The following is a 55,628-nucleotide window of genomic DNA, read 5'->3' as shown; positions in this document are numbered from 1 at the left end:
CGCACCCGGAGGAGCTGGTCGAGCGGGCCCAGGCGCTGGGCTATCGCGCGCTGGCGCTGACCGATACCGCCTCGCTGGCCGGCGTGGTCCGCGCCCACGCGGCGGCGAAGGACTGCGGGTTGCACCTGATCCTGGGGGCGACCTTCCGGCTGACACACGGCCCCGCCCTGACCCTGCTGGTGCGTAATGCGGCGGGCTATGCCGCGCTGTGCCGTCTGATCACCCGGGCGCGCGGGGCGGCGGACAAGGGGCACTACCACCTGACGCAAGCGGACCTCGACGCCCTGCCCGCCGAGGCCCGTACCGGCTGGCACGTCCTGCTGCGCATCGAGCCCGAGATCGCGGAGCCGACGCTCGCCGAAACGGCCCGCTGGCTGGCCGGGTGGGCCGTGCCGGACCAGGCCTATCTGGCGGTCAGCCAGTTGCGCACGCCGGAGGACGCCCCACTCGCGACCCGCGCACGGCAGCTCGCCGAGGCGATGGGGCTCCCGATCGTCGCCTGCGGCGATGTGCACATGCACGCTCGCGGCCGGCGTGCCCTGCAGGACGTGCTGACCGCGCTGCGCCTGCGCACCACGGTTGCCGAGGCGGCCCCGGCGCGCTTCCCCAACGGCGAGCGCTGCCTGCGCCCGCGCGACGACCTGGCCACGCTGTATCCCGCCGCCTGGCTCGCAGCCAGTGTGCGGATCGCACAGGACTGCGACTTCTCGCTGGACGCGGTCACCTACCGCTACCCGACCGATCCCCTGCCCCGGGACACGAGCCCGGCCACCTACCTGCGCGAGGCGACCCTGAAGGGCGCGCGCGGGCGCTGGCCCGACGGCATCCCGCCGAAGGTGTCCGAACAGATCGAGCGCGAGCTCGGGATCATCGCGCAGCTCGGCTACGAGCCCTACTTCCTGACGGTCTACGACATCGTGCGCTTTGCGCGCGGGCGCGGGATCCTGTGCCAGGGGCGCGGCTCGGCGGCGAATTCCGCCGTTTGTTATGCCCTCGGCATCACGGCGGTGGATCCCTCGCGCTCCAGCATGCTGTTCGAGCGCTTCATCTCCGCCGAGCGTGGCGAGCCGCCGGATATCGACGTCGACTTCGAGCACGAGCGCCGCGAGGAGGTGATCCAGTACATCTACCAGCGCTACGGCCGCGAGCGCGCGGCGCTGGCCTGTACGGTAATCCGCTACCGCCGGCGCAGCGCCCTGCGCGACGTCGGCCGCGCCCTGGGCATCTCGCGCGCGCGGCTGGATGCGCTGACCGCCAACCTCGCCTGGTGGGACGACGGCATCCCCGCCGAGCGCCTGCGCGAGGTCGGGCTGGACCCGGATGGCGCCCTGGCCCGGCAGTGGCAGACGCTGACCGCCGAACTGCTGGGCTTCCCCCGCCACCTGTCGCAGCACACCGGCGGTTTCGTGATCGCAGAGGGCCGGCTGGACGAGCTGGTGCCCATCGAGAACGCGGCGATGCCGGAGCGCTCGGTGATCCAGTGGGACAAGGACGACCTCGACGCGGTGGGGCTGTTGAAGATCGACGTGCTGGCGCTGGGCATGCTCTCCTGCGTGCGCCGCGCGCTGGAGCTGATGGCGCGCCACCGGGGCCGCGACTGGGGCCTGGCCGACATCCCGGCCGAGGACCCGGCGGTCTACCGCATGCTGCAGAAGGCCGACACCCTGGGCGTGTTCCAGATCGAGTCGCGCGCGCAGATGAGCATGCTGCCGCGCCTGAAACCGGCGAACTTCTACGACCTGGTGATCGAGATCGCCATCGTGCGCCCCGGCCCGATCCAGGGCGAGATGGTGCACCCGTACCTGAAGCGCCGCGCTCACCCGGAGCGGGTGCGCTACCCGAACGAAGAGGTGAAGCGTGTACTCGGGCGCACGCTGGGTGTACCGATCTTCCAGGAGCAGGTGATCGAGCTGGCGATGGTCGCGGCCGGCTTCTCCGCCGGCGAGGCGGACGGGCTGCGCCGTGCGATCGGGGCCTGGCGCCGCACCGGCCAGCTCGCGCGCTACCGCGAGCGCCTGATGAAGGGCATGCGTGAACGCGGCTATCCGGAGAAATTCGCCGAACAGCTGTACAAGCAGATCCTTGGCTTTGGCGAATACGGCTTCCCCGAGTCGCACTCGGCCAGCTTTGCGCTGATCACCTGGGTCTCGTCCTGGCTCAAGTGCCACGAACCGGCGATCTTTGCCTGCGCGCTGCTGAACAGCCAGCCGATGGGCTTCTACGCCCCGGCGCAGATCGTCGCCGACGCGCGCCGCCACGGCGTGGAGGTGCGGCCGGTGGATGTGCGCTGCAGTGACTGGGACTGCACGGTGGAGCCCGTGGCCGGGAGCGACGCGCTGGCCCTGCGCCTGGGCCTGAACCGGGTCGGCGGGCTCGCGCAGGCCGTGGCCGAGCGGGTCGTCGCCGCGCGCGCCGAACGGCCGTTCGCGGACGTGCCGGATCTGGTCGCCCGCGCCGCCCTGACCCGCGCCCAGGCCAACCGCCTGGCCCGCGCCGACGCCCTGAAGGGCCTGGCCGGCAACCGCCACCAGGCGCGCTGGGCGACCGAGGCGGTGGAGGAACCCCTGCCCCTGTTCGCCGACGCCCCGGCCGAGACGGTGCGCGAGGCCGACGTGACCCCGCTGCTGCCGCGCCCGGATGCGGTGGACGACCTGGTGCAGGACTACGCCACCCAGGGCCTGAGCCTGGGCCCGCACCCGCTGGCGCTGATGCGCCCGTTCCTGGAGCAAAGACGTTTACCCACCGCCGCCCGGCTACTGGAACGCCCCGGGCACCCGGGTGCCCGCTATGCCGGGATCGTCATTACCCGCCAGCGGCCGGGCTCGGCCAACGGCACGGTGTTCCTGACCCTGGAGGATGAGAGCGGCACACTGAACCTGATCGTCTGGCCGGACCGGGTGGAGCGCTTTCGCGCCGAGGTCCTGCACGGCCGCCTGCTGGAGGCCCACGGGGAATGGCAGTACAGCGAGGGCGTCGGCCACCTGATCGTGCAGCGCCTGATCGACCGCAGCGCCTGGCTGGGCGAGCTGACCACCCGCTCCCGCGACTTCGGCTGAACCGGCATTCGTCATTGGCGCAGCGACTAAAGGGCCAGGGCCTTATTCACCACGAAGCTCACGAAGGCACGAAGGAAAACCACAGAGCACACGGAGTCCACCGAGAATTCCCGGGATGCATCGCTGAATCGATCACGCGAAACGGCCCTGGTTGGACAGGCGTGATCTCTCGGCCTGTTATCCCCGGCTCGCGAAATACCTCAGCCAGCGCGGCCGGAAATGTGGCCGATGCGCTGGGTGAGTTTTTCCCAGGCGCCCTCCAGGGCGGCCAGCGGGTCGCGGCGGCGCAGGGCCCGGCGCGAGTGTATCCACTGGCCGGTCGGCCCGGCCGGTTCGGTATCGTGCGCGGCCTCGATGATGCCCGCGACGACGGCGAACTGGTTGTACTCCTCCAGCACGCGACGCCGGGCCTCGAGGATATGCGGCAGCCGCTGTTCGTATTCGTTGTCGCGGATCGCGCGGCGAATGCGCTCGGCCGTCCCTTCGACATCGTCGATGTCGATGGCAATGAAGCTCTCCGGCGGGAAGTAGTCCGCGGCATTCGGCGCGCCGTAGTAGAACGGCAGCGTGGCGCCGAGGAAGGCGTCCGCCAGCTTCTCGGTCCAGTGATGCGGCCCCACGTAGTTCTCCACCGCGACGTGATAGCGGTAGGCATCCAGGCATTCGGCCTTGTCGTCCAGCGGCTGTACGCCCTTGCCGAAGATCTCCAGCTCCGGCAGTTGGGCCTTCAGCGCCCAGGTGAAGTCGTAGCGCCGCCGATGCAGGGTGTGCCGCTGGCGCTTGGCCGAGCACATGGTGGCGATGTCGCGGGTCTTTTCCAGCGGCGGGTTCGCCCGCATGTCGTTGTACGGCCGTTCACCCTGACTGCCGAAGCCGTAGTACCAGATCATCCCCTGCTGGGAATGGATGCGCCGCCGGTGCTTGAGCGCCCATTCCGGGTGCGAGGTCAGTACCCGGCCGAACTGGCGCGTAAAGCGCCGGCCGTAGGACTTGATCGAGGGCGGCTCCATGGTCACCAGCAGGGTGCGCTCGGCGCCACAGGCGAGGCGTTCGCTGTAATGCCGGTTGCGCCCGGTGTTGGACGGGAATTCGTCGTACACCACCAGCCAGTCGTACTCGGTGGCCTGCGGGTCGAAGGTGAACTCGCAACGCCCCCAGCGCGCCTCGCCGTCCGGCAACTGGTGACGCCAGATCGCCTCGCGCATCGTCGACAGGAACTTGACCCGGATCCGGTCCGTCGGCGAATCGCTCACCGGTTGGCTCCGCCGTGTTCCAGGAACTCGGCATAGGCCCCGGCCAGCCCTTCGTCGAGCCCGATGCGGGCCTTCCAGCCCAGCGCCCCGAGGCGCGACACATCCAGCTGCTTGCGCGGGGTGCCATCCGGCTTCGAGCGGTCAAAGCGCAGCTCGCCCCGGAAGCCGACGACGCCGGCCACCCGCTGCGCCAGTTCGGCAATGGTCAGATCCTCGCCCGTGCCCACGTTGATGTGGCTCAGCATCGGCTCGGTGTGCTCCGCGTACGTGGTCTGGTCGAGGTTCATCACGTGCACGCAGGCCCCCGCCATGTCATCCACATGCAGGAACTCGCGGCGCGGGGTCCCGCTGCCCCAGACGGTCACGTAATCGGCGCCGGCCTGTTTCGCCTCGTGAAAGCGCCGGATCAGTCCGGGGATCACGTGGCTGTTCTCCGGGTGGTAGTTGTCGCCCGGGCCGTAGAGGTTGGTCGGCATGACCGAGCGGTAGTCCGTGCCGTACTGCCGGTTGTAGCTCTCGCACAGCTTGATGCCGGCGATCTTGGCGATGGCGTAGGGCTCGTTGGTCGGCTCCAGCGGCCCGGTCAGCAGGGCCGCCTCGGCGATCGGCTGCGGAGCCTCGCGCGGGTAGATGCAGCTGGAGCCAAGAAACAGAAGCCGCCGTACGCCGGCGCCGTGGGCGGCGTGAATCACGTTGGTCTGGATCGCCAGGTTGTCGCGGATGAACTCGGCCGGATAGGTGTTGTTGGCGTGAATCCCGCCCACCTTCGCCGCCGCCAGGTACACCTGGTCCGGGCGTTCCACGCGCATGAACGCCTCCACCGCGGCCTGATCGGTCAGATCGAGCTCGGCGTGGGTGCGGGTCAGCAGCTCCACGCCCGGCCAGTCCTCGAGCTGGCGGCAGATGGCGCTGCCCACCATCCCCCGATGCCCGGCGACGAAGACGCGCTGCGGCTTACTCATGGCGGCTCAGGGTGCGGTAGCCGTGGTCGCGCACCAGCTCGTCGCGTTCGGCGCTTCTGAGGTCTTCGCGCACCATCTCGGCCACCAGTTCCTCGAAGCGGATGCGCGGTTCCCAGCCCAGCCCGCGCCTGGCCTTGCTGGCATCCCCCAGCAGGGTCTCGACCTCGGTGGGCCGGAAATAGCGCGGGTCCACCGACACAATGCAGCGGCCCTTGTCGTCAAAGCCCTGCTCGTCCACGCCCTCGCCGCGCCATTCGATGCGCATGCCCAGCTCATGGGCCGCGGCGTCGACGAAGTCGCGTACGCTGTGCTGTTCGCCAGTGGCGATCACGTAGTCGTCCGGGGTGTCCTGCTGCAGCATCAGCCACTGCATCTCGACGTAGTCGCGGGCATGGCCCCAGTCGCGCTTTGCGTCCAGGTTGCCGAGGTACAGCCGCTCCTGCAGCCCGAGTTTGATGCGTGCGAGGGCGCGGGTGATCTTGCGGGTGACGAAGGTCTCGCCGCGCACCGGGGATTCGTGGTTGAACAGGATGCCGTTGCAGGCGTACATGCCGTAGGCCTCGCGGTAGTTGACCACAATCCAGTAGGCATACAGCTTGGCCACCGCATAGGGGCTGCGCGGGTAAAACGGGGTGGTTTCGTCCTGCGGCGTGGCCTGCACCTTGCCATAGAGCTCCGAGGTGCTCGCCTGGTAGAAGCGCGTGGTCTGCTCCATGCCGAGGATGCGGATCGCCTCCAGCAGGCGCAGGGTGCCCAGGGCATCCGAGTTGGCGGTGTATTCCGGCTCCTCGAAGGAGACCGCCACGTGCGACTGCGCGGCCAGGTTGTAGATCTCGTCCGGCTGCACCTGCTGGATGATGCGGATCAGGCAGGTGGAGTCGGTCAGATCGCCGTGGTGGAGGATGAAGCGGCGATCGCTCTCGTGCGGGTCCTGATACAGGTGGTCGATGCGATCGGTATTGAACAGCGAGGAACGACGCTTGATGCCGTGTACCTCGTAGCCCTTGTCCAGCAGAAACTCGGCCAGGTAGGCCCCGTCCTGTCCGGTGATCCCGGTGATCAATGCCACTTTGGCCATATCGACTCCCGCTGCCGGGCGGCGTGCGCCCCACGCCCCGCCCAAAACGCGGGATCATACCATTCCCGCCCCCGGCGGCACGTGCTTCAGGCGCGCCCGTAGACGTCCTCCAGGCGCACGATGTCGTCCTCGCCCAGATAACTGCCGGACTGCACCTCGATCAGCTCCAGCGGCAGCGCGCCGGGATTCTCCAGGCAGTGCACCTGCCCGATCGGGATGAAGGTCGACTCGTTCTCGGTGACCAGGTAGTTCTGTTCGCCGTTGGTGACGCGCGCGGTACCGCTGACGACCACCCAGTGTTCCGCCCGGTGGTGATGCATCTGCAGCGACAGGCGCGCGCCGGGATTCACGGTGATGCGCTTGACCTGATAGCGCGACCCGGTATCGATGGATTCATAGCAGCCCCAGGGCCGGTACACCACGGTGTGGTCCACGTGCTCGCTACGGTCGGCCGCCTGCAGGCGTTCGACGATGCGCTTGACGTCCTGCACCCGGTCGCGGTCGGCCACCAGCACGGCGTCGCGGGTGGCCACTACCGCCAGATTGCGCAGCCCGATGCCCGCGACCAGCAGACCATCGGCATCGACCACGCAGCCCTCGCTGTCTTCCAGCAGGCAGTCCCCGCGCAGGGTGTTGCCCTGCTCGTCCACGCCCCGCACCCCCGCCAGGGCCGACCACGAGCCGATGTCACTCCAGCCAGCCGCCAGCGGCGTGACGGCGGCGTGCTCGGTCCGCTCCATCACGGCATAGTCGACCGAGATATGGGGGGCCGCCGCAAACGCGTCGGGGTCCACCCGGAGGAAGTCGAGGTCTTCCCGCGCGTTTTCCAGGGCGCTCCGGCAAGCAGACACGATGACGGGTTCGAAACGTTCCAGTTCTTCCAGATACTGCGACGCCCGAAACACGAACATCCCGCTGTTCCAGAGGTAATCGCCGCGCTCGATGTACTCGCGGGCGGTGGCCGCGTCCGGCTTTTCCACGAAGCGGGCGACGCGCGCGCCATCCGCGCCCAGTGCCTCACCCTGCTGGATATAGCCATAGCCGGTCTCCGGCGCCGTGGGCACGATCCCGAAGGTCACGAGATGCCCCGCCTCGGCCAGCGCCATCGCCCGCACCACCGCGTCCCGGAAGGCCTCGGGATCGCCGATGTGGTGATCCGCCGCCAACACCAGGAGCAGCGGATCGCGCCCCTCGGACCGCGCCTGCAATGCCGCCAGCGCGATCGCCGGGGCGGTATTGCGGCCCTCGGGCTCCAGCAGGATGCGTGCCTGCTGTACGCCCGCCGCGCGCAGTTGTTCGGCCGCCAGGAAACGGTGCTCGACATTGGCCAGCACCAGCGGCGGGGCCGCGCCCAGACCGTCCAGTCGCTGGGCGGTCTGCTGCAGCAGGGTCTGTTCCCCGGTCAGGGGCAGGAACTGTTTCGGATAATGGCTGCGGGATACCGGCCACAGGCGGGTGCCCGAGCCGCCGGCCAGGATCACCGGTTGCAGTTCGATCCGGCTTTGCGTCTGTTCCATCGTCCTTAACCCCGTATCAGGCGGGAAATCTCGTCCACGCGGCGCTCCAGCAGGGCCGGGTCCGCGCGGGTCTCCACGTTCAGGCGCAGCAGCGGTTCGGTATTCGAGCTGCGCAGGTTGAACCGCCAGTCGGCGAATTCCAGGCTGACGCCGTCGGTGTGATCCTCCTCCCCGCCCTGCCCGGCGTAGGCCTGCAGCACGCGCTCGCTGGCCGCGGCGGCGTCCTCCACCTCGAAGTTCAGCTCGCCGCTGCAGGGGTAGCGGGCCATGCGCTCGGCGACCATCTCGCCCAGGGACTGTTCGCGCCGCCCCATCAGCTCGGCCACTCGCAGCCACGGCAGCATGCCGGTATCGCAGTAGTAGAAATCGCGGAAATAGTGGTGCGCGCTCATCTCGCCACCGTAGATGGCGTCCTCGAGGCGCAGCCGCTCTTTCATGAAGGCATGCCCGGTCTTCGACTGGATCGGCTCGCCGCCCGCGGCGCGCACCATCTCGATGGTGTTCCAGGTCAGGCGCGGATCATGGACGATACGCTCGCCGGCATGGCCGTCCAGGCAGGCCTCCGCGAGCAGGCCGACGATGTAGTACCCCTCGATGAAGTTCCCCTGGGCGTCGAACAGGAAACAGCGGTCGAAGTCCCCGTCCCAGGCCACGCCCAGATCCGCGCCATGAGTCCGCACCGCATTGGCGGTGGCGGCGCGGTTCTCCGGCAGTAGCGGGTTCGGGATGCCATTGGGAAATCGACCGTCCGGCTCGAAATTGACCCGGATCAGCTCGAACGGCAGATGCGGCTCCAGCGCCTCCAGCACCGGGCCCGCGCCGCCGTTGCCTGGATTGACCACGATCTTCAGGGGCGGCAGGGCCTCGCGCTGGATCGAGGCCAGCAGCCGCGCCACGTAGTCGCCCCGGTGGTCCAGATGCCGGATCTGCCCATTGGGCATGGGCCGGAAATCCCCCCGCTCGGCCCGGTGACGAATCGCCTGCAGGCCCGAGTCGCCACTGATCGGGCGCGCCTCGCTGCGCACCAGTTTCAGGCCGTTGTAGTCCAGCGGGTTGTGGCTGGCCGTAACCATGATCCCGCCACCGGCGCCGTAGTGCGCCGTTGCGAAGTAGACCTCCTCCGTGCCGCACATACCGATATCCGCCACGTCGCTACCGCCCGCGGTCAAGCCCTCGATCAGCGCCCGCGCCAGATCCGGGCTGGACAGGCGAATATCGTGGCCGACCACGGTTCGCCCCGGCCGAATCTCCTCGGCAAACGCACGCCCGATGGCCCTTACCACCTCCGGGTTGAGCTGATCCGGCACCCGCCCGCGTACGTCATAGGCCTTGAAACAGTCGATCTTCATTCACGTCCCTTTTCCGCATTCTTCGCGACAACGGCGCGCAAGCCCTTCCCGCGTATTCCTTCATGATACATAGCCGGAACGCCGCGCGAGGCCCTGCCAGCATCACCGGCGTCAGTAGCGTTACTTGACGTTCCGCGCGCATGCCCCCGAACATGGTGGGTTTATCAAACGAGGAAAAGCCGATGAGTGAGCCGCAAGTGAAGACCGAGGAGAAGAAACAGCATTTCGACGACATCTACGTCGCCGAGACGCCGGTACCGTTCAAGGAGCGCATCATCGACGCGCTCGACTACATCTCCGACGACTTCAACCGGCAAACCTTCGACCGGCTGATCCTCCCCTGGGCCGAGAAGCAGGCGGCCGCCGGCAAGACCCTGAACTACGTGGACCTGTGCTGCTGCTTCGGCAACACCACCATGGCCGCCATCCACAACATGGATGTCGAGGCGATCCGCGCCAACTGGGCCGACGAACAGGCCTGCAAGACCGTCGCCGCGCCGCGCCGCCTGCCGATGAAGACCACCGGGATCGATATCTCCGGCAATGCCCTGGCCTACGGCAAGAGCGCCGGGCTGTTCGACGAGACCTTCGAGGCCGATCTGAACCAGCCGGCGCCGGAGACCCAGGCCGCGATCGAAAAGGCCATGGCCGACGCCGATATCGTTATCTCCACCGCGTCGCTGGTCTACCTCGACCCGCCGGCCATCGAGAAGCTGGTGCGCTCCTTCGCCGAGACCCCGCGCGAGGGCTATATGCTCGTCAACTTCCTGAACCCCTTCGCGCTGGAAAAGGCCGACGCCACCAAGCGCCTGCTGCTGGAACACCTGGAGTTCGTGGGCAGCACCGCCAGCCGGCACCGCCGGCTGTCGCCGCTGGAACAGGAGAACTACCCGGGCGAAGACTGGGCGCTGCTGGAGATCTGGGTCCTGCGCCGCCGCGCGTAGCCCGCGGGCGCGGCCGGGGCGCGACGCCGCGCCCCGCAAATCATCTCTGAAATTGCCCCTGAAATCGAAAGGGCCGGCCCATTCGGGTCGGCCCTTTTTGCTGGCTCGGGGTGTGTCGGGTTTGAGTGCTCGGCTCAGAGCAGCACGACGCGGTTCCGACCCGACTCCTTGGCCTGGTACATCGCCTCGTCCACCCGACGGGCCAGCGTCTTCGGCGTATCGCCCGGGCGCATCTCGCTGACACCGAAACTGGCCGTCACCGAGATCGGGCAGGGTGTTTCCATTGCGGCCACCGCCTTGCGCAGTTTTTCCGCCATCGCCGCGGCCCCGGCGCCGGGCGTCTCGGGCACCACCACCATGAACTCCTCCCCGCCCCAGCGACCGAGGGAATCCGCCTCGCGCAGGGCGCCGCGGACGGTTTCCGCGAGGCGCTTGAGCACCTCGTCCCCGGTCTCGTGGCCGTAGTCGTCGTTGAAGTCCTTGAAGCGGTCGATATCGAACATGATCAGGGACAACGGACGCCCGTAGCGTCGGCTGCGCTCCATCTCCGCCTCGAGGGTATCGCCGAGACTCAGACGATTGGCCAGACCCGTCAGCCAGTCGGTGTGCGCCAGCCGCCGGATCTCGTCTTCCATGCGCACGCGATCGGTCACGTCCTTGCCAATCGACACGTAGTGGGTTACTTCGCCGCCGGCATTGGTGACCGGGCTGATGCTCTGCTCCATGTGCATCAGGGAGCCATCCCGGCGCCGATTCACGAACTCGCCGCGAAAGGCATCCCCCCGCTTCAGCGTGTCCCACATCTCGCGATAGAAATCGGCATCCTGCTGGCCGGATTTCAGGATGCGCGGAGTCTGCCCCAGTGCCTCGTTGCGGCTGTAACCGGTCTGTTCCTCGAAGGCCGCATTCACGTAGGTGATGGTGCCCTCGGGGTCGGTAATCAGGACCGGGTCCGCGGATACCTCCAGCGCGGTGGACAGCAGCCGGATCTCGTCATCGCGGCGCCGTTCGTCCGTGATGTCCTGCTGCACCGACACGAAGTGGGTCACCCGGCGGTCGTCATCCTCCGCATACACCGGCGAGATGTGCCAGCGAACCCGGTACCAGGAACCGTCCTTGCGGTAGTTGATGGCCTCGCCATCGAAACACTCCCCGCTGGCCAGGGCACCCCGCATCCGGTCCAGCACCGCGCGCGAGGTGGCCGGTCCCTGCAGCATGCGCGGGGTCTGGCCCAGGGCCTCGTCGCGATCGTAGCCGGTCATGCGCTCGAAGCCGGCATTCACGTAGACGATCCGCGGGCCCGCATCCAGATCGGCATCGGTGATGACCACCGAGTTGTGCGACTGCTCGATGGCCGCATCCAGAAGGCGGAGTTTCTCGAACCCCTCGATGAACGACATGGGCGGCATGGCACGGCCTTCCGGAAACGAATGGGCGCGGGGATGGGCCCCGCGAAGTATACGGCCGAGGACTCGGACTCGTCCGCGAAGGCAGCGTTCAGTCCATATCGGCCATCTCGAGGATCGAGCCGACAATGTCGCTGGTGGTCACAATGCCCTCGAGCTCGTTGCCCTTGAGCACGACCAGCCGCCGGATCCCCTGGCTCACCATCAACCGCGCCACATATTTCACGTCCATCTCGGCGGGCACCGTGATCACCGGCTTGGTGCAGACATCATAGACGTTCGAGAGGTCAATATCGCCCTCCTCCGCCACGATCGTCTTCAGGATCGTGGTGTAGGTGATGATGCCGTAGGCATCGTGGGCGTGCTGCTTCTCCACCACCAGGGACTTCACGCCATGCTTGCGCATCAACTGCATGGCCTCGCGCAACGGCGCCAGGGGGGACACGGTCACCACGTTGGGTCTGAGAATCTCGCTTACCAGCATAATCGTCTCCGTCAAAGTTCTTCCTTGACCTGTTCCTGGAACTGCTCGATCTGGTTGCGCCCGATACCGGCCAGGTGGGCGAGATCCACCGTAAAGGCAATCCCGCGCGGATCATTGGCCAGATCGAGCTCCCTGGAAATGGACTTGAGCACGCCCAGGGCCACTTTCTTCTCCAGTACCCACAACAGGACCGACTGACTCCCCTCGTAGGTCATGCCGAGGAAGGTCTTGCGCGCCTCGGCCCCGATGCCGCGCGCGTCCATGATGGTTACCCCACCCGCGCCGGCCTCCTTGGCCGTGGCGATTGCCTGTTCCTCCAGGTCATCCGAGAGGACGGCCACCAGTGCGGAAAATCTCATTGCGCTACTCCTCCTGGTTACGCGTAAACCAGCGTTCGTACAGATCCACGGCGATCGCGTAGAGCATCACCGTGACGATGGGAAAGATGGACGCAAACGCGATCAGGCCAAAGCCGTCGATCAGGACGTTGCGGTCCTCCAGGTGCGTCGCGAGACCAATCCCCAGTGCCGTCACCAGCGGCACCGTCACCTCCGAGGTGGTCACGCCGCCCAGGTCGAAGGCCAGCGCCACGATCTGCTTCGGCGCGAGGATGGTCAGCACGATCACCAGCAGGTAGCCGCCCATGATGTAGTGGTGGATGGAATCGCCCGCCAGGATCCGGTGCACCCCGATAGTGATACCGATGGCCACGCCCAGCGCCACCAGGATGCGGATCACATCGCCGCGCAGGGAGCCGCGCGCCGCCTCCTCCGCCTTCTGGCCGATCGCGATCAGGGCCGGTTCCGCCATCGTGGTGGCAAAACCGATGGAGAACGCGAACAGATAAACCCACAGGAACAGCTCGTTGGTGATCAGCTGCTCGGCCATGCTCTCGCCGATCGGGAACAGTCCCAGCTTGAGCCCGACCACGAAGGCGTACAGGCCCAGCACCACCAGCACGAAACCGAAGATCACCCGCGGCAGATACGGGATGCGCTTGCGCAGCACGAAATACTGGAACACCACGATGACCGCGATGATCGGCGCCACGTCGCGCAGCATCAGCAGCAGGTCCATGCCCATCGTGGCCAGCCAGTGACCCTCGGCCCCCGGCAGATCCGTGTCCGGATCCATCGCGGCGGTCTCGGCGTTGGTCGGCGCCCCGATATCGGCGCCGGTGAACACGATGATGCCGTAGAGCTGCACGGTAATCATCGGCACCATCACCGCCAGCGCCACCAGCCCGAAACCGTCACGCAGCGGATTCCGTCCGCTGATCGAGGCGGCCAGCCCCAGGCCCAGGGCCGCCACCAGCGGCACGGTCACGATGTTCGTGGTCACCCCGCCAGAGTCGTAGGCCAGACCGACGATCTCTTCCGGGGCAAAGAAGGTGACCAGCACCACGAGCACGTAGCCGGTCAGGATGTACCAGTGCAGCGGGTGGCCCAGCACCGTGCGCAGGATCCCCAGCGCAACTACGGTCCCGACCGACAACGCGACGATCAGGCGCAGGACGAACCCCTCGATCCGCCCCTCGCTGATCAGCTCCGCCTGCTCCGCGACCGCGATCAGGGCCGGTTCCGCGATCACCGTGGCAAAGCCAAGGGTAAAGCCGAACGCCATCAGCAGCAGCAGCGAACCCCGCCGGGCCAGCGCATTCGATAGGTTCTTGCCGATGGGAAAGATGCCCATCTCCAGACCCTGCAGGAACAGCGCCACGCCAAAGACCACGATGGCCAGCCCGACCACCATGGACAGCAGGCCATCCGGCACCGTACGCAGCACCAGCGCCTGGAACACCGCCACCACGATCACGATGGGCGCGAGATTGCGCGCCGCATGACCCAGGGTGTGGAGAAAGTTCATGCGCTCCCTTCCCGGGATATGACCCCGGAATCAATTCCCCGCCTGGCGGTCGCAGGGTGTATGGAATCCCTGCAGATACCCTATCGCGCCGTGGTGGTCGGCGCCACGGGCGGCCTCGGTGCCGCGTTCGTGCAACACCTGGAACAGGACCCGAACTGCACGCAGGTCGTCGCACTCGGTCGCCACAGCGACCCGCCCGTGGATCTCCTCGACGAGGCCAGTATCGAACATGCCGCCGCCTGGCTGCGCGAGCAGGCACCGGAATGGGACCTGATCCTCGATGCCACCGGCATCCTGACCATCGACGGCCAGGGCCCGGAGAAGCGCCTGCGCGACCTCGATCCGGCCGTCATGGCCCGAGCCTTCGCCATCAACGCCATCGGCCCGGCGCTGTTGTTCAAGCACCTGGCACCGCTGCTCCCGCGCAATCGCAAGGGGGTTCTGGCCACCCTGTCGGCCCGGGTCGGCTCCATCGAGGACAATCACCTCGGCGGCTGGGTCAGCTATCGCGCCTCCAAGGCGGCACTCAACCAGATCGTGCGGACCACCGCCCTGGAACTGCGGTTCAGCCACCGTCAGGCGGTCGTGGTCGCCCTGCAGCCCGGCACCTGCGCCACCCGGCTTTCAGAGCCGTATCGGTCCCGCGCGCCGGAGGTGCTGAGCCCCGAGTACGCAACCGGCCGCCTGCTGGATGTTCTGGACCGGCTGGACGCCGAGCAGTCCGGGAGTTTCCACGACTTCGAGGGCCAGCGACTGCCGTTCTGAAAACCATCAGCGGAGATGATCTGCATCAACGAATACTGATACGCGCGGCGCGATAGTACCTCCGACCAACACGCCTTCGGAGGAATCGAACATGCGACACACCCTGACCTTCCGCTCCCTGGCGCTGGCCGGCCTTCTGGCCCCTGCCGCCCTGATCCCGGCCCACGCCACCGCCGCCAACGCCGACGTCTCCGCCGGCGACTGGCTGATCCGCGGCGGCCTGACCCACGTGGCCCCCAAGTCCGACAACGGCAACCTGAATGCCAGCGGCTTGGGGCTGAGCGCAACAGCTCCGGCTGACGTCGGGTCGAACACCCGTCCGTCCGGCAACATCACCTACATGATGACGGACAACCTGGGTCTGGAACTCCTGGTCGCCATCCCGTTCAAGCATGATCTGAACGTGGGCGGGGTCGACATCGGCAGCACGCGCCACCTGCCGCCGACGCTGAGCCTGCAGTACCACTTCAACACCGGTACCGCGGTCCGCCCCTACGTGGGTGCCGGTATCAACTACACCTACTTCTTCGACGAAGATACGGCGTCAGTCACGCTGGGGCAGGATGTCGACCTGGACGACTCCTGGGGCGCCGCGGTGCAGGCCGGGATCGACTTCGCGGTGGACGACAACTGGTTCGTGAATGCCGAAGTGCGCTGGATCGACATCGACACCGACGTGTCGCTGGGTGGCGCCCATCTCGGTACCGTCAACATCGACCCCTGGACCTTCGGGATGAACGTCGGCTACCGCTTCTGACGCATACCCTGAAGCAAGACGCCGGCCTAACCGCCGACGTCTTCCACGAGGCCGAGGACCCGCGCGATGCGGTCCTCGGCCTCTTGTGTTTCCAGGCCCCGCGATTTCGGCGCGCCCCAGACCGGGCCGGGCCAGGCCGGGTCTCCCTCGAAGCGCGCCACATGGTGCAGATGCAACTGCTCCACGATGTTGCCCAGCTTGGCCACGTTCAGCGCTCGCGGGACGAAGGCCTGATCCATCGCCCGGGCCAGGGCGCGCGATTCGCGGGCCAGCTGGGTGGCATCCTCCACCGCGAGTGCATGCAGTTCCCGCAGGTCGGGGCGCCGCGGGACCAGGATGAACCAGGGGTAGTCCCAGTGATCTATCAATCGGACGCTGGACAGCGGCCACTCCGCCACGGCCCAGGTGTCCGCGACAAGCCGCGGATCGAGTCGAAACTCAGTCGTCATTGGCCAGCTCCTGCCAGATGCCGGGTTGCGGCCAGAGGCCCGTCTCCCAGTCCCCACCCGCGGTCGCAAGCAGATAGCTGTAGTGCGACCGATGCCGCAAGGCGGCCGCGGCACTACGCCGGGCCTCCGCATCCGGGCCGCTGATTACCACCAGTTGCGTGCCGGGGACCGTCCAGGCCCGGGCGCTGGTTCCCGTTTCCAGGCCCGGCTCCACGGCCGCGGGCTCCGGTTCGAGCCCGCGCGCGTCCAGCCATTCCGCCACGGCGGCATGCGTGCCCAGCAGGATCCGCGTGCCCCCCATGCCCTCCGCGACCTCGGGCACACGCCCCAGCCAGGGCGCGACCTCGGCGGCCCCGGCTTCCCCGAGCGCGAACACCCGCACATCCGGATCCAGAGCGCCCTGGCGCAGGATGTCCGGCGACTCGCCATCGGCCAGATGCCGGAACAGCCGCCAGTCCGGATCGACGGCGACCGCCCGCGGCCGCCTGTCGGTCTTGATCGAAACTGGCCGGGACACGCTCTCCAGCTCGATCCAGTGCGTTTCGCGCCCCTCCTCGGTCTTCAGCACCAGCGGCACACGCAGGTGCCACGGGTCGTCGTCATCCGCTTGACGCAGTTGCCCCGTCACCTGCCACCCGTTCCCGCGCGGCTCCAGCCGCAGCGCGGCCAGTTCCAGCGTCGGCGCCCCCGTACGTTCGATCCATTGCTCGAAGAAGGGGCGCAGGTCCTCGTCCGTCTCCCGGTCGAAGGCCTCGCTCACGGCCGCCCAGTCGGCCTCGCGAAAAAGCCACTCGGCATACAGGTCGCGCACGCCGGCGCGCAGGGCCTCCTCCCCGATCCGGTCCTCCAGCATCCGCCACAGCATCGCTCCGCGGTGATACCCGGCAATCCGCGCGGCGCCCGAATTCCCGCCTCGGAAGCTGGCATGTGGCCGGTCCTGCTCACTGGGCAGGGCCGCGTAGTCACGCAGCCACTGCCCGCGCTCCTCACGCCCCTCACCACGATCCCGCTTGAACTGGTAATCGGCCATGAAGGTGGTCAGCCCTTCCGACCAGTTGCCGCCCGAGGCGTCCACGTACACCCCCGTCCCCCACCAGGCGTGGAGCACTTCGTGTCCGAGGGAGGTATGGGGGATGAACGGCAACGGAATCACGCGCTCGCCCATCAGCGTAAAACCCGGGAAGGCCAGCCCCACCGGCCGCGGACTCGCGGCGATGGTGAAAGTGTCGTAGGGATATGGCCCGATCGCCTCGCTGAAGCGCTCGATATAGCCTGCCGCCTGCTCGCGATAGGTCGCGCCGAATTCGGCCTCCAGGTGAGCCGGAAACAGCGTGCGCACCGTGACCGTTCCAACCTCCTGCTCGACCGCGTCCCAGGGTCCGGTGGCCACGGCCAGCGCGCGTCCCGCCGGGAGTTCGAAGGTCGTGCGGTACCGGTCGCCTTCGCGCTCCTCCGCCACCTGCGAGCCGGATGCGACCGCCCGATGGCCGCCGAGACTGGTCACTTCAATACGCACGGCATGCGGCTCCTGCTCCGGTCGGCGCGGATACCAGTCCGCCCCCGCCGGCAGATATCCGCCCTCCGGGGCCAGGAATCCGCTTCCGGGTCGCGCATCGTCCAGTGCGGGCAGACGTGCGCCGTAGCGAATCACCAGGGCGCCGGCATCGGCCTCCGGCGCGCGCGCCAGCTCCAGCCAGCCATCTCCGCTACGCTCGAACTCGACGGGGTGCCCGCCCAGCGACACGGCGTCCACGGCAATCCCCGGATCGAGCCGGAAGCGCCGCAGAGTGGCCGGATCCACCTGCGCCGGGTCCGCCTCGTAGCGGCCCTCCAGCCGCGACTGGCCGGGATCCAGTTCCACCTGCACCACCACCACCCCGGCAACCGAGGCCGCGCCGGGGAGCGGCGCCAGAAGCAGTCCTACGGCGATGATGACGCCCGCAAGCAAGCCGGTTCGCATGGTTCAGTCCCCGCGCGGGAAACGCGCTACCCGCTCGAGCTGCTCGCCCTCGCGCTCGATCTCCAGGGGTAGCCAGGTACCGGGCGCGACGGCCCGCACCACGCGCTGCAGGTCGCTCGCCGCGCGGATGGATCGGTCCCCGGCCCGCAGGACGCGGTCCCCCGCTTGCAAGCCGGCGGCCTCGCCCACCGAGTCCGGCTGGACCCGCAGGATGCGAATACCCTGCTGGTCATCGGCCTCCAGGTGTACCCCAAGCAGGGCCCCCGAAAGTTCGAATCGATCGTCGCGCGGGACCCCGAATACGGCATCCGCCAGGTCCGGGTCGGTTTCCGCGCATTCCCCGGGCTCGCGCGGCAAAAGCACCGCCGTGTCTGTCACGCCCAGATCGGCGAGCTGGTGGGGTACCCCGTAGCCGTATTCCAGATGCCCCGAACCGATGATCGCCGCCACCAGCGGAGGACGCTCGCCGCCCGCCTCGAGATGCGCGGAGATGGCGCCCGCCATCATGCGGTCCCAGGCCACCTGGGTCGCGACAAAGCGCTCCGCATCCGGCCCCATCCCGGCCGGGTGGCGTTCCAATACGGATTCCAGATACGCCCGGTACCCGTCGCTGGGCGCGGCCGGGGCGGATACGCCGTCGCGTGCCTCCTCGTCCAACGCGTCCCAGCCTTCATGGCCCAGCCGCCGGATCGACTCCCGCTCCAGGTTCAGCGCCAGCAGGGGCACGTCATGCAAACGGGCGAAGTGCAGGATGGGCCAGTACAGGTCGGGATCGAAGCCCCAGTGGGTATACCAGCCGCTCGCTTCCAGGAAGGCCTCCGGGTCCAGTTCGCCCGCGACCCAGGCATCCAGGACCGGCTGTTTGGAACGCGGCAGCATCTCGAGGCCGATCACCAGGTCCGGGCGATACCCATGCAGTGCCGCCAGGGTCGCCAATTGCCAGCGATGATGATCCATTCGGTCATGGCGCTCGCCCAGCAAGACCACATCACGCCTTGCCAGGTCGGCATACAACTCGGCCGTATCCAGCCGCTCGCCGCCCGGCGCCGACCAGACGCCAGCGGCGGCACAGTCGTCACCGGCCTGGGCAACGCTCACCAGCGAAACGGCCAGCAGACCCGAAGAAACCAGCCGTTTCAGCATCCGAAAACCTGCACTCATGCATCGCTCCTCGTCCCGCCCGTTCTACCCGGCCGCTCGTGCCAGGCACGTAACTGCCAACCCTCCTGAAGACTCTGCTAGACCGCCGGCGTTCCCCCGTGGCCCCGGCTCGGTTAGCCTGCCGGGATGAATGCATCCCCGCAAAGCCCTTCCCGCATGGCCTGGCTGGACCGGGCGATAGGTGTCCTGCGCTCGCTGATCATCTACCGCCGCCCCGGCCGGCAGCGAGGTCTGCAGCGCATGTATGCCCCGTTCGTCCAGCCCGGCGACCTGGTGTTCGACATCGGGGCCCACGTCGGCGACCGCACCCTGGCCTTTGCCGCCCTGGGCGCTCGGGTCGTGGCACTGGAACCCCAGCCCCAGCTCCTGCCCTGGTTACGGCGCGCCGTGCGCGGCCGGCCGGGTATCGCGATCCGCCGCGAGGTCGCCGGGCCGCGCCCCGGCTCCGCGCAGTTGCAGATCAGCCGGCGCCACCCCACGGTCTCCTCCGCCTCGCGCCCCTGGGTCCGATCGCTGCGCAACCACAACCGGAGCTTCCAGCACGTGCACTGGGACGACGAGATCACGGTCCCCATGGTCACCCTCGACCAGTTGATCGAGGAATACGGCACCCCCGCCTTCTGCAAGATCGATGTCGAAGGCCTGGAGGCCGAGGTCCTGCGCGGGCTCACCCACGCGGTCCCGGCCCTCTCGTTCGAATTCGTCGCCGGTGCGCTGGACGTCACCCGCGACTGCCTCCGGCAACTCGATGCGCTCGATACCTACGAGTACAACCTGATCCCCGGCGAGCAACGCCAGTACCGCTTTGCCCAATGGCAGTCCGGCGCGGAAATCCTGACCTGGCTGGAGGCACACGGCGACCGCCTGGGTTCGGGCGATCTATATGCCCGCCGCCCTGTCGCTTGACGCCACGCCCCCAGGCGGCAAGGCTGGACGCATGAGAGCCCGAGACCTCCCCTGGTGGCAGGACCGTACAAGCGCCGGGATCGCCGAACTCGCCGCGCGCGACGCCGTTGCGCTCCTGCCCCTGTCGGCGATCGAGCAACACGGCCCGCACCTCCCGCTGGAGACCGACTACCGTATCGGCCTGGGGCTCCTGCGGACGGCCTGCGAGGCCCTGCCGGAGGATCTGCCGCGGGTCGTCCTTCCGCCCGTGGCCGTCGCTACCAGTCATGAACACACAGACTTCCCTGGCACGCTGACCCTGCGCCCCGAGACCGCGCTGGCCCTGCTGCGTGATCTTGGCGAGAGCGTAGCGCGCAGCGGTCTTCGCCGACTGCTGATCGTGAACAGCCACGGCGGCAACACCGCGATCTGCGACCTGGCCGCGCTGGAGCTGCGCCGGGACCACAGTATGCTGGTGGTCAAGCATCACTACTTCACCCAGCCCCCGCCGCCCGAATTCGGCATCCCGGCCGAGGAACTCCGCCACGGCCTGCACGGAGGGCTGATCGAGACCGCGATGATGCGCTTCCTCGCGCCGGAGACCGTCCACATGGACGCGGCCGCGGACGCGCCGTCGCTGGGGGCCACGCTGGCCGAGACAATGGAGGTGCTGGAACCCGAGGGCCGCGCGTCCTTCGCCTGGATGGCGCAGGACCTCAATCACTCAGGGGTCGTGGGCGATGCCCGCGCGGCGACCGCGGACCTCGGCGAACGCCTGGTGGCGCACTATGCCGGAATCCTGGCCGCCGCCATCCGGGACACGGCCCGCTTCGATCTGGCGCAACTGCGCGCCTGACCGGTCCCTCAGCCGCGCTCGGCCTCCGAGGCCAGCAGTTCCTGCAGCCAGTGACCGCCGCGGTCGGCCTTGGTGCTGAGGTAGCGCAGGTTGTGCGGATTCAGCTTGCCGTGCACCGGCTCGCGCGCCACCACGTCGATGCCGCCGGCCCGCAGCGCCTCGATCTTGCCGGGGTTGTTGGTCAGCAGACGGACGGTATCGATACCCAGGAATTCCAGCATCTCCACGGCCGCATCGTAGCGCCGCCCGTCCGCCTCGAAGCCCAGCTGGCAGTCGGAGTCGATGGTGTCCAGACCGGCCGTCTGCATGGTGTACGCGCGCAGCTTGTTGGCCAGCCCGATGCCGCGGCCTTCCTGCGCCAGGTACAGCAGCACGCCCCCACCCGACTCGTTGATGGTCTTCACACCCAGCCGCAACTGGTCGCCGCAGTCGCAGCGCAGGCTACCGAACAGATCGCCGGTCAGGCAGGCCGAATGCAGTCGCACCGGGACCGCCTCGGGCCAGTCCCGGGGCTCGCCGATCAAAACGGCCACATGCTCCAGAATCCCGTTACCCTCGCGGAACAGCATGAAGCGCGTGACCGGAGCATCCGCGAGCGGCACGGGGGCCTCGCTGACGTAGGCCAGCTCCAGCCGCGGATGCTGGGCCACGGCCCGGGCCTCCTGCTCGTCTACATCCAGGAACATGCCATCGGCAAGCGCCGACTGTATCGCCTCGGGCACCGGTTCGGGCACCGGGGCGGCCACCACCGCCGGCAACAGGCGACCCGCCCGCACCAGTTCCAGGGCGGCGACTTCCGCCGGCAATGCCCGCGTCACCGTCGGCTGGCCGAGGGCGGCATCGGGGTGTCCGGCCTCGTTCGAGGCCTCGGGGGCACTGGCCAGAGTAAACAGCGCCTCGGGATCGGTGTCCGGGGCGAACTCGAGGGCCACGCCCTCCCAGCCTTCCTGCAGCGGCTGGGCCCAGCCCATTGCAGAGGCCCGGTGCGCAGTTAGAATCAGTCGAGGCGACGCCCCGGTCATGTGGGTCAAACGATCCAGCAGAACGGGGGTCAGACCCTCGACGGCCGCAACGAGTACACTCGACTGCGAACCACTTACCAGGACCGGATGGCCCCGGCGCAGATCAAAGATCCCGCGATCGGCGTTATGCATCGGGTACGTCCATAGGGAGTTTTGTTTATGACCCGCCCGCAACCCGCGAATTCCCCGAAGGCGAGCCCCGGATACTCCAGACGTGTCATCAGGAACCTGCCGAATTCGGGACTGATCGGCTACGCGTGCGGGAGATCGGCCCCTAGCCTACCCCAACTGGCCGGTCGCGGTCCCGTAACCCCGGAATTTGCAGCATGACGGCATATCCGGTCACCGAGGAACAAGCCTGGCGCTGGCTGCTGGCCCAGCGGGCCGATCCCGGGTGCTGCCCCCTGCCCGGGCCCCTGGCGCCGGGTGCCCACGAATTGCTGGATCTCTACGGCCCGATCGTCGAGGCGCCCAGCATCACCGTGGCCCAGCTCGGGCAAAGCCTGGACGGACGCATCGCCACTGCCAGCGGCCATTCGCACTACGTCACCGGCCCCGAGGATATCGAGCGCCTGCACCGCCTGCGGGCCCTGGTGGATGCCGTCATCGTCGGCGCCGGAACCGTGGTCGCGGACGACCCCCGTCTGACCGTGCGCAAGACCGAGGGCCCGAATCCGGTGCGCGTGATCCTGGACCCCGACGGCCGCATCCCCGCCGATGCCCATGTCTTCCGCCATGCCGAGGTCCGCACGCTCGTCCTCCACGCGGCCGGCTACGGCCCCTGCGGGCTTCCCGAACACGTGGAATGCCTGGAGATGCCCACCGGGGACGACGGGCGCTTCGACCCGGCACAGATCCGCGGGCGGCTGGCGGAGATGGGCCTGCACCGCCTGCTGGTCGAGGGTGGCGGGCAAACGGTTTCGCGCTTCCTGCAGGCCGACACCCTGGACCGTCTGCACCTCACCATCGCACCGATGCTGATCGGGTCCGGGCGCCCCGGCGTCACGCTGCCGGAGATCGACTCGCTGGATCAGGCCCTGCGCCCGCCCTGCCGGATCTTCCGACTGGGGGGGGACACCCTGTTCGACCTGGACCTGCGCAGCAAGCCCTGAGGCCGGCCGGCACGGCGTGGCCTCAGCTCAGGTTGTCGCGAATCGCGCGGGAGACCGCGTCCAGCTCGGCCGGCACCTTGGTCGGCTGCACCACGCTCTGCGCGATCGCGGTGTCCGGGTCCTTCAGTCCGTTGCCCGTGAGCGTGCACACGACCGTCGAGCCTTCCGGGATCTTGCCGTCGCGGATGTCGCGCAGGGCGCCGGCCAGGGATGCGGCCGAGGCCGGCTCGCAGAACACGCCCTCCTTCTCGGCCAGCAGCTTCTGCGCGGCAAGGATCTCGTCGTCCTGGCATTCATCGAACCAGCCACCCGACTCTTCGCGCACCGTCCACGCCATGTCCCAGGACTGCGGATGGCCAATGCGAATCGCGGTCGCCACGGTATCCGGGTTGTCCACCATCGCGCCGCGCATGAACGGCGCGGAGCCCGAGGCCTGGTAGCCCACCATATGCGGGCGGTTACCCACCATGCCGCCTCCGGCATATTTGCAGTGGCCCTTGCAATAGGCGCAGGCATCGGTCACGTCGTCACTGCTCTTGGCCGCCATCTCGCTGTAGCCGATCCAGTGCGCGGTGATGTTACCCGCGTTGCCCACCGGCAGGCAGTGATAGTCCGGGGCCCGACCCAGCTCCTCGACGATTTCGAAAGCGGCGGTCTTCTGGCCCTGCAGGCGATACGGATTGACCGAGTTGACCAGGGTCACCGGGGTGTTGGAGGCCACTTCCTTGACCAGGCGCATGCCGTCGTCGAAGTTGCCCTCGATCTGAATCACCGTCGCGCCATGCATCATCGCCTGGGCCAGCTTGCCCATCGCGATCTTGCCATCCGGGATCACCACGAACGCGGTGATCCCGGCGCGGGCGGCATAGGCAGCCGCCGCCGCGGAGGTGTTGCCGGTGGAGGCGCAGACGATCGCCCGCGAGCCCTCTTCCACCGCCTTGGTCACGGCCATGGTCATGCCGCGGTCCTTGAACGAACCGGTGGGGTTGAGCCCCTCGAACTTCACGTAGATCTCGACCTCCCGCGCCAGATCACGCGGGATGTTGTTCAGCCGGATCAGCGGCGTGTTGCCCTCGCCCAGCGAGATGATGCGGGTGTCGTCATGCACCGGCAGGCGGTCGCGGTAGCGTTCGATCAGTCCGGTATAGCGGTGTCCAAAGGCCATGATGTTCTCTGTCGTTGCGGTTGCAGTCCGGGCGCCGGGATCAGCGCGCCAGCCCTTCCATGCGGATACGGGTAATCGGGGTCAGCAGGTGATCCAGCGCCTCGAGCGCGGTAATCGCCTCGTTCATCGAACCCTCGCGCACCTTGTGCGTGAGCATGATGATCGTGGCCTCGCCGCGTTCCGGATCCGGTTCACGCTGCAGGATCGCCTCGATGCTGATGCCGTGCTCGCCGAGGATGCGGGTGATGTCGGCCAGCACGCCCGGACGGTCCTGCGTGCGCAGACGCAGGTAGAACGACGTCTCGACGTCCGCCAGATCCAGCACCGGCTTGTCCGACAAGGCATCCGGCTGGAAGGCCAGATGCGGCACGCGATTCTCGGGGTCGGTGGTCAGGGCACGCACCACGTCGACCAGATCGGCGACCACGGCCGAGGCGGTGGCCTCCGCGCCCGCACCCGCACCGTAGTACAGCGTCGGGCCCACGGCGTCGGCGTTGACCAGCACCGCGTTCATCACGCCGTCCACGTTGGCGATCAACCGGCGTTCCGGGATCAGCGTGGGGTGCACCCGCAGCTCGTAGCCCTTGGGGGTGCGCCGGGCGATGCCCAGGTGCTTGATACGGTAGCCCAGCTCGGCGGCGAAACCGACATCCTCGCGGGTGATGTTGCTGATGCCTTCCACCGCCACGCGGTCGAACTGCAGCGGAATGCCAAAGGCAATGGAGGCCAGGATCGCGAGCTTGTGGGCCGCGTCGATGCCTTCCACGTCAAAGGTCGGGTCGGCCTCGGCATAGCCCAGCGCCTGAGCCTCGGCCAGCACGTCCTCGAAATCGCGACCCTTGTCGCGCATCTCGGTCAGGATGAAGTTGCCGGTGCCGTTGATGATGCCGGCCAGCCATTCGATCTGGTTGCCGGCCAGGCCCTCGCGAATCGCCTTGATAATCGGGATGCCACCGGCCACCGCGGCCTCGAAGGCGACCATCACGCCCTTTTGCTGGGCGCGCTCGAAGATCGTATTGCCGTGCAAAGCGATCAGGGCCTTGTTCGCGGTGACCACGTGCTTGCCGGCGTCGATCGCGGCCAGCACCAGGTTCAGGGCCGGGTCGGTGCCGCCCATCAGTTCGACGACGACCTCGACCTCGGGGTCATTCACGACCGCCGCCGGATCGGTGGTCAGCCGGATCTGCGAACAGTCACATTCCCGCTCGCGGTTGACATCGCGCGCGGCGGCCGCCACGACCTGGATATCGCGACCCGCGCGGCGGGCGATCTCGGTGCCGTTGCGCGCGAGCACGTTCACCGTGCCGCAGCCCACCGTACCCAGTCCAAGAATTCCGATCTTTACCGGCGTCATAGCCTTGCTGTCCTTGACGTCAGGCGCCGTCCGGCGCCCGGTGTTGATTGCATTCGAACGCGGCCCGCGCGCCTCAGGCGTTCGAACCCGAGCTTTCCTCGGCCGCGTCGGCGAGGATCGAGTCGGCCCGGAACATCGCCTTGATCCCGCGCAGCGCCTGGCGGGTGCGCTGTTCGTTCTCGATCAGGCTGAAGCGCACGTGGTCATCGCCATAGTTGCCGAACCCGATGCCCGGCGAGACGGCCACCTTGGCGTCACGCAGCATCTTCTTCGCGAACTCCAGCGATCCCATCTCGCGGTACGGTTCCGGGATCGGGGCCCAGACGAACATGGTCGCCTTCGGCTTTTCCACCTGCCAGCCGAGCTTGTTGAGGCCGTCGCAGAGTACATCCCGGCGCACGCGGTACAACTCGCGGATCTCCTCGACACAGTCCTGCGGACCTTCCAGCGCCGCGATCGCGGCCACCTGGATCGGGGTAAAGGTCCCGTAATCGAGGTAGGACTTGATGCGCGCGAGGGCGGCCACCAGCGTCGGATTGCCGCACATGAAGCCCACGCGCCAGCCGGGCATGTTGTAGGTTTTGGACAGGGTGTAGAACTCCACCGCAATGTCCTTGGCACCCGGCACCTCGAAGATCGACGGCGCCTTGTAGCCATCGAAGCTGATCTCCGCATAGGCCAGGTCGTGCACGATCCAGATGCCGTGTTCCTTGCAGATCGCCACCACCCGCTCGAAGAACTCGAGATCCACGCATTGCGTGGTCGGGTTCGCCGGAAAGTTCAGGATCAGCATCTTCGGCTTCGGCCAGGAGTCCTGGATCGCCCGCTCCAGCTCGGCGAAGAAGTCGACATCCGGCGTCAGCGGCACATGGCGCACGTCGGCGCCGGCGATCACGCAGCCATACGGATGAATGGGATACGCCGGGTTCGGCACCAGGACGGCATCCCCCGGCCCCAGGGTCGCCAGTGCCAGGTGCGCCAGGCCCTCCTTGGAACCGATGGTCACGATGGCCTCGGTCTCCGGGTCCAGATCCACGTCGAACTGGGTCTTGTACCAGCGTGTGATCGCACGACGCAGGCGCGGGATGCCCTTGGACACGGAGTAGCGATGGGTATCGCCGCGCTGGGCCGCCTCGCACAGCTTGTCCACGATGTGCTGCGGCGTCGGCTGGTCGGGGTTGCCCATCCCGAAGTCGATAATGTCCTCGCCACGGGCGCGGGCCTCGGCCTTCAACTGGTTCACGATGTTGAAGACGTAGGGCGGGAGGCGCTCGATACGGGGGAAGACGTCGGTCACGGGTCTGGGTCCTGGTTGGGGCCTTGGCGGTTGTTTTCCGGGACCCTGAAGGCCCCTCCGGATGCCGCACCGGAAAGCGCGCCAAAGTATAACCCGGGCCCGGACCTGTCAACGAATCGGGGCGCCGCCGCCCTTTGGTGAGGGCGCGCATTCTTGAGTCATTCACGGCGCCGGAGTAGCGTACGCAGCATGCTGTTCTCCGAAGTCACCAGCGAAGAGTCCTACATCGTGACCGGCTACGAGACCGGTCGCGTCGGGATCAATCAGGTGGCCCACAGCCGCAGCCTGATTGTCCGCCCGCACCAGCTGCAAACCGACTGGCCGGTGCAGGCGGCGGACGAGCTGCGGGTGGATCACCTGCAAGCCGTACTGGACACCCCGCCCGAGGTGCTGCTGATCGGCACCGGCGAGCTGCAGCGGTTTCCGGACCGTGCGGTCTGGCGACACCTTCGCGCTCAGGGGCTGGGCGTGGAGATCATGGATACCGCGGCGGCCTGCCGCACCTACAACCTGATCATGGCGGAGGGCCGCGACGTCGCCGCAGCTCTGATCATCGAGGGGTAGTCGGACCACCGCCCGGGGAACCCGGGTCAGGAGTTCGGCAGGACCTCGTCGCCCTTCATCCCGCGCGATTCGAGCAGCTTGCGCAGCCGCTTGAGGGCATCCATCTGAATTTGCCGCACGCGTTCGCGGGTCACGCCGATCTCCGACCCCACCTGCTCCAGCGTCGAGCGTTCGAAACCGTGCAGCCCGAACCGACGCACCAGCACCTCGCGCTGCTTGTGATCGAGTTCCGCCAGCCAGGCCTCCACCAGATGGTGGAGGTCCTGATCCTCCAGCAGTGTAGAGGGCTCCGGGGCATTCGCATCGGCCAGGATATCGGTCAGCGAGCGGTCCCCGTCCGGGCCCGACGGCAGGTCCATCGAGGTCGAGGGCTCGGACATCGCGCGCAGCTTCTGGATCTCGGCCACCGGCTTGCCGAGGCGCTGCGCCAGCTCCTCCTCGCTCGGGTCGCGGCCGAGTTCCTGGGTCAGGTTGCGCGCGATCCGCGCATGCATGCGCAGTTCCTTGCTGACATGCACGGGAATGCGGATCGTCCGCCCCTGATTCATCAGGGCCCGCTCGATGGTCTGGCGGATCCACCAGGTCGCATAGGTGGAAAACCGGAACCCCCGCTCCGGGTCGAACTTCTCGACCGCGTGCATCAGACCGAGGTTGCCTTCCTCGATCAGATCCAGCAGTGGCAGCCCCCGGTTGAGGTAACGCCTGGCAATCTTTACCACCAGCCGCAGGTTGCACTCGATCATGCGGCGCCGACCGGCGTCATCGCCCTGACGTGCCAGCCGGGCGTACTTGCGTTCTTCATCGGGGGTCAGCAGCGGGCGGTACTCAATATCGCGCAGGTAGATCTGGATGGCATCCAGCTCGGCCGGCCGGGCATCACGCAGGGTTTTCGGCCGCACGGGTGCCTCGGTTTCCGGCTCAAGGCCAACCGTGACCTCGGGGGCCACCTGCGCCGCGTCGTCCGCGTCGTCCTCGGCATCTTCAGGATCTTCGGGGGCTTGCATGGACTCGACCGGCCGGGCCAGATCTTCGGGCAGCGCCTCCCCGTCTTCGTCCTCGGCCGGGCCTTCGGTCAGGCGTTCGTCATCCAGTTCCGGGTCCACCGGCTGCCGGGTCTTGGCCATGTAGTGTCCTGCTCTTGATCGTTTCAGCGATCCGGGAGATAGCGCGTCGGGTCTACCGGCGTCCCATCCACCCGGATCTCGAAATGCAGCATCGGGCGCTCGGCCCCCGACGAGCCCAGACGCGCGATCGTGTCACCCGCCTGCACCCGGTCACCCTCCGAAACCAGCAGTTCATCGTTGTGCCCGTAGGCGCTGAGGAACCGCGCATCGTGTTTGAGGATGACCAATCGACCATACCCCACGAGACCGCCGCCTGCATAGACCACTTCGCCGGCCCGCGTCGCGCGGACGTTATCTCCACGTTCGCCGCCGATCGCCAGGCCTCGCCGCGTGCCGCTACTGGAGAAGCCGCGCAATACCTGGCCGTCCGCGGGCCATTGCCAGCCCCCCGGATCGGCAGGCGCCGAACTCGGACTGGAACTCGAACTGCTGGAGGTCGAGCTGGACGCCCCACTGCTGGAGCTGCTGCCACTCCCGGAACTGCCGGACGAGGACGATCGCGAACTCGGCGCGGACGATGCCTGAGGCGCGCTGGGCGGGGACGAGCGGGCGGCGCCCCGCAGCCGCAGGCGCTGACCCGGGTGGATCAAATAGGGGGCATCGATCGCGTTGCGCCGCGCGAGGTCACGCCATTCGAGCCCATAGCGCTGGGCAATTCGATAAAGCGTCTCGTTGCGCTGCACGACGTGCGTATCCGGCATCGAGGCCCCGCTCCCGCTGGGGGCCCGCGCCGCGCAACCGGCCAGCGTGCCCACGATCAGGGCCAGCAGTACGATCGTCAGCACCCCCTGAACCGCGTGCAGGCGCATCGGTCAGTCCATGACCAGGTAAACCGCCATGACCGCGACCAGCAGGATCACTGCGGCCCAGCCCAGGCGTTCCATGTACGGGCGCAGGTGCTGCTCCGCGCGCGGACCGGCCCAGGCCATGAACAGCGCCACCAGAAAGAAGCGCAGCCCGCGCCCGACCAGCGAGGCGATGAAGAACGGCAGCAAGGCCATCGACAAGGCCCCGGCGGTGACGGTGAACAGCTTGTAGGGGATCGGCGAGAAACCGGCAATCAGCACCACCCATACCCCCCAGGTCGCGAACCAGGCCTCGGCCTGGCGCAACTCCTCGCCATACCCCACCTGCTGCAACCAGGGGCCGATCCACTCGAACGCCAGCCAGCCAATCAGGTAACCCAGCAGACCGCCGAGGGCAGAAAACAGTGTCGTCAGCGCGGCCAGACGCCAGGCCGAGCGCGGGCGAGCGGCCGCCATGGGCGCGAGCATCACGTCCGGCGGGACCGGAAAGAACGAGGATTCGGCGAACGAAAGCCCGGCCAGATAGCGCGGCGCATGGGGGTGACGGGACCATCCCATCACCCGGTCGTATAGGGGCTCGAAGAGCTTCATCGGCGCCACACCACCATCGGCTCAGTCACACCCACCCGCAAGGGGCGCCACCCGCGTCACTGCTCGGCCCCCGGCAGCATGGGCACGAACATCACGGCATCCAGGATGTCGCGCACGTAGGCCTCCTCCGTCCGGGTGTAGCGCACCAGTTGCTGGCGCCCGTCCGGACCCTCCACCGGCGCGACCAGTCGGCCGCCCAGCGCCAGCTGGGTCAGCAGCGCCTCCGGCACCTCCCGGGGAGCGGCGGTCAGGATGATGCCGTCGAACGGCCCCTTCTCCGGCCACCCTTCCCCACCGTCGCTATGGCGCAGGTTCACGTTGTTGATCCCCAGACGACTGAGAAGCTCGCGCGCGTTGCGGCTCAGCGCCTGGATGCGTTCCACCGAAAACACCCGATCCACGATCTGGGCCAGCACGGCGGCCTGATAGCCCGAGCCCGTCCCGATCTCCAGGACCGTGCGCGGGCGATCACCTTCCAGCAGGGCCTCGGTCATCCGCGCAACGATAAAGGGCTGGGAAATGGTCTGGCGATGACCGATCGGCAAGGCCGTGTTCTCGTAGGCACGGTGCCCCAGAGCCTCTTCTACGAACAGGTGGCGCGGGATGCTGCGCACGGCCTCCAGGACCCGTGGATCGCGAATCCCCTGCCCCTCCAGGATCCGGACCAGGCGATCGCGCGCCCGCTGCGAGGTCAGGCCCGCGCCGGCGGCATCAGGAACCATGCCCAGCCTCCGGCAGGGAATCGTCCAGCCAGCGCCCTACCGTATCGATCGCGTCAAAGCGGGTCAGGTCCACCTGGATCGGCGTGACCGAGACATACCCCTCGCGCACCGCATGGAAATCCGTACCGGGCCCGGCATCCTGTTCCGAACCGGCCGGCCCGACCCAGTAGATCGGACGCCCGCGGGGATCCTCGTCCGCAATCATCGGCTCGGCCCGGTGGCGATGCCCCAGGCGCGTGGCCTGGACCCCGCGGATCTCCGCGCGCGGCAGATCGGGGACGTTCACGTTCAGGATGGTGGCCGCCGGCAGCGGCACGCGATTGATGCGGTCCAGCAGCTCGACCACCACGCTCGCGGCGGCGTCGTAATGGCGCAGGTCCGGCCCCACCAGCGAAACCGCGATCGCCGGGAGTCCCAGGAAGCGCCCCTCCATCGCGGCGGCGACCGTGCCCGAATAAAGCACGTCATCCCCCATGTTGGCACCCGCGTTGATGCCGGAGATCACCACGTCCGGTTCCTGCTGCAAAAGGCCGGTGATCGCCAGGTGGACACAGTCGGTCGGCGTCCCGTCCACCTGCACGTCGCCCCCCTGAAGGTGACGCGTGCGCAGCGGCCGCACCAGGGTCAGACTGTTGCTGGCGCCACTGCGATCGCGGTCGGGCGCCACCACATGGACCTCGGCAATCCGGCGCAGATGCGTCGCCAGGCACTGAATGCCCGGGGCGTGAATTCCATCGTCGTTGCTAACCAGAATGCGCATGCAGGAAAGGGGCCGTTGAGAGGGCTCTTAATATACTGGAAACCGTCCGGGCCGGGCCCGTCGCTCGACACGATCGCGCCCGCCCCCCGAAAAGTGCGAGTATCCTGCCATGAACTCCGGGGATGATCCCAACGATTTCGACGAATTCCTGCAGGCGGTTGGCAACGTTCGTCGACTCCACAGCGATCAGGCCGACGTGCGGCCGCCGCGACCCGCCGCCCGGGCCCGCCAGCGCGACGCCGACGAGGCCCAGGCCCACGCCGACTGGCTCAGCGATCCACTCAACGCCGCTGACCTGCAGCCCGGCGATGAACTCCGCTTCGCGCGCCCGGGTATCAGCCAGCGGGTATTCCGCAAGCTGCGCGGCGGGCATTACCGCATCCAGGACGAGATCGACCTGCATGGCCTGTTCGCCGACGAGGCGCGCCGCGCCATCGGCCTGTTCCTCGACGATGCCCGCCGGGAAGGAGCCCTGTGCGTTCGCATCGTGCATGGCAAGGGACTGCGCTCGCGCCAGCAAGGCCCGGTCCTCAAGGGTCTCACCGACCACTGGCTGCGCCAGCGCGACGATGTACTCGCCTTTTGTTCCGCACGTCCGGCCGACGGTGGAACCGGGGCGGTCTACGTCCTGCTCAAACGCCCGCGCAACCCGGATTCCGCTCGCTGAGGGAGACGCTGATTTAATCGCACGTCCGCGTTGGTGCCCCCTGTTTTCCGAGACAAGGCGCGTCGTGCAGCGGCTAGTGGTTCTACCCGCCCGTTTCTGATGGATTCGGGGCGCAACGCAGGATCGGGCCATATTCATTCAGAATCGGGGGGCACCAACCCCACAAGCCATTGAAAGCAGGGGCTCGGCCGCTTTTGCGCGGGAACGGCGTTGCGGTTCCCTTGTGCAGAATAACTGCACGGCAGTCACCGCGCCTTGTTCGCACGCAAAAGCGACTCGAGCGCGGACGTACGATTAAATCAGCGTCTCCCTGAGACCCCATGCGCACGGGCCGTGACCGCCCCAACCAACGGCACACTCACATACGGCCCTTGCCATATTCGCAATTCGCGATATTCACGCTTAGACTGAGTCGAGGCCTGTGAGGTGCGCTACGGAAACCGGAAACCCGGTGGGCTATCCTTTCCGTACGCCCTTCCTTGCATTCCAACCACGATCGGTCCATGCTTTGTACAGCTCTTGTATAGGTACAGGACGCAACGGACTCTGCACTGCGAGGTATTTGCCATGAAGAACTGGAAGCTTGCCCCCCTGGCCCTCGGCCTGATCGCATTCACCGCCGGCAGCGGCTACGCCAGTGCCGACACGATGCCCCAGCTGAGCCAGGATGATCTGCAGGAACGCATCGCCGCCAATCGTGACGCCATCCAGAAGTTCGCCAGCACCCTGCAGGGCGAGCTGATGTCCGCCATGCAATCGGGCGGCCCGACCGAGGCCATCCAGGTCTGCAACGAACGCGCCCCCGAGATTGCACGTGACATCTCGGCCGAGACCGGCATTGAGATCGGTCGCACCAGCCTGAAGCTGCGTAACCAGAACAACGCCCCGGACCGCTGGGAACGCCTCACCCTGCAGGGCTTCGAGGCCCAGCACGCGGCTGGTACCCCGGCCGCGGATCTCCCGCCCCGCTTCGGCGTGGTCGAGGCCGAAGACGGCGAGCCGAAGTTCCGCTTCATGGCCGCCATCCCGACCGGCGGGGCCTGCCTCACCTGCCACGGATCCGAGGTCAGCGGCGAAGTAAAGCACGCGCTGGAACGTCTGTACCCCGAAGATCAGGCGACCGGCTTCCGCGAGGGTGAGGTGCGCGGCGCCTTCACCGTGACCCAGGAGATGTGAATCTTCGTGTGGCTCCGGCGAACAGCCCGGACCCCATCGAGAAAGGCCGCCTTCGGGCGGCCTTTTTTATGTCCGCGCCACGCGAAAACATCCCGGCTGGTGTCCGATTTTTGAACACAGTGGCACCGGAACGTGCTATTTTCGTGCCATACAAGCGCGGAGGTTGCGCCCGGTACAGGGCCCTGGCGCGCTCGACTCGCAGACCAGATCGCTACACGTTTATGACCCGAACGATAGACGCCGAACTCCTCGCCCTCGCCGTGGATGCCTCCAATGACGGCATCGTCATCGCCGAGCGCGAGGGCGATGACAACATCCTGATCTACGTCAATCGGGCCTTCGAAGAACTCACCGGCTACCGCTCCGAAGAGATCCTCTACCGCGATTGCCGGTTCCTCCAGGGCAGCGACACCGATCAGGAGGTGCGCCAGGAGATCCGCTCGGCCATCGAGGAAAACCGCCCCTGCCGCGTGACCCTGCGCAATTACCGCAAGGACGGCAGCCTGTTCTGGAACGAACTGTCGCTGACCCCGGTATTCAACGACGAGGACCGGCTCACGTACTACATCGGCATCCAGAAGGACATCACCGACCGCGTGGAGGCCGAACAGCGCGCCGAACGCGCCGAAAGCAAGCTCAAGAACTCCGCCTGAGCCCGCCCCGGTCAGCCCGACCGGTCCGCATCCCGCGCGTTGCCAATCGCGTCCAGGACCCCCGTCGCATATTCCCCGGCCCCCAGTTCCAGCGACAACCACAGGTCGTCGCCCTCCCAGCGCCATGCAACGGCCCGCGGTACCATGCGCAGTGATCGGCGGGCGGCCCGGACACCCTCCTGCTCCAGCCCTTCCGCCAATACCGGTTCTTCTGCAGCGATGGCCGCCTCCAGCGCCGCCACCTCGCCCGCCGTCAGCATGGCGCCACGGCCCCACAGGGGCCCGGTCGGGTGGATGTCGAGACGGGCGGCACGGGCCTCCAGCTCGGCATCCACCTCCGGTACCGCGAACACGCTGCCGGAGCCTTCCAGATTGGCCACGTCCCCCGGCAACAGCCGATCCCAGTCGCCACGGCGCACGCGGGCCGCGAGTACCGCGTTGAAGATCGCCGAGCGCGCGGCGGAGAGCAGGAGACTGCGCTGATTGCGGCTGCGCGGCGCCCGCCCGCCACCCAGCCAGGCGCGCGCCCGTTCCAGGTTATCGCGACCAAAGCGCTGCGCGCCGAAGTAATTCGGGATGCCCCCGTCACGCACCGCCGCCAGGATCGATTCCGCCGCCGCCCGGTCACCCTGCACGGCGCCCAGTCGGATCTCGAAGCGGTTGCCGGCCAGGTGGCCGGTGCGCAGCTTGCGCGCGTGGCGCATCACGCGCAGCACCCGCATCCAGCTGCCCGTCGCCTCGGCCTCCTGTGCGGTATTCCAGGCCTCGGCCCGGCCGGCCCAATCCGGCTCGGACTCGGGCGGGCACTGCACGCTGAACCACTGGCGGGTAACGGCCTGACGGTCCTTGCGCCCGGCGTAGCTCACCCGGCCGCGTCCCGCACCTGACTCGCGTCCCAGCCACACGGCCACGTCCTCCGAGTTCAGCAGGCGCTTCTCGATCTCCAGCCAGACATGCTCGCCTTGCCCCTCGGGCGTCGTGGCGGGTACTTCCTCGACCCGAAAGTCCTCCGGCTCCGCCTTGATCGTGGCGACCAGCGGTGGCAACCACGGGTAGGGCGTGGTGTCGTTTTCGGTTTCCCGGCTCATCGCGGCGTGGCCGGGCGGGCGACATCGTTGCGGATATACTCCGGCTGCGCATACTCGGGGGCCACGGCCTCGCCGCGCTCCCAGGCGTCCACTGCCAGCAGGGCGATCTCGCGGGCATCCGGCAGCGCGTCGGGATCCACGGCGGCCATGGCCAGCCCGTGCGCGGCCGCCAGTTCGGGGAAGGCGGCGAACGCGGATCCCAGACCGAAACGCTCGCCCTCGGGCCAGGCAGGCGCCAGGCTGACAGGCGCCCCGACCTGTTCCGCCGCCGTCTCCACGCGGTCCCCCCGGACCGGACAAAGGCTCCAGTAGATCTCGCCCATGCGCGCGTCCAGTGCCGCCAGTACGGCTGCCGGCCGTCGCCCCTCCCGGAGCGCCTGCTGCGCCAGCGCCTGCAGCGTAGAGACCGGCACCACGGGGCGATCCAGCGCGAAGGCCATCCCCTGTGCCACGCCCAGGCCGAGGCGGACGCCCGTAAAGGCCCCCGGCCCGCGTCCTACCGCCACACCATCCAGGCTGGCACGCGGGATATCCGCCTCGCGCAGCAGCTGTTCCACCTGCCCCAGGATCAATTCCCCGTGGCGCCGCGCCGCGCGCTCGGCAACGCCAAGGATCTCGCCATCGACATACAGCGCGGCCGAACACTGTTCAGTTGCGGTTTCGAGCGCAATCAGGCGCATGTATTCGTCTCCCGGGCCTGCTCCAGAAAGCGCAGCGCGGCGGCCGGTTCCCGGGTGCGATGGAACGGCGGCAGGCTGGCGAGAAAACGCCGACCGTAGGATTTTCCGGTCAGGCGCGGATCGCACAGGGCCAGGATGCCGGCATCATCAGCATCCCGGATCAACCGCCCCGCGCCCTGCTTCAGGGCCAGCACGGCCTGCGGCAGGGTGAACTCCATGAACGGCGACCGACCTTCGGCCTCCAGCGCGGACGCGCGCGCCTGCAGGACGGGATCGTTGGGCGCGGCGAACGGCAGGCGATCGATGATCACGATCGACAGTGCCTCGCCGCGGATGTCCACTCCTTCCCAGAAGCTGTGGGCCCCCAGCAGCCAGGCCGTCCCCGACTCGCGAAACCGCGCCAGCAAATCGCCCCGCGGCTGTTCGCCCTGGACCAGCAGCTCGCGATCGCGGGGCAGTTCGGCGCGCAGGATAGCGGCCGCCTCCTGCAAGGCCCGGTGACTGGTAAACAGGAAGAACCCGCCCCCCGGGTTGTCCCGCAACAGCGGCCACGCCCAGGCAATGCAGGCCCGGGTATATCCCGGATCGTTGGGATTGGGCAGCGGTGGCTGCGGATGCACCAGGCAGGCCTGACGGGGAAAATCGAAGGGACTGTCCAGGCGTTCGCTGGCCACGTCCGCGGGGAGTCCGAGGCGCCGCGCCGCATGGCTGAAGTCCTCTCCCACGGCCAGCGTGGCCGAGGTAAAGATCCATGCCGCCGGACGCGCGGCCCGGCGCTGCGCGAGCGGACGCGCCGCATCCAGCGGCGTTCGATGCAGCGTCAGGCTCTGGCTGAAGCGCTCCGCCCAGGCCACGGTATCCGGGGTCTCCTCGCGCCATTCCCGCAGGCGCTCCAGCAACAGGGCGCTGCGCCCGCGCAGCTGCTCCAGCCCCGGCGCCCGTTCCGCGGCGGCCTCCAGCGCGTCCCCGACGAACCCCAGGGTCGCGTCGAGGCGGTCCAGCAACGGATCCAGGGCACCCTCCGGGTTGACCGTATCCCAGCTGGAACGCCCCTCCCAGGTCCGCGAGGCCTCGAGGAACTCGGCGACGCACGCCTCCAGTTCCGCGACCCGCTGGCGAATGTCCAGCATCTCCGGCGCATGCTGTTCCTGTTCACGCCGCGTGTCCCGCGCCAGCTCCCGCAGGGCGCGCGTGCCCACGGCAATCCCGAAGAACGATCCGGCAATATCCGGCAACTGGTGCGCCTCGTCGACGATCACCGCGTCCACCTCGGGCAGCAGTTCTCCGAAGCCTTCCTCCTTCAGGGCCATGTCCGCGAGCAGCAGGTGGTGGTTGACCACCACTACGTCCGCCTCCTGGGCACGCTTGCGCGCCTGCACCACAAAGCAGTCGTTGTAGTTCGGGCATTCCCCGCCCAGGCAGTTGTCCACGGTCGAGGTGACCTGCGGCCAGAGTCGCGAGTCCTCCGCGAGGATCCCGGCCAGCCCCAGATCCCCGGTGTCACTGGTGCGCGCGAACCGCTGCAGGGCCTCGATCACCGGCAACTGGTCACGGCGTACTCCGCCACCGGTCGCGCCGCCCGCCTCGGCCGCGGCCAGTTCCAGGCGATAGTGGCAAAGGTAGTTGGCCCGGCCCTTCAGCAGGGCTGCGCGCGGACGATAGCCCAGCGCCTCGCAGACCACCGGCAGGTCGCGTTCGAAGAGCTGGTCCTGCAGGGTCTTGGTACCGGTGGAGATCAGGGCGCGGCGGCGCGCCTGCAGGATCGGCACCAGATAGGCGAAGGTCTTGCCCACCCCGGTGGCCGCCTCGACCAGCAGGGCGGTGGGTGCGGTGGCCAGGGCCTCCTCAACCGCCACGGCCATGCGCTGCTGCGGCTCGCGCGGGCGAAAGCCGGCAACGGCCTCCGCCAGGTCGCCCCCCGGGCTCAGGGCGTGAACGGCCGCCGATCCCGCCGCCGCGTCAGACAACGTCGGCTTCCAGACGGCGGATCGCCTCGCGGGCCTCCTCGGCACCGGCGGCATCGCCCAGGGCCTCGCGCGCCGCGAGGATCACGCGCCAGTTTTTCAGCCCGAGCTCGCGGTCGGTCCCACCCGCCAGCCGCAGCGAACGCTCCGCCAGGCGCTCGGCCTGTTCGTGGCGACCCTGTTCCAGACGCAGCGCGGCCATCTGATGCCAGAGGCCCGCATCCCGTGGCGCGATGCGCAAGGCCCGTTCCAGGCGTTGTTCCGCCCGCGCGGTATCCCCGGCCTGGCGCGCCGACTCGGCCTGCTGGGCCAGCTGCAGGGCCGCGCCAGGGGTCGGGTCGCGTTCCGGCTCGGGGGCATCACGCTCCTCTTGCGCCGGATCCTCATCAACGGCCCTCTCGGTCGCGTCGGGCGCGGGCGCGCCGGCGTCGCGCGGCGCCGGGGTCGCGCAGGCCGCCAGTACAAGCGCCAGCGCGAAGACACCCGCGCCCTGTACCGCCCGCCAGCCGCCCTTGGCCATCCGCGGCTTCCGGGACCGGTCCTCTGCAATACGGAACATCTTCAACGAAATAACCTCTCGAACCAGCCCTGCGAGCCGGAATCACTGCCCAGGTCGCACTCGGCGCGCCCTTCGGGCCCCGAATTCTGCCAGAACGGCAGCGTCTTCACCGCCTCGCAGGCATGGTCCTCGTTTTCCACCCGCAGGCCGGAGGCCAGGTCCACCTCCTGATAGTCCACGCCGGGGTGGCCTTCCAGCCGCAGAGAGTGCACGCCCACCCCGGCCATGATCTCCGCCCAGACCGGCGCGGCGGAGACGCCACCGGTGAGTCCAGTCGGGCGATTGTCGTCCATCCCCAGCCAGACCACCGCCACATGCCGATCATCGAAGCCGGCGAACCAGCTGTCCCGAAAGTTGTTCGTGGTACCGGTCTTGCCAGCCACCACCTGACCGTTCAGCCGCGCCGCGATCCGCCGCCCGGTCCCCTCGCGAGTCACGTCGTGCAGGGCATGGGTCAGGACGCGCACGGAACCATCCGACACCGCCCCCTGGAGCGACAGGCCGTAGTGGGACAGGACTTCGTCGTTCTGGTCCAGGACATCCCGGATCACCCGGGTACCCGTCGCGTAGCCGCCGTTCGCCAGCGCCTGGTAGAGCCCGGCCACCTCCAGCGGTGACAGCTCGATCGCGCCCAGCGCCAGCGAAGGCAACGGGGTCGGCGTCCGCTGCAGCCCCAGCGTCTGCAGCAGGTTGACCACCTGGGAAATACCGATCTCCTCCGCCAGGCGGACGGTCGCCACGTTGTAGGACTGCACCAGGGCCTCCCAGGCCGTGACCGTCCCCCGGTTCTCGCGATCGAAATTGCGCGGCGTCCAGGGCTCCCCGTGCGGCAGCTGCAGGGTCAGCGGGCTGTCATCCAGGAGGGTCGCCAGGGTGTAACGATTCGGGTTGGTCAGGGCCGCGAGATAGACGAACGGCTTGATCACCGACCCCACCTGGCGCTGGGCCTCCACGGCCCGGTTGTACCCGGGATAGCGCGGGTTGCGATCCCCCACCACCCCCAGCACTTCGCCCGCCTGCGGATCGGTCACGACCGCCGCGGCCTGAAGGCTGTCGAGGTCGGAACCGCCCCCGCGGCTCCGGACCAGCTCGTCCACGCCCCGCACCAGGCGGTCCTCCAGCCGCATCTGCACCACCGGATCCATGGTCGTGAAGATCCGCAGGCCCTCGCTGCGCAGATCCTCGTCCGCGTAGTCGGCCCGCAGCTCACGCCGCACCAGGTCGAGAAAGGCCGGGAAACGGCTGCGCCCCTCCGGCATTACCGGGGAGACATCAAGTGCGGTTGCCAGGGCCCGATCCACGCGCTCGCGACTCGCCAGACCGGTCTCCGCCATCGCCTCCAGGACCCGGTCGCGGCGCTGCGTGGCCCGCTCCGGGAAGCGGCGCGGATCGTAATAACTCGCTCCCCGCGCCAGACCGACCAGCAACGCCAGCTGATCCAGGCGCAGTTCGTTCAATGGACGCTGATAGTAGAACTGGGCCGCCTGGCCAAAGCCATGGATCGCCCGCTCGCCGGTCTGCCCGAGGAACACCTCGTTCAGATACGCCTCGAGGATCTCCCGCTTGTCGTAGCGGTGTTCCAGCAACAGGGCCATCACCGCTTCATTCAGCTTGCGGCTCAGCGTCTGCTCGCGCGTCAGGTAGAAGTTCTTGACCAGCTGCTGGGTCAGCGTGCTGCCCCCCTGGACCGTGCGCCCGGCACGCAGGTTGGCGACCGCCGCGCGCCCGATGCCCACCGGATCAATCCCGCGATGCGACATGAACCGCCGGTCCTCGATCGCCAGCAGCGCCCCGATCAGCTCGCGCGGTACCTCGTCGATATCGACCAGGATGCGATCCTCACCATGGGTCGGATAGATGCTGCCAATCAGCAACGGCTCCACCCGCATCAGGTCCACATTGCGGCCCCCGGACTGCTCCGCCACCGACTGCACCCGGCCGTTCGCCAGGCGCACGCGTACCGAATGGGCCGGCTCCGGTCCGTCCCCAAACGTGAACGGCCGGGTGGTCAGCCGCACGGTACCGCCGCTGACGTGAAACTCGCCCGGGCCCGAACCCTCCGGCGTCTCGCGGTAGTTCAGCGCGCGCAGCTCCATCTCCAGCGCATCCGCCGTCAGCGGGCGGCCGGCATACAGCTCCAGCGGCCGCGCATACACCCGGGCGGGCAATGCCCAGCGCTGGCCCTCGAACCGTTCGCGGATCTCGCGGTCCAGATGATGGACATAGAGCCCCCCGACCCCCACGGCGGCCAGCAGCAGGCCGGCCAGGGTCCAGCCCCCCGCGCCCAGCAGGCGCCGGACCCGCCCCCTGCGGGGCGCGTTTCGATGACGGGGACGCTGGTGGCTCTTTCGTGGCATGGACTGGCTGGGGGGCGACGTGACCGGAACGGCTGCAATGGTAACCTGACCGACAAGCAAAAACGGGTGCATGCCCGGCGATTCCGGGAAAAACATCCGGCGCCGACGCTCGCCCGCCTGAACCTCCAAGCGGAGCCCCCATGACCGAACTGGAACAGCACCAGAAACGCCTGCGCCAACTGGTCCAGGGCAACGGCTTCCCGACGCCCCTGCCGGACACCAGAGCGGTTCGGACCATCGAGACCCATATCTCCACCGTGATCCTCGCCGGCGACGAGGCCTACAAGTTCAAGAAACCGCTGGATCTCGGCTTTCTCGACTTCACCACGCTGGACGCCCGCCGCCATTACTGCGAGACCGAGCTGGAGATTAACCGCCGCCTGGCGCCCCAGCTCTATCGGGAGGTCGTGACCCTCAATGGTGACGACGCGCATCCGGTCATCAATGGCGCCGGCCCCGTGCTCGACTATGCCGTGCGCATGCGCCGCTTCGACCGCGAGCGCCAGCTCGACCGACTACTGGAGCGGGACCGGCTCCCCACGGCGGCCATGGATGCGCTCGGTCACTACATCGCGGCCTTCCATGAGCGCACCGAGCGGACCGATGCTCAATCCGAGTACGGGACCGCCGAGGCCGCGACCCAGCCCATGCTGGACAACTTCCCGGCCCTCTCCGAATCGGTCACCGGCGCCTCGGATCGGGCGCGCCTCGAGCGCCTGAAACAATGGACTCGAACGGAAATCAATCGGCTGTGGCCCTTTCTTCAGGAACGTCATGATGCCGGGTTCGTGCGCCACGGCCATGGTGACCTGCACCTCGGGAACCTGGTCTACGTCACGGACGAGGATGGCGACGAGGTCCCGGTCGCCTTCGACGCCATCGAATTCGATCCCGCCCTGCGCTGGATCGACGTGATGTCCGAGATCGCCTTCACCACCATGGATCTCCTGGCCCGCCGCTCCCGCGCCCATGCCTGGCGGCTGCTGAATGCCTATCTCGAGGGGCGCGAAGACTTCGATGGTCTTGCCCTGCTGCCGCTGTACCAGGTCTACCGTGCCCTGATCCGGGCCAAGGTCCAGGGCATACACGGAGCCGAGCCCCAGCTGCCGTCCGATGAACAAGCGGCCCACCGGGCGGAGATGAGTCGCTACCTCGCCCTCGCGGACCGGTTGACCGAGGCTGGCTCGCCGCGCCTCGTCCTGATGCACGGCGTCTCCGGCAGTGGCAAGACCGTCGTCAGTACCCAGGTGCTGGAGGCCCTGGGGGCGATCCGGCTGCGCTCCGACATCGAGCGCAAGCGGATGGAGGAGCCGGTGGACTACAGCGCCGCCGGGCGCGCCCGGATCTACGAACACCTGTTGCAGCGCGCGGAACGCCTGCTGTCGCTCGGACTGACCGTCGTCGTGGATGCCACCTTCCTCACCCGCGAGCAACGTGCTCCGTTCCAGGCCCTGGCCCGGCGCCATGCGGCCGGGTTCGCCGTGGTCGCCTGCCAGGCGCGCGAAGACGTTTTGCGCGAGCGCCTGGAGCGCCGCGCTCGCGCGGGCACCGACGCCTCGGATGCCGGTATCGAGGTCATGCAACAGCAGCAGCCCCAACAGGAATGGCCGACCGATGCCGAAGGCTGCATCGAGGTCGCCCCGGATGCACCGCTCGACCCCGATGCCCTCGCGCACCGCCTGCTCCAGCCCGTCGCAACCTGAGCAACGCGCTACAATGAGGCCCACGAGCACCACAGTCCGCCCGGAAACCGGAGACACCCCCATGCATCGTTGCCGTACTGGCCCGTTCGACCGCCTCCGCCAGGCCCTTGCACCGCTCGCCGCCTGCGGGCTGCTGGCGCTGGGCTCTGCGGCCCAGGCCGATGCCCTGCTCCACTATGTGGACGACGAGGGGCTGGAGAGCCAGATCCTGGTGCGCGGTGACATCGTTCGCATGGAGCTGAACGAGGCGATCAGCGGCACCTCCGGCTATATGTTGTTCGACGCCACCAACGACCAGCTGACCGTCGTGGACGACACCGAACAGACCTACACCCCGCTGACCCGCGAGGTTATGGACCAGCAAATGCGCGCGATGACCGATATGGTCAGCGATCTGCGTCGCCAGATGGAGCAGCTTCCGCCGGAGGTGCGCCAGCAACTGGAATCGCAACTGGGCATCGGCGCGGAAGGCTTCGATGCCGAAATCAGCACCCGGACCACCGGCGAGCAGCGCGAGATCGGCGATTTCGTCTGTGACGAGCACGAGGTCCTGATCGATGGTCAGGTGCAGAGTACGGTCTGCGTGTCGGACCCGGCCCGTCTGGGATTGGAGGAACACGACTTCGCCACCCTGGGCGCCCTGATGGATCGCCTGTATGAGCTGTCCCTCAGCGCCCTCGAGGCCGGTGGCCCGATGGCCTCGCAGATGGGCGCGTCCCTGCTGCCGCGCGTGGATGGCATCCCCCTGGAGGTCAGCGAACACGACGGCGTGACCACTCGCCTCGCGGGCATCTCCACCGACGACCTGAGTCCCGAGCTCTTCACTGTCCCCGACCGCTATGCCGAACGCGATCTTTTCTAACACCGTCCCGCGCTTCCTGCCCCTCGCTCTGGTGGGCAGCGGCCTGCTGTTCCTCGCGGCCTGCAGCGCCGGCCCCGAGCCGCGCGGCACGGAGACCGCCACCACCATCGCCACCCCCCAGCCGCTGCCGCAGGGGCCGATGAGTCCCGCACCCGAGGCCGGTCTGGAGCGCTCGGAGGTCGTCCTCACGGCCCTCGGGCACCTGGACACGCCCTATCGCTACGGGGGAACCGACGCCTCCGGACTCGACTGTTCCGCCCTGGTGCAGCGCGCCTACCGCGAGGCCGGTCGCAGCGTGCCGCGCACCACTCGCGACCAGGCCCGGGCCGCCACGCGGCGCGACGGCGCCCCGGCGCCGGGTGACGTCGTGTTCTTCGCGATCAACGGGAGTCAAATCGATCACGTCGGGGTCTACGTGGGAGACGGACGTTTCGTACATGCACCCAGCTCCCGGGGCCAGGTGCGTATCGAGCAACTGGACAACCCCTACTGGGCCCCTCGAACCCGGTTTGCCGGTCATTTCTTCGACTGAACCCGGCATCCCGGAAAACGCGGTGCCGGCCGCCCCGAGGGGCGTTGGCGGCGACACCCGCCCTCGCTCATCCAGCCTTCGAACCCGCTACCTGAGGAAGGAACCATGAAAACGACCAACCCCGTAACACGCGCATTGCGGACCTCGGCCCTCGCCATCACCCTCGGGCTTGGCGTCGGCTTCGCCACCAGCACCGCGCACGCATTCGGCCCCGAGACCGTGATCGAGACCCAGGAACGCGTGGTGTACAGCGTCGAGGGCGAGTTCGACTTCTACTACGAGATGATCGAGGACGCCATCGCCGCCGAGGGACTGGTGATCAACAATCGTGGCTACATTGCCGACATGCTGGACCGCACCGCCGACCAGGAAAGTGGCGAAGGCCTGTACCTGAACGGCATGTCCGTGGACTTCTGCAGCGCCACCTACTCGCGCGCGACCATGGATGCGGACCCGCATAACATCACGTTCTGCCCCTACGTCATTGCGATCTACGAGCTCACGGATGAGCCCGGCACCATCTACGTGGGATATCAGCGCGTTCCGGAGATCGGTGACAAGGCTTCCGCAGAGGCCCTGCGCGACGTCAACGAACTGGTCGAACGGATCGTGCAGAACGCCCTGTCCTTCTGAACGGGACACAAGCCTCACCACGAAAAACGCCCGGCAGCCTCTCGGCCCCGGGCGTTTTTTCATGGCCCAGCCGTGCTCGGCCTGAACCGGATTGCTGCCCGAACCACTCGGATCAGGGCGTCTGGTCTTCTTCCGCCCCTTCCTTCTTCACCGGCAGCAGGACCTGACGGTCAACGCCCAGCATCAAGGCCGCCGTCGCCGCGATGAAGATGGACGAGTAGGTCCCCACAATCACCCCGATGATCAGGGCGATCGAGAAGTTCTGCAGTGCAGCCCCACCGAGGAACGCGAGCGAGAACAGCACCAGCAGGGTTGTCATACTGGTGACGATGGTACGCGCCAGGGTCTTGTTGACCGCGTTATTCATCACCTGCTCGGTACCCTGCTTGCGCAGCACCCGGAAGTTCTCGCGTATTCGGTCATACACGACGATGGTGTCATTCAGCGAGTAGCCAATCACCGCCAGTACCGCCGCCAGCACGCCCAGGTCGAACTCCAGCTGCAGCAACGAAAAGATGCCCAGGGTGATCAACACATCGTGCACCAGCGCCAGCACCGAACCGATGGAGAACCGCCACTCGAAGCGAACCGCCACGTAGATCAGGATGCCCGCCAGGGCATAGATCATCGCCAGGCCGCCCTGCTCGCGCAGCTCCTCCCCAACCGCCGGGCCGACAAACTCTACCCGGCGCAGGTCCGGCTCCTGCGGTCCACCATCCTGCAGCGTGTTCAGCACGCGGTTGGACAGCATGGCCGGATCGTCGTCGTCCTCGCTTGGCGGCAGACGAATCAGGACATCGCGCGAGGTCCCGAAGGTCTGCACCTGGGCCCCGGCAAAGCCACCGGCCGCGAGGGTCTCGCGGATCGGATCCAGCTCGACCGCCTCGGGATAGCCGACTTCCACCAGGGTGCCCCCGGTAAAGTCGATCCCGAAGTTCAGGCCGCGGGTTGCCAGCATGGCGATGGAAGCCAGGATCAGGATCAGCGAGATGGCGATCGTGATCTTGCGCTTGCCCAGGAAATCGATATTCGATTCGGCGAAATTCAGATGCGGAAGCATGCGGGTCTCCCGGCGCTCAGATGGCCAGGCGCGTCAGCCGGCGCTGGCGCCCGTAGGTCAGATTGACGATGGCGCGGGTCACGATGATCGCGGTAAACATCGACGCGATGATCCCGATCGACAGCGTGATCGCGAAGCCCTTGATCGGACCGGTCCCGAACAGGAACAGCACCAGGGCCGCAATCAGCGTCGTCACGTTGGCGTCCGCGATGGTCGTGAAGGCCCGATCATAGCCGGAGGAGATCGCCGCCTGTGGCGACAACCCGTTGCGGATCTCCTCGCGTATGCGCTCGAAGATCAGCACGTTGGCGTCCACCGCCATACCGACCGTCAGCACGATCCCCGCGATCCCCGGCAAGGTAAGGGTCGCCTGCAGCATCGAGAGCACCGACACGATGAAGATAAGGTTCAGGGCCAGTGCCACGTTCGCGATCAGGCCGAACACGCGGTAATAGAGGATCATGAAGATCATCACCGCGATAAAGCCGATCACCACCGACTGCATGCCGCGGTCGATGTTCTCCTGCCCCAGGCTTGGCCCGACCGTGCGTTCTTCCACGATGGACATCGGCGCGGCCAGCGCCCCGGCCCGCAGCAGCAGCGCGAGGTTGCGCGCCTCGCGGGTGCTGTCGAGCCCGGAGATCTGGAAGCGCCGGCCCAGCGGTTCGTTGATGCGCGCAACGTTGATCACCTCTTCGCTGCGCGAGGTCCGCAGGACCTGCTCACCATTTTCCTCCACCGTCTCGGTCGTCGTCTCGATGAACACCGAGGCCATCAGACGCCCCACGTTGTCCGAGGTCACCCGCGAGAAGATCCGCGCCCCCTGGCCATCCAGGTTGATGAAAACGGCCGGCCCACCGGTGTCCTGCGCAATGCCGGAAGAGGCGTCGGTGATGTAGTCACCGGTCAGCATGACCTGGCGCTGCAGCAGCACCGGCGTCCCGTCACGCTCGCGATACAGACGCGTGCCGGATGGCGCACGGCCGGATTCCGCCGCCTCCATCGGGTCCCCGGATTCCGAGACCAGACGGAACTCCAGCGTCGCCGTCGCACCCAGCACCTCCTTGGCCCGGGCGGTATCCTGCACGCCCGGAAGCTGCACGACGATGCGGTTCTCGCCCTGCTGGGCAATGATCGGCTCGGCCACGCCCAGTTCGTCCACGCGCGAACGCAGGGTCGAGATATTCTGCTGCAGGGCCTGCCGCCGCAGTTCGGTCAGATGGTCGTCGTCCAGAGTGGCCACCATGCGGATGGAGTCGCCGGAGCCGCGGACGTCCCACTCCAGTTCGCCGCGGTACTCGCGGGTCAGCCAGCTTTCGGCCGCTTCATAGTTCGCCTCGTTGCCGAACATCACGGTGAGGTCGCTGGAGCTGCGTTCGATCGTGTCAAAGGACAGACGCTCGTCGCGCATGCGCCCGCGCAACTCGTTCGCGTAGCGCTCCATCGCCGTGCCGATCACCGCCTCCAGATCCACCTCCATCAGGAAGTGCACCCCGCCGCGCAGGTCGAGGCCCAGAGCCATCGGCTGGCCATTGATCGCCCGCAGCCAGTTCGGCGTGGCCGGGGCCAGGTTCAGGGCCACCGTATGGTTGTCGTCCAGGGCGTTGCGCAGAATCTCGGCGGCGGCCGACTGCTCGTCGGTGGTCTCGAAGCGCAGCAATATCTGGCCGTCGTCCTGCTCCTCGACCTGCTTCGGCGTCACCCCCTGGGCACCCAGGATGGTGCCCATGAGGTCCCGGATGTTCTCGTCGATCTCGCCGGTCATCGGATTCCCGATCTGGACCGAGGGGTCCTCCGGAAACAGGTTGGGCGCGGCGTACAGCCCCGCACCCAGAACGACCACGACGATCAGGGCGTACAGCCACGCCGGATAGGAATTGCGCATATTCGGAGACCCTGAAGGGCGGGGTTTAAAGGTCTTTGAGCGTGCCCTTGGGCATCACGGAGGCGACCGACTGCTTCTGCACGGCCACGTTTACGCCATCGGCGATATCAACCTTGATGAAGTCGTCGCTGACCTCGGTGATCTTGCCGGCCACACCGCCGTTGGTGACGATCTCGTCGCCCTTGGAGAGCGCCTCGACCATGTTGCGATGTTCCTTGGCGCGCTTGCTCTGCGGGCGGATGATCAGGAAGTACATGATCGCGAAGAAAATGACGATCATGATCAGGAACTCGATCATGCCGCCGCCGGCGGCTCCGCCTTCCTGGGCATGCGCTGCAGAAATCAGAAAGTCCATCGAAACACTCCGTCTGTCGGTTCGGGTCGAGCCCCGCCCCGCCGCGAAAACCGCAGCCGGACGGCACGAAAAATAACGCGCGGATTATGGCACAGGCGGGACGGCCATGCCGCGCCGCGCATAGAAATCGGCGACGAACGCATCGAGCGTCCCCGCCGCGATTGCCTCGCGCATTCCGCGCATCAGGTCCTGGTAGTAATGCAGATTATGGGTGGTCGCCAGGCGCGAGCCGAGGATCTCGTTGCACTTGTCGAGATGCTTGAGATAGGCACGCGAATAGTGACGACAGGTGTAGCAGCCACATTCCGGGTCAATCGGCCCGGTATCCTCGCGAAAACGGGCATTGCGAATGCGCAGCACGCCCTCGCGGGTGTACAGAAAACCGTTGCGCGCGTTGCGGGTGGGCATCACGCAGTCAAACATGTCCACGCCGCGACGCACTGCCTCGACGATATCCTCCGGGCGTCCCACGCCCATCAGGTAGCGTGGGCGATCCGGCGGCAACAGCGGCAGGGTCACGTCCAGGGTCTGCAGCCGCTCGTCCTCCGGCTCGCCCACCGACAACCCCCCGATCGCGTAGCCGTCAAAGCCGATCGCCTGCAGGCCTTCCGCCGATTCCCGGCGCAGCTCCGGATACATCCCGCCCTGCACAATCCCGAACAGGGCCGCCGGGTTGTCGCCGTGCGCCGCGCGGGAACGTGCCGCCCAGCGCAGCGACAGCTCCATGGACTGGCGTGCCTCGTCCTCCGAGGCGGGATACGGCGTGCACTCGTCGAAGATCATCACGATGTCCGAGCCCAGCTCGCGCTGCACCTGCATCGACGACTCCGGCGTCATCAGCACCTTCGAGCCATCCACCGGCGACTGGAAACGCACCCCCTCCTCCGAGATCTTGCGCATCTCGGCCAGCGAAAAGACCTGGAATCCCCCGGAATCGGTCAGGATCGGTCCCTCCCAGTGCATGAAGTCGTGCAGATCGCCATGCGCCCGGATCACCTCCGTGCCCGGGCGCAGCATCAGGTGGAAAGTATTGCCAAGGATGATCTCCGCCCCAAGCTCGCGCAGCTCTTCCGGAGTCATCGCCTTGACCGTGCCGTAGGTCCCTACCGGCATGAAGGCCGGCGTCTCGACCGTCCCGCGCGGAAAATGCAGGCGGCCGCGCCGCGCCGGGCCGTCGGCGGCCAGGTTTTCAAACTCCATCAGGGCCTCCGGTATCGGCGCTCAGGCTGGGCGGGAGGTCATCGGCCCGCCCCGGCGCCAGCCACATCGCATCGCCGTAACTGAAGAACCGGTACCGCCGCGCGACCGCATGGGCGTAGGCATCCAGGATCCGGTGATAACCGGCGAACGCCGCCACCAGCATCAGCAGCGTGCTCTGTGGCAGATGAAAATTGGTCACCATCCGGTCCACCACGCGGAACGTGTAACCCGGCTGGATGAACAGCCGGGTCTCGCCCTGGAACGGCTCAAGCGCTCCCCCGGCCGCTGCGGTCTCCAGCGAGCGCACGCACGTCGTGCCCACTGCCACCACACGCCCGCCGCGGGCCTTGCACGCCGCCACGGCGGCGCAGGCCTCGGGCGAGACCTCCAGCCACTCCGCATGCATCTCGTGCGCGGCGGTGTCCTCCACCTTGACTGGCTGGAAGGTCCCGGCCCCCACATGCAGGGTCACCGTCGCCGTCTCCACCCCCGCCTCCCGCAGCCGCGCGAGCAGCGCGTCGTCAAAATGCAGCCCCGCGGTGGGGGCGGCGACCGCACCCTCGCGGCGGGCGAACACCGTCTGGTAGCGATCCGCGTCATGGGCCTCGTCAGCCCGCTCGATATACGGCGGCAGTGGCACATGGCCGTGCGTGCGCAACAGAGCCAGCACGTCCCCGGCCTCCACCAGAACCAGCCGGAAGAACGGCCCCTCGCGCCCGGTCACCTCGACCGTGAAAGCATCCGCGAGCCGCAGGCGGGTTCCCACCTTTGGCGCCCGGCTGGCCCGAACCATGGCCAGCACCTGCCCGGTCGATTCGATGCGTTCGACCAGCACCTCGACCTGGCCCCCGCTCTCCTTCTGCCCGAATACTCGCGCCGGTATCACTCGGGTGTCGTTCAGCACGAGCAGATCGCCCGGGCGCAGCAGGTTCTCGATCTCCGCAAACCCGGCATCCCGCGGGCGCTCGTCCTCCAGCACCAGCAGGCGCGACCCCACACGGTCCGGCAGCGGATACTGGGCAATCAGCTCCGGCGGGAGCTCGTAATCAAAGTCGGCAACACGCATGGCGCGCGATGCTACCACGCGCCACGCCAGCGCGGCGCGGCATGCCCCGGCCCGCGAAGCCCGTTTCTGCCGCGGGAAACCTGCGCTACACTACGGTCGCGCTGAACAAAGTCGACCTGGCTTTTTCAGCGCGCGCAGCGCTGCAAACGCGTTTTGCAGCCTGCTTTGGAATCCACCCCCGTTGAGGGCGATTCCGACGGCACATCCGTGTGCCGCGGGGAGACGCCGACCCATCGGCATCTCTCCGGCACCCCACAAGCCGGGATGGCGGAACTGGTAGACGCGCCGGACTCAAAATCCGGTTCTGGCAACAGAGTGCGAGTTCGATTCTCGCTCCCGGCACCATCATTTTCTCGGGCCCTCCGCCAGGGCCCGCCCGGGGCGCACGACTCCCCGACACCAGGCCGGTGTAGCTCAGTTGGTAGAGCATCTGATTTGTAATCAGAGGGTCGCAGGTTCGACTCCTGTCGCCGGCTCCAATTTTTCAACGACTTACCGACACGCTCGGGAGTCGGATCGGTAGCCGGTCACCGGATCGTCACACCCGGTCTTCCCTGTTCCTAACGACAGGAGAAAGACCATGTACAGCTTCCACGAATGGGCCGATCACTACGGCCACACCGATACCCCCGAAGCCCGCCGCGAATACCAGGCGTATCGCGAGAACCTGGATATCTTGCAGACCTTCGCCAGAACCCCGCCCGAGTTCGACCGCTTCTACGTGGTCCAGGATCGCGACTTGCCCGATGGGCGCCGTTTGCTCGGTGATATCGTGGCCGGGCCATTTCCCACGCGAGACCAGGCCAAGGCCGCGCTGAGGGATCGTCGCGAGTCCGGCGCCTACGTCGCCCGCTGGACGGATGAAAGGGCCCCGCTCTCGATTGAGGAACGCCGCAGCCTGCGGTGATCGCCCGTTTCACAGACCACAGGAGACAGACCATGGCCGAAAACACCCCAATGACCGCCCAGGAGCTCAGCGAACTGGCGGACGATACCATCCGCCGGATCGACTCCATGCGCTCGCTTTGCACGAAGATCATCGTCGAAGGCGAACAGGACAACCCCGATATCCCGCTGTGGGATCTGGTGTCCGAGAGTTTCGACATGACCAAGAAGACGGTGGCCGCGCTGCAGAACGGCATCGGGACGTAAACGGAACCGTCATCGACACCACGCCCGGCCTTGCGCCGGGCTTTTTTGTGGCATGCCGCTAGGATCAGGCGCCGTACCTCGCCTGTACCTGCCTCTGCTTGCGGGCCGACTCGCCTGCGATCTGGTTGGCGGTGCGACTATCCGGCCGACCCTGAACGATGATGTTCTGATTCACCTGCGGCATGGCCGGCGCGGAGTCCACCTGCCGAGAAGCGCGCGTGTGGTCAATCACGGTCTCGCGCGGATGGAGGATGGCCGGGAAGCCGCCCTTGCCGTCGACGCCGCCCACGCGCGGGGAATTGCCGGTGTAGCCGCCCCCGGCGAACGACGCGCCAAACAAGCCCATGACGCCCTGGAACAATCCAGCGGCATTCCCGCCGCCACCACCCCCGGTAATTTTGTTCATCAGATCCGCCGCTACGGCATCCGCGATCATGCGCTGAAGCATCTCGCCAAATCCGCGAAGCATGCCGTCGAGCCCTTCCTGCCAAGGGTCGAACAGGAACTGCGACAGGTTCTGCTGCATGGACCGAGCCGCCTGACGGCTGTACTCGTCCATCTTGGACATTTCCTCTCGGGTCTTTTCGGACATCCCACCCAGGCGCTCTTCCGCGTCGAACACGGCGCGAGCGTAGGTGTCCCAGCTGATCACGCCGGCGTCCAGCAGCTCGTCCAGACGGGCCATCTCGGTGTTGAGCTGTTCCAGCGGGGTGCGCGTGTTCTCGTAGACACGCCGACCGGCCTCCGCGAGCTCCTGGAACGCATCGCGCTGGCGGTTGATCGCGTCCAGGTTCTGCTGGAGCACGGAAGACAGGAAGTGATCGCCACCGGCCGCGGCACCGCTTCCGGCACCATCGGGGCCCGGGTCCCAGCCCGGGGGCGGCTCGGAGATGGGCACACGCTGTGCAAGCTCGCGGATCTCTTCGATGCGCTCCTCGATCGCGGACGAGGGCATCGGGCGCATCAGGATGTCGTGGATATCCTGCCGGCCCTCCTCGATCGCCCGGGCCGTCATCTCCATATTGGCCCGGATGTTTTGGCCTATCCAGCCGCCCTGGAGCGGGGCGATGTCGATCCCGGGGACGCGGTTGTAGAGGTCCAGAAGCGCGTTGAGCTGCCGGATGGGGCCGTTCACGATGGTATCCGACAGGGACCATAGATCGTGCTGCATCTTCAGCGACACAAGCGCCGCACCCCGCCCCAGAACCTCGAACGTTCGCCGGACGCCTTCGATGGTGTTCGCCAGGTGGCCGAACGCGCGCATCGATTGCTCGATCGCGTGCGTGATCTCGTCGCGGAAGCCCTGGGACTCCTTCGTCAGGCTGTTGAGCTCGTTGGCCAGGTGCTCGAGGAACGGAGCCGCGGCAATCGCGAGCTGGTTCTGTAGAACCTCGGTCGTGCGACTCACCCGTTGCATGGCCTGGTTGGCGCGCTGGATAGCAGCCGCGTCCACTGCCGACACGGACAGGCCGAACTCGTCGACCTCAAGGCGCGCGGCACGGATCGCGTCACCGCCCTGGGTCATCAGCCGGGCCATCTCGCGGTTGCGGACACCGAGCTGGCGAAGCGCGTCCTGCGCCTGCGCGGAGTTCATGCCCATTTCCTGAACGCGGTCCGCGATGCGCGCCATGCGCTCGTCGACGTCCAGGTTCATCAAGTCTTGTGCAGACAGGCCCAGCCGTTCGAGGGCTTCGCGGGCCTGCCCCGTGCCCCGGGCCGCCTCACCCAGCCGGGCGTTCATCTGCAGGATCTGGTTGCCCGCCTGCTCCTTGGCCAGTCCGACGTCCTCAGCCGCGATCTGGACACCACGAAGTCCGTCGATCGTCGCGTCCAGCGATTCAGCCAAATCAGCCTGGGCGTTGATAAATTGCATGCCCGCGCGTGTCTGGTGGACGGCCAGCGCCGCCCCGGCTGCTGCAGCCGCCGCGCCATAGCGGGCCATGACGCGGATGGAGTTGCGCATGGCCCGGTCGATCCGTCGCAGGCGGTTGCGCATGGTGCTGGAGGTGCGGTCTACGGCCTGGTCGGCACGTCGCAACTCCCGGCGCAGGCTCTCCGTCTGCGCGTCGATGCGGACAAGAATGTCCTCAACGCCCTGGCTCATTCGTCACTCCTAAATTGTTCTGACGTACCCATCATTTGCATTAAAGGACGGGCGCGCGGGTGCTTAATCCGCGCGCTGAGTCCGCCGCCAGGTCACCCCCCTCAAAAGAGGAGAAGAGGAGGGCCCGGCTGCCGGTGTTATTCGGGGCACCGCCGGCTGACCCCATCAGGCACCGGAGCGCGCCTTGTATTAGGCCGGAATGATGCCCTTCACCTGCGCAAACGCCTTCGGGTGTGCCACCTGAACATCTGCACGAATCCAGGCGACGATGCCGAGCTGGTGATTCTGTCCGAACACCTCGCGCAGGATCTCGATCCGCACAGACGAACGAACACCCAGCAGCAGATGACTGAAGTCGCCAATCACGATCCGGGACGCATTGGTCGCCTGCCCCTGCTCTTCATCGATCGGAACACCGCTGGTGTCGAGCATCGGAACGTCCCGCAGGACGCGCGGAGCCTCCAACGGCTGGCCGGTCGTGTCCGTCAGCCCGGAGATACCCTGATACAGGGTGCGCGGGGCCATGATCATCGCGGAGGGCGGCTCGGCATTATCGGAGGTCGTGAGCGAGACCGCCTCGAGCATCTGCGCGTAACCCTCCAGGGCTGCGCCATCGGTGCCCATGCTCACTTCATGCACGCCAGTGGTATTCACCAGGCCCAGGGGCTCCGGAGCATCCCCCGATCCAAACAATGCGGCCCGATCCCACTCCGCAGCCAGAGCACCGGCCAGCGCGCGATTCACCGCATCGCCAGCGTTCGGGGAATCCTCCATCAATTCGCGGGAGGTCTTGATCAGGACCCCGAGCCAACGCGCCTGGAAGGTCAGCCGATTGAACGTCGGATTGGATTCCTGGATCAGGTTGTTTTCGAGCCGCCAAGCTGGCGTCGGGTCATCTGCAATGCCCGCAATGCTCAGGGTCTCGGTTTCCATCTCAATCGTGCGCGCGCCCGCCTGGATCACGCGAGTTTTCGCACGCATCCGGTCGATCAGGTCGCGCGACAGCGGTTCGGGAACCAGGTAGCCGCCGCTGGAATCAGTGCCCTCGCTCAGGGACGCACGGACCTGCTCGGAGCCTCGCCCCGTCACCATGCTCACGATTGCATCGCCCGTGGTCACGCCTGTTGAGTAATCCGACTCGGAGGACCCACTGAGCCGGTCTTGCGGGGCGTATACGTTGACGGCGCGCCCAGTTTTCGCGTCGCGCCAGCCGGAGGGAGCCGGGCCTTTCTTGTTGCCCCAATACTCCTCAGCCTGCTGATCCAGCTGAACCTGCTCCAGCCGGATCTCTGAATTCAAATGCTCGACATTCCGCTCAAGTTCTCGCCAGTCGGCTTCTTCCTGGGCGGAAAACTTCCGGTTTTCCGACTCGACCGCGCTCAACATTTGACGCATCATCGAGGTGTACGATTCGCGACGCTCGCGCAGGGCCTGAACGGTATTACCCGCGCCGTCGCCCATTTCGTCATGCAGTGCTTTCACCACCGAACAATTGTTTGCCCGAGCCGTCTTGTAAATCTCGTCCACTCGCAACATTACAAACTCGCCTTTATTGTGTTTCGGAGGTTTCAATATACGCTCGCAGCCGGTTCATTCATTCGGAATTCGTCCACCCTTTTATACCTCTTCGATCCCCTCTTTTTGTAACTCTTTTAGTTCACCTCTCAGTTGTCTAAGTCGCCAGGCCTGAAACCGGATTGCGACACCTGATCCATGCAGCCTTGCAAGCTCGAGCTGCCGCGACGTGTGCTCCACCTGGACCGAGACATGTCGCACCCGCCGGCGGATCGACTTCGCCCGTTCCTTGCACTTGGCAGAGCAATACATGCGGTTTGGCCGCCCCATGAAATGTTCTCCGCACTGAAGGCACTCCCTCGGAATTGTGCTTGCCATGCCATGCTCCAAAATTCGTGAATCTCAAAATCTGATAGGGAGACGTAAAAATGTGACCACCCACAACGGTCCCAGAGCGCTCTTGCTTGTACTTTGACGGCCCCTACCCATCAGCCGGCCCCGACTCCACACTGCGCAGGTGCTCGCGAAGCGCGTCGGCTTTGCCCTGCTGCCTGAGCTTCCTGGCCAGCTTCCTCAGCGCCTGGCGCTCGATCTCGGCAACGGCGGTTACGCTGATGCCCAACGCAAGCGCAACCTCGAGGCGGGAGCGCTCAGCCTCGATCTTCGGCGGTGGCATTCCTCACCTCGATCACCAGGCCCAGCTCGTTCGCGATATCAATGGCGGTCACGATCCGCGATCCGTTGCAGCCCCGCTCAAGCCTGCGCAGGGTCGGAATGCTGTAGCCCGTCAGGAATGCCAGCTCGCACAGGGGCAGCCCGATCTTGAGCCGCTGCTCGCGTATTGCTTGCCCGATCTCACCTGATGGTTGTGTGCGTCAAGTTGTGCAGAAATGAGTCGGCCATGTTCGGTTGGTCCGTATGGCTCAGGCGGCCTCGGCCTGCCGGAGCAAGATCTTCTTGTGTTCTTTGAGCAGATCCATGTTCAGGTAGCGGTTGTCCTCCAGCCAGCCTTCGTGGATTTCGACGGCCAGGGCCCGCACCAGACGTAGACAGCTGTGGGTGTTGGGGAAGATCCGGACCACCCGGGTCCGGCGCCGGATCTCCTCGTTCAGCCGCTCGAGCATGTTGGTGCTCTTCATGTGCTTGTGGTGG

The 55,628-nt window shown here is 67.4% G+C and carries 52 protein-coding genes and 2 tRNA genes (1 of these 54 running past the window's edge); 19 read left to right on the top strand and 35 right to left on the bottom strand.

Translation table 11 applies throughout. The annotated features are described in order from the left end of the window. A protein-coding gene (locus F793_RS0101920; RefSeq protein ID WP_026280847.1) for an error-prone DNA polymerase crosses the window boundary here: on the top strand, positions 1-3,056 show its 3' portion. It extends 88 nt beyond the left edge of the window; only the last 3,056 of its 3,144 coding nucleotides appear in the window; its start codon lies off the left edge, out of view; it ends in the stop codon at positions 3,054-3,056. Positions 3,057-3,256: 200 nt separating this feature from the next. Here F793_RS0101920 and F793_RS0101915 read toward each other — a convergent pair whose 3' ends face one another. The 5 genes from F793_RS0101915 to F793_RS0101895 all read right to left on the bottom strand — a co-directional run bounded on the left by F793_RS0101915 (position 3,257) and on the right by F793_RS0101895 (position 9,215). After that, positions 3,257-4,309 carry a glycosyltransferase family 10 domain-containing protein gene (locus F793_RS0101915; protein WP_018882147.1) on the bottom strand — a complete coding sequence of 351 codons (1,053 nt, stop codon included), beginning with the start codon at positions 4,307-4,309 and terminating at the stop codon, positions 3,257-3,259. Continuing rightward, positions 4,306-5,271 carry a GDP-L-fucose synthase gene (locus tag F793_RS0101910; protein ID WP_018882148.1) on the bottom strand — a complete coding sequence of 322 codons (966 nt, stop codon included), beginning with the start codon at positions 5,269-5,271 and terminating at the stop codon, positions 4,306-4,308. The genes F793_RS0101915 and F793_RS0101910 overlap by 4 nt, the downstream gene beginning before the upstream one ends. After that, the gene (gene gmd / locus F793_RS0101905) at positions 5,264-6,349 is read right to left on the bottom strand and encodes a GDP-mannose 4,6-dehydratase (protein ID WP_018882149.1); all 1,086 of its coding nucleotides are present in this window, start codon (positions 6,347-6,349) and stop codon (positions 5,264-5,266) included. Before gmd ends, F793_RS0101910 begins: the two co-directional genes overlap by 8 nt. A gap of 86 nt (positions 6,350-6,435) precedes the next feature. Beyond that, the gene (locus F793_RS0101900; RefSeq protein ID WP_018882150.1) at positions 6,436-7,866 is read right to left on the bottom strand and encodes a mannose-1-phosphate guanylyltransferase/mannose-6-phosphate isomerase; all 1,431 of its coding nucleotides are present in this window, start codon (positions 7,864-7,866) and stop codon (positions 6,436-6,438) included. A 5-nt stretch (positions 7,867-7,871) separates the two neighbouring features. Continuing rightward, entirely contained in the window at positions 7,872-9,215 is a 1,344-nt protein-coding gene (locus F793_RS0101895) for a phosphomannomutase/phosphoglucomutase (RefSeq protein ID WP_018882151.1), read from the bottom strand. A 182-nt stretch (positions 9,216-9,397) separates the two neighbouring features. On the opposite strand from F793_RS0101895, the gene F793_RS0101890 reads away from it, so the two are divergent. Next, on the top strand, positions 9,398-10,159 hold the full coding sequence (locus F793_RS0101890) for a class I SAM-dependent methyltransferase (protein WP_018867422.1): 762 nt from the start codon (positions 9,398-9,400) through the stop codon (positions 10,157-10,159). A gap of 134 nt (positions 10,160-10,293) precedes the next feature. Here F793_RS0101890 and F793_RS0101885 read toward each other — a convergent pair whose 3' ends face one another. From F793_RS0101885 to F793_RS0101870, 4 genes are all read right to left on the bottom strand, one after another. Then, complete coding sequence (locus F793_RS0101885; RefSeq protein WP_018880693.1) at positions 10,294-11,568, bottom strand: diguanylate cyclase; 1,275 nt, start codon at positions 11,566-11,568, stop codon at positions 10,294-10,296. 88 nt (positions 11,569-11,656) lie between these two features. Beyond that, the gene (locus tag F793_RS0101880) at positions 11,657-12,049 is read right to left on the bottom strand and encodes a CBS domain-containing protein (RefSeq protein WP_018145798.1); all 393 of its coding nucleotides are present in this window, start codon (positions 12,047-12,049) and stop codon (positions 11,657-11,659) included. Between the two features lie 11 nt (positions 12,050-12,060). After that, a complete protein-coding gene (locus F793_RS0101875) occupies positions 12,061-12,408 on the bottom strand; it encodes a hypothetical protein (RefSeq protein ID WP_018879034.1) in 348 nt (115 codons plus the stop codon). Between the two features lie 4 nt (positions 12,409-12,412). Next, on the bottom strand, positions 12,413-13,915 hold the full coding sequence (locus tag F793_RS0101870; RefSeq protein ID WP_018880694.1) for a DUF1538 domain-containing protein: 1,503 nt from the start codon (positions 13,913-13,915) through the stop codon (positions 12,413-12,415). A gap of 60 nt (positions 13,916-13,975) precedes the next feature. Here F793_RS0101870 and F793_RS0101865 point away from each other — a divergent pair, with 60 nt between their 5' ends. Further along, positions 13,976-14,680, top strand: coding sequence for an SDR family NAD(P)-dependent oxidoreductase (locus F793_RS0101865; protein WP_018877748.1), 705 nt, complete (start codon positions 13,976-13,978; stop codon positions 14,678-14,680). A gap of 91 nt (positions 14,681-14,771) precedes the next feature. Further along, entirely contained in the window at positions 14,772-15,437 is a 666-nt protein-coding gene (locus tag F793_RS0101860; RefSeq protein WP_018875383.1) for an OmpW family protein, read from the top strand. Positions 15,438-15,463: 26 nt separating this feature from the next. Here the strand turns inward: F793_RS0101860 and F793_RS0101855 are convergent, their stop codons facing one another. From F793_RS0101855 to F793_RS0101845, 3 genes are read right to left on the bottom strand one after another with little or no spacing between them, the layout of a single operon-like run. After that, positions 15,464-15,886 (bottom strand): HIT domain-containing protein, encoded by a 423-nt coding sequence (locus F793_RS0101855; RefSeq protein WP_018882152.1) that lies wholly within the window; start codon positions 15,884-15,886, stop codon positions 15,464-15,466. Beyond that, a complete protein-coding gene (locus F793_RS0101850; protein WP_018882153.1) occupies positions 15,876-17,846 on the bottom strand; it encodes a M1 family metallopeptidase in 1,971 nt (656 codons plus the stop codon). Before F793_RS0101850 ends, F793_RS0101855 begins: the two co-directional genes overlap by 11 nt. Before the next feature lie 3 nt (positions 17,847-17,849). Beyond that, positions 17,850-19,007 (bottom strand): ChaN family lipoprotein, encoded by a 1,158-nt coding sequence (locus F793_RS0101845; protein ID WP_026280848.1) that lies wholly within the window; start codon positions 19,005-19,007, stop codon positions 17,850-17,852. A 126-nt stretch (positions 19,008-19,133) separates the two neighbouring features. Between F793_RS0101845 and F793_RS0101840 the strand changes: the two genes are divergently transcribed. Both F793_RS0101840 and F793_RS0101835 read left to right on the top strand, forming a co-directional pair. Beyond that, positions 19,134-19,913 (top strand): FkbM family methyltransferase, encoded by a 780-nt coding sequence (locus tag F793_RS0101840; RefSeq protein ID WP_038037030.1) that lies wholly within the window; start codon positions 19,134-19,136, stop codon positions 19,911-19,913. Positions 19,914-19,944: 31 nt separating this feature from the next. Then, complete coding sequence (locus F793_RS0101835) at positions 19,945-20,748, top strand: creatininase family protein (RefSeq protein WP_018882156.1); 804 nt, start codon at positions 19,945-19,947, stop codon at positions 20,746-20,748. Positions 20,749-20,756: 8 nt separating this feature from the next. On the opposite strand, the gene ribA is transcribed toward F793_RS0101835, so the two are convergent. Continuing rightward, the gene (ribA, locus tag F793_RS0101830) at positions 20,757-21,902 is read right to left on the bottom strand and encodes a GTP cyclohydrolase II RibA (RefSeq protein WP_026279290.1); all 1,146 of its coding nucleotides are present in this window, start codon (positions 21,900-21,902) and stop codon (positions 20,757-20,759) included. Between the two features lie 194 nt (positions 21,903-22,096). On the opposite strand from ribA, the gene F793_RS0101825 reads away from it, so the two are divergent. Next, entirely contained in the window at positions 22,097-22,882 is a 786-nt protein-coding gene (locus tag F793_RS0101825) for a RibD family protein (protein ID WP_018877753.1), read from the top strand. 22 nt (positions 22,883-22,904) lie between these two features. On the opposite strand, the gene thrC is transcribed toward F793_RS0101825, so the two are convergent. From thrC to alaC, 3 genes are all read right to left on the bottom strand, one after another. Next, complete coding sequence (gene thrC, locus F793_RS0101820) at positions 22,905-24,047, bottom strand: threonine synthase (RefSeq protein ID WP_018867409.1); 1,143 nt, start codon at positions 24,045-24,047, stop codon at positions 22,905-22,907. A gap of 40 nt (positions 24,048-24,087) precedes the next feature. Then, positions 24,088-25,401 carry a homoserine dehydrogenase gene (locus tag F793_RS0101815; RefSeq protein ID WP_018882157.1) on the bottom strand — a complete coding sequence of 438 codons (1,314 nt, stop codon included), beginning with the start codon at positions 25,399-25,401 and terminating at the stop codon, positions 24,088-24,090. A gap of 73 nt (positions 25,402-25,474) precedes the next feature. After that, positions 25,475-26,698, bottom strand: a complete 1,224-nt coding sequence (alaC, locus tag F793_RS0101810) for an alanine transaminase (RefSeq protein WP_018875376.1) — start codon at positions 26,696-26,698, stop codon at positions 25,475-25,477. Positions 26,699-26,887: 189 nt separating this feature from the next. Between alaC and F793_RS0101805 the strand changes: the two genes are divergently transcribed. Next, positions 26,888-27,262, top strand: coding sequence for an Mth938-like domain-containing protein (locus F793_RS0101805; protein WP_018875375.1), 375 nt, complete (start codon positions 26,888-26,890; stop codon positions 27,260-27,262). 26 nt (positions 27,263-27,288) lie between these two features. Here the strand turns inward: F793_RS0101805 and rpoS are convergent, their stop codons facing one another. Genes rpoS through surE form a run of 5 tightly spaced genes read right to left on the bottom strand, consistent with a single transcriptional unit; the run spans position 27,289 to position 31,265 of the window. Further along, a complete protein-coding gene (rpoS, locus tag F793_RS0101800; protein WP_018882158.1) occupies positions 27,289-28,386 on the bottom strand; it encodes an RNA polymerase sigma factor RpoS in 1,098 nt (365 codons plus the stop codon). A gap of 23 nt (positions 28,387-28,409) precedes the next feature. Further along, the gene (locus F793_RS0101795) at positions 28,410-29,195 is read right to left on the bottom strand and encodes a peptidoglycan DD-metalloendopeptidase family protein (RefSeq protein ID WP_026279289.1); all 786 of its coding nucleotides are present in this window, start codon (positions 29,193-29,195) and stop codon (positions 28,410-28,412) included. A 3-nt stretch (positions 29,196-29,198) separates the two neighbouring features. Further along, positions 29,199-29,783 (bottom strand): YqaA family protein, encoded by a 585-nt coding sequence (locus F793_RS0101790; protein ID WP_018867402.1) that lies wholly within the window; start codon positions 29,781-29,783, stop codon positions 29,199-29,201. Positions 29,784-29,839: 56 nt separating this feature from the next. Continuing rightward, on the bottom strand, positions 29,840-30,505 hold the full coding sequence (locus F793_RS0101785; protein ID WP_018867401.1) for a protein-L-isoaspartate(D-aspartate) O-methyltransferase: 666 nt from the start codon (positions 30,503-30,505) through the stop codon (positions 29,840-29,842). Further along, positions 30,495-31,265, bottom strand: coding sequence for a 5'/3'-nucleotidase SurE (gene surE / locus F793_RS0101780; RefSeq protein WP_018875374.1), 771 nt, complete (start codon positions 31,263-31,265; stop codon positions 30,495-30,497). Before surE ends, F793_RS0101785 begins: the two co-directional genes overlap by 11 nt. Before the next feature lie 109 nt (positions 31,266-31,374). Here surE and F793_RS0101775 point away from each other — a divergent pair, with 109 nt between their 5' ends. From F793_RS0101775 to F793_RS0101765, 3 genes are all read left to right on the top strand, one after another. Continuing rightward, positions 31,375-31,932, top strand: coding sequence for a Smr/MutS family protein (locus F793_RS0101775; protein ID WP_018867399.1), 558 nt, complete (start codon positions 31,375-31,377; stop codon positions 31,930-31,932). 567 nt (positions 31,933-32,499) lie between these two features. Further along, positions 32,500-33,108: a DUF3365 domain-containing protein gene (locus F793_RS0101770; RefSeq protein WP_018882159.1), complete on the top strand. Its 609-nt coding sequence runs from the start codon at positions 32,500-32,502 to the stop codon at positions 33,106-33,108. A 221-nt stretch (positions 33,109-33,329) separates the two neighbouring features. Then, on the top strand, positions 33,330-33,761 hold the full coding sequence (locus tag F793_RS0101765; protein ID WP_026280423.1) for a PAS domain S-box protein: 432 nt from the start codon (positions 33,330-33,332) through the stop codon (positions 33,759-33,761). Between the two features lie 11 nt (positions 33,762-33,772). On the opposite strand, the gene truD is transcribed toward F793_RS0101765, so the two are convergent. Genes truD through mrcB form a run of 5 tightly spaced genes read right to left on the bottom strand, consistent with a single transcriptional unit; the run spans position 33,773 to position 40,409 of the window. Continuing rightward, positions 33,773-34,849: a tRNA pseudouridine(13) synthase TruD gene (gene truD, locus F793_RS0101760; protein ID WP_018877757.1), complete on the bottom strand. Its 1,077-nt coding sequence runs from the start codon at positions 34,847-34,849 to the stop codon at positions 33,773-33,775. Then, positions 34,846-35,529, bottom strand: a complete 684-nt coding sequence (gene tsaB, locus F793_RS0101755) for a tRNA (adenosine(37)-N6)-threonylcarbamoyltransferase complex dimerization subunit type 1 TsaB (RefSeq protein ID WP_018877758.1) — start codon at positions 35,527-35,529, stop codon at positions 34,846-34,848. Before tsaB ends, truD begins: the two co-directional genes overlap by 4 nt. Next, positions 35,520-37,496, bottom strand: coding sequence for an ATP-dependent DNA helicase (locus F793_RS0101750; protein WP_018867394.1), 1,977 nt, complete (start codon positions 37,494-37,496; stop codon positions 35,520-35,522). Before F793_RS0101750 ends, tsaB begins: the two co-directional genes overlap by 10 nt. Continuing rightward, positions 37,489-38,013 (bottom strand): tetratricopeptide repeat protein, encoded by a 525-nt coding sequence (locus F793_RS0101745; RefSeq protein WP_018882160.1) that lies wholly within the window; start codon positions 38,011-38,013, stop codon positions 37,489-37,491. The genes F793_RS0101750 and F793_RS0101745 overlap by 8 nt, the downstream gene beginning before the upstream one ends. 41 nt (positions 38,014-38,054) lie before the next feature. Beyond that, positions 38,055-40,409 (bottom strand): penicillin-binding protein 1B, encoded by a 2,355-nt coding sequence (gene mrcB / locus F793_RS0101740; RefSeq protein ID WP_018882161.1) that lies wholly within the window; start codon positions 40,407-40,409, stop codon positions 38,055-38,057. Positions 40,410-40,549: 140 nt separating this feature from the next. Between mrcB and F793_RS0101735 the strand changes: the two genes are divergently transcribed. The 4 genes from F793_RS0101735 to F793_RS0101720 all read left to right on the top strand — a co-directional run bounded on the left by F793_RS0101735 (position 40,550) and on the right by F793_RS0101720 (position 44,139). Next, positions 40,550-42,112, top strand: a complete 1,563-nt coding sequence (locus tag F793_RS0101735; RefSeq protein WP_018882162.1) for a bifunctional aminoglycoside phosphotransferase/ATP-binding protein — start codon at positions 40,550-40,552, stop codon at positions 42,110-42,112. Positions 42,113-42,173: 61 nt separating this feature from the next. Beyond that, positions 42,174-42,974: a hypothetical protein gene (locus tag F793_RS0101730; protein ID WP_018875365.1), complete on the top strand. Its 801-nt coding sequence runs from the start codon at positions 42,174-42,176 to the stop codon at positions 42,972-42,974. Continuing rightward, positions 42,952-43,506 carry a C40 family peptidase gene (locus F793_RS0101725; protein WP_018875364.1) on the top strand — a complete coding sequence of 185 codons (555 nt, stop codon included), beginning with the start codon at positions 42,952-42,954 and terminating at the stop codon, positions 43,504-43,506. The genes F793_RS0101730 and F793_RS0101725 overlap by 23 nt, the downstream gene beginning before the upstream one ends. A 105-nt stretch (positions 43,507-43,611) precedes the next feature. Further along, entirely contained in the window at positions 43,612-44,139 is a 528-nt protein-coding gene (locus F793_RS0101720; RefSeq protein ID WP_026280425.1) for a DUF302 domain-containing protein, read from the top strand. 112 nt (positions 44,140-44,251) lie between these two features. On the opposite strand, the gene secF is transcribed toward F793_RS0101720, so the two are convergent. From secF to queA, 5 genes are all read right to left on the bottom strand, one after another. Next, positions 44,252-45,199, bottom strand: a complete 948-nt coding sequence (gene secF / locus F793_RS0101715; RefSeq protein WP_018877766.1) for a protein translocase subunit SecF — start codon at positions 45,197-45,199, stop codon at positions 44,252-44,254. 16 nt (positions 45,200-45,215) lie between these two features. Beyond that, positions 45,216-47,084 (bottom strand): protein translocase subunit SecD, encoded by a 1,869-nt coding sequence (secD, locus tag F793_RS0101710; protein WP_018867386.1) that lies wholly within the window; start codon positions 47,082-47,084, stop codon positions 45,216-45,218. A 25-nt stretch (positions 47,085-47,109) separates the two neighbouring features. After that, on the bottom strand, positions 47,110-47,439 hold the full coding sequence (gene yajC, locus F793_RS0101705; RefSeq protein ID WP_018867385.1) for a preprotein translocase subunit YajC: 330 nt from the start codon (positions 47,437-47,439) through the stop codon (positions 47,110-47,112). An 84-nt stretch (positions 47,440-47,523) separates the two neighbouring features. Next, positions 47,524-48,639: a tRNA guanosine(34) transglycosylase Tgt gene (gene tgt, locus F793_RS0101700; protein WP_018882163.1), complete on the bottom strand. Its 1,116-nt coding sequence runs from the start codon at positions 48,637-48,639 to the stop codon at positions 47,524-47,526. Continuing rightward, complete coding sequence (gene queA / locus F793_RS0101695; RefSeq protein WP_018882164.1) at positions 48,629-49,705, bottom strand: tRNA preQ1(34) S-adenosylmethionine ribosyltransferase-isomerase QueA; 1,077 nt, start codon at positions 49,703-49,705, stop codon at positions 48,629-48,631. Before queA ends, tgt begins: the two co-directional genes overlap by 11 nt. A 258-nt stretch (positions 49,706-49,963) precedes the next feature. Between queA and F793_RS0101690 the strand changes: the two genes are divergently transcribed. The 4 genes from F793_RS0101690 to F793_RS0101675 all read left to right on the top strand — a co-directional run bounded on the left by F793_RS0101690 (position 49,964) and on the right by F793_RS0101675 (position 50,857). Next, a tRNA-Leu gene (locus F793_RS0101690) sits at positions 49,964-50,050 on the top strand. Between the two features lie 58 nt (positions 50,051-50,108). Next, positions 50,109-50,184 (top strand) — tRNA-Thr (locus F793_RS0101685). Between the two features lie 101 nt (positions 50,185-50,285). After that, positions 50,286-50,612, top strand: coding sequence for a hypothetical protein (locus F793_RS0101680; protein ID WP_018882165.1), 327 nt, complete (start codon positions 50,286-50,288; stop codon positions 50,610-50,612). Between the two features lie 32 nt (positions 50,613-50,644). Then, complete coding sequence (locus F793_RS0101675) at positions 50,645-50,857, top strand: hypothetical protein (RefSeq protein ID WP_018882166.1); 213 nt, start codon at positions 50,645-50,647, stop codon at positions 50,855-50,857. 64 nt (positions 50,858-50,921) lie between these two features. On the opposite strand, the gene F793_RS0101670 is transcribed toward F793_RS0101675, so the two are convergent. The 4 genes from F793_RS0101670 to F793_RS13310 form a co-directional block, all read right to left on the bottom strand. Then, positions 50,922-52,961 carry a hypothetical protein gene (locus F793_RS0101670; RefSeq protein WP_018882167.1) on the bottom strand — a complete coding sequence of 680 codons (2,040 nt, stop codon included), beginning with the start codon at positions 52,959-52,961 and terminating at the stop codon, positions 50,922-50,924. Between the two features lie 189 nt (positions 52,962-53,150). Next, positions 53,151-54,497 (bottom strand): phage major capsid protein, encoded by a 1,347-nt coding sequence (locus F793_RS0101665; protein WP_231366522.1) that lies wholly within the window; start codon positions 54,495-54,497, stop codon positions 53,151-53,153. Between the two features lie 460 nt (positions 54,498-54,957). Beyond that, entirely contained in the window at positions 54,958-55,152 is a 195-nt protein-coding gene (locus F793_RS0101660) for a hypothetical protein (protein ID WP_018882169.1), read from the bottom strand. Positions 55,153-55,399: 247 nt separating this feature from the next. After that, on the bottom strand, positions 55,400-55,628 hold a 229-nt coding region (locus tag F793_RS13310), incomplete at its 5' end, for a transposase (RefSeq protein WP_026280900.1).

Source organism: Thioalkalivibrio sp. ALE22, from assembly GCF_000381445.1.
GTDB lineage: Bacteria > Pseudomonadota > Gammaproteobacteria > Ectothiorhodospirales > Ectothiorhodospiraceae > Thioalkalivibrio.
The sequence above is the reverse complement of the archived record's forward strand: the minus strand, read 5'-3'. Positions and strand labels throughout refer to the sequence as shown.

Excerpts from the sequence above, each read along its gene's own strand:
- F793_RS0101910 (WP_018882148.1), bottom strand. The coding sequence starts at position 5,271 with ATGAGTAAGCCGCAGCGCGTCTTCGTCGCCGGGCATCGGGGGATGGTG.
- gmd (WP_018882149.1), bottom strand. The coding sequence starts at position 6,349 with ATGGCCAAAGTGGCATTGATCACCGGGATCACCGGACAGGACGGGGCC.
- F793_RS0101900 (WP_018882150.1), bottom strand. The coding sequence starts at position 7,866 with ATGGAACAGACGCAAAGCCGGATCGAACTGCAACCGGTGATCCTGGCC.
- F793_RS0101895 (WP_018882151.1), bottom strand. The coding sequence starts at position 9,215 with ATGAAGATCGACTGTTTCAAGGCCTATGACGTACGCGGGCGGGTGCCG.
- F793_RS0101890 (WP_018867422.1), top strand. The coding sequence starts at position 9,398 with ATGAGTGAGCCGCAAGTGAAGACCGAGGAGAAGAAACAGCATTTCGAC.
- F793_RS0101885 (WP_018880693.1), bottom strand. The coding sequence starts at position 11,568 with ATGCCGCCCATGTCGTTCATCGAGGGGTTCGAGAAACTCCGCCTTCTG.
- F793_RS0101880 (WP_018145798.1), bottom strand. The coding sequence starts at position 12,049 with ATGCTGGTAAGCGAGATTCTCAGACCCAACGTGGTGACCGTGTCCCCC.
- F793_RS0101875 (WP_018879034.1), bottom strand. The coding sequence starts at position 12,408 with ATGAGATTTTCCGCACTGGTGGCCGTCCTCTCGGATGACCTGGAGGAA.
- F793_RS0101870 (WP_018880694.1), bottom strand. The coding sequence starts at position 13,915 with ATGAACTTTCTCCACACCCTGGGTCATGCGGCGCGCAATCTCGCGCCC.
- F793_RS0101865 (WP_018877748.1), top strand. The coding sequence starts at position 13,976 with ATGGAATCCCTGCAGATACCCTATCGCGCCGTGGTGGTCGGCGCCACG.
- F793_RS0101860 (WP_018875383.1), top strand. The coding sequence starts at position 14,772 with ATGCGACACACCCTGACCTTCCGCTCCCTGGCGCTGGCCGGCCTTCTG.
- F793_RS0101855 (WP_018882152.1), bottom strand. The coding sequence starts at position 15,886 with ATGACGACTGAGTTTCGACTCGATCCGCGGCTTGTCGCGGACACCTGG.
- F793_RS0101850 (WP_018882153.1), bottom strand. The coding sequence starts at position 17,846 with ATGCGAACCGGCTTGCTTGCGGGCGTCATCATCGCCGTAGGACTGCTT.
- F793_RS0101845 (WP_026280848.1), bottom strand. The coding sequence starts at position 19,007 with ATGAGTGCAGGTTTTCGGATGCTGAAACGGCTGGTTTCTTCGGGTCTG.
- F793_RS0101840 (WP_038037030.1), top strand. The coding sequence starts at position 19,134 with ATGAATGCATCCCCGCAAAGCCCTTCCCGCATGGCCTGGCTGGACCGG.
- F793_RS0101835 (WP_018882156.1), top strand. The coding sequence starts at position 19,945 with ATGAGAGCCCGAGACCTCCCCTGGTGGCAGGACCGTACAAGCGCCGGG.
- ribA (WP_026279290.1), bottom strand. The coding sequence starts at position 21,902 with ATGCATAACGCCGATCGCGGGATCTTTGATCTGCGCCGGGGCCATCCG.
- F793_RS0101825 (WP_018877753.1), top strand. The coding sequence starts at position 22,097 with ATGACGGCATATCCGGTCACCGAGGAACAAGCCTGGCGCTGGCTGCTG.
- thrC (WP_018867409.1), bottom strand. The coding sequence starts at position 24,047 with ATGGCCTTTGGACACCGCTATACCGGACTGATCGAACGCTACCGCGAC.
- F793_RS0101815 (WP_018882157.1), bottom strand. The coding sequence starts at position 25,401 with ATGACGCCGGTAAAGATCGGAATTCTTGGACTGGGTACGGTGGGCTGC.
- F793_RS0101805 (WP_018875375.1), top strand. The coding sequence starts at position 26,888 with ATGCTGTTCTCCGAAGTCACCAGCGAAGAGTCCTACATCGTGACCGGC.
- rpoS (WP_018882158.1), bottom strand. The coding sequence starts at position 28,386 with ATGGCCAAGACCCGGCAGCCGGTGGACCCGGAACTGGATGACGAACGC.
- F793_RS0101795 (WP_026279289.1), bottom strand. The coding sequence starts at position 29,195 with ATGCGCCTGCACGCGGTTCAGGGGGTGCTGACGATCGTACTGCTGGCC.
- F793_RS0101790 (WP_018867402.1), bottom strand. The coding sequence starts at position 29,783 with ATGAAGCTCTTCGAGCCCCTATACGACCGGGTGATGGGATGGTCCCGT.
- F793_RS0101785 (WP_018867401.1), bottom strand. The coding sequence starts at position 30,505 with ATGGTTCCTGATGCCGCCGGCGCGGGCCTGACCTCGCAGCGGGCGCGC.
- surE (WP_018875374.1), bottom strand. The coding sequence starts at position 31,265 with ATGCGCATTCTGGTTAGCAACGACGATGGAATTCACGCCCCGGGCATT.
- F793_RS0101775 (WP_018867399.1), top strand. The coding sequence starts at position 31,375 with ATGAACTCCGGGGATGATCCCAACGATTTCGACGAATTCCTGCAGGCG.
- F793_RS0101770 (WP_018882159.1), top strand. The coding sequence starts at position 32,500 with ATGAAGAACTGGAAGCTTGCCCCCCTGGCCCTCGGCCTGATCGCATTC.
- F793_RS0101765 (WP_026280423.1), top strand. The coding sequence starts at position 33,330 with ATGACCCGAACGATAGACGCCGAACTCCTCGCCCTCGCCGTGGATGCC.
- truD (WP_018877757.1), bottom strand. The coding sequence starts at position 34,849 with ATGAGCCGGGAAACCGAAAACGACACCACGCCCTACCCGTGGTTGCCA.
- tsaB (WP_018877758.1), bottom strand. The coding sequence starts at position 35,529 with ATGCGCCTGATTGCGCTCGAAACCGCAACTGAACAGTGTTCGGCCGCG.
- F793_RS0101745 (WP_018882160.1), bottom strand. The coding sequence starts at position 38,013 with ATGGCCAAGGGCGGCTGGCGGGCGGTACAGGGCGCGGGTGTCTTCGCG.
- mrcB (WP_018882161.1), bottom strand. The coding sequence starts at position 40,409 with ATGCCACGAAAGAGCCACCAGCGTCCCCGTCATCGAAACGCGCCCCGC.
- F793_RS0101735 (WP_018882162.1), top strand. The coding sequence starts at position 40,550 with ATGACCGAACTGGAACAGCACCAGAAACGCCTGCGCCAACTGGTCCAG.
- F793_RS0101730 (WP_018875365.1), top strand. The coding sequence starts at position 42,174 with ATGCATCGTTGCCGTACTGGCCCGTTCGACCGCCTCCGCCAGGCCCTT.
- F793_RS0101725 (WP_018875364.1), top strand. The coding sequence starts at position 42,952 with ATGCCGAACGCGATCTTTTCTAACACCGTCCCGCGCTTCCTGCCCCTC.
- F793_RS0101720 (WP_026280425.1), top strand. The coding sequence starts at position 43,612 with ATGAAAACGACCAACCCCGTAACACGCGCATTGCGGACCTCGGCCCTC.
- secF (WP_018877766.1), bottom strand. The coding sequence starts at position 45,199 with ATGCTTCCGCATCTGAATTTCGCCGAATCGAATATCGATTTCCTGGGC.
- secD (WP_018867386.1), bottom strand. The coding sequence starts at position 47,084 with ATGCGCAATTCCTATCCGGCGTGGCTGTACGCCCTGATCGTCGTGGTC.
- yajC (WP_018867385.1), bottom strand. The coding sequence starts at position 47,439 with ATGGACTTTCTGATTTCTGCAGCGCATGCCCAGGAAGGCGGAGCCGCC.
- tgt (WP_018882163.1), bottom strand. The coding sequence starts at position 48,639 with ATGGAGTTTGAAAACCTGGCCGCCGACGGCCCGGCGCGGCGCGGCCGC.
- queA (WP_018882164.1), bottom strand. The coding sequence starts at position 49,705 with ATGCGTGTTGCCGACTTTGATTACGAGCTCCCGCCGGAGCTGATTGCC.
- F793_RS0101680 (WP_018882165.1), top strand. The coding sequence starts at position 50,286 with ATGTACAGCTTCCACGAATGGGCCGATCACTACGGCCACACCGATACC.
- F793_RS0101675 (WP_018882166.1), top strand. The coding sequence starts at position 50,645 with ATGGCCGAAAACACCCCAATGACCGCCCAGGAGCTCAGCGAACTGGCG.
- F793_RS0101670 (WP_018882167.1), bottom strand. The coding sequence starts at position 52,961 with ATGAGCCAGGGCGTTGAGGACATTCTTGTCCGCATCGACGCGCAGACG.
- F793_RS0101665 (WP_231366522.1), bottom strand. The coding sequence starts at position 54,497 with ATGTTGCGAGTGGACGAGATTTACAAGACGGCTCGGGCAAACAATTGT.
- F793_RS0101660 (WP_018882169.1), bottom strand. The coding sequence starts at position 55,152 with ATGCCACCGCCGAAGATCGAGGCTGAGCGCTCCCGCCTCGAGGTTGCG.